This window comes from Parapedobacter deserti, assembly GCF_042646065.1.
Taxonomy (GTDB): domain Bacteria; phylum Bacteroidota; class Bacteroidia; order Sphingobacteriales; family Sphingobacteriaceae; genus Parapedobacter; species Parapedobacter deserti.
Map to the genome: position 1 here is coordinate 173,015 of NZ_JBHRTA010000038.1, position 57,671 is coordinate 230,685.

Consider the following 57,671-nt stretch of genomic DNA (forward strand, 5'->3'; position numbering starts at 1 on the left):
TTGTGCCGACTGGTCTAAGTAGCGTGCGATTTCTTCTGCGTGTATGGCCGCCTGCCGGAGTGTTTCTTCTCCATAAAGATGCTGGCTCCCGGTGAGGAACCACAATTCCAAGTTCTTAAGATTGATCATTTTTTGTTTTCGCTGGATGTTCCTGTTCTTTCTTGCTTATTCCTAGTTCCTGCTCCGTTGTCCACATTACGACTGGCCATAATACGAATCCGGCCCGTGTTTCCGTTCATAATGCTTTTTGATGAGCGAATCCTTAAGCCGTGGCGCTCTGGGATTGATTTGCTCAGTTAGTGCGGCCATTTTCGCCACATATTCCAGAACTGCGCTATTATAGACGGCTTTTTCCCCGGTTGCTCCCCAAGTAAACGGCGCATGGTTACCCACCAATATCATTTCTACCTCGCGGTAATCGAGCTGTTGCTGCTCAAAATGATTGATGATCTGAAATCCCGTTTCGTATTCATAATTCCCCGCAATCTGGCCGTCGGCCATAGGCGGAGCACAGGGGATGTCAGCTGTCAGGTGATCGGCATGCGTGGTGCCATAGATAGGGATGTCGCGCTGGCTTTGGGCCCAAGCCGTCGCATACGTTGAATGGGTATGGACGATTCCGCCGATTGCCGGCCAGTGTTTGTACAATACCGCGTGGGTCTTCGTATCGGACGATGGACGTAAATCGCCCGCCACGACACTCCCATCAAAGTCTACAACGACCATTTTCTCGGGTGTGAGATCGGCATAAGCTACGCCGCTTGGCTTGATGGCGAACACACCCTCTGCATGGTCGGCAACGCTGGCGTTGCCGAAGGTAAACAACACCAGGCCCAAATGGGGCAGTTGCATATTGCAGGCGTAGGCCGATTGTCTGATTGCACTATATTTTTCCATGGTTTAAATCATTGTCCAACCTGTGTTCAATAAATGCGCCCAATTGTTGGTAACGCTGATAGCGCTTGACATATAATGCGGTGTGCTCCGCATTTGGCAGGTATTCCTTATCAAAGCCCTGCCCCATTTGCGCCATAGCATCTTCCACGCGGCTGAAAAGGCCGGCTGCTGTGGCGGCAAACATGGCAGCACCGATGGCACATGTTTGTTCTGACCGGTGCACCTTAATGGGCATGCCGATGACATCGGCCATCATTTGCATCACGAACGGCGATTTGCGAGGTATTCCTCCTAAGGCGATGATTCCTTTCACCGGTATGCCTTCCTCGATAAATCGATCAACGATCCGCTTAGCGCCGAAGGCGGTGGCTTCCACCAACGCGCGGAATAGCCGAGGGGCATCCGTGGCCAGGTCGACTCCGGTGATCGCACCTTTGAGCAGTTGGTTGGCATCGGGCGTGCGCCGGCCGTTTAGCCAGTCGACGGCCAGTTCGCAATGCTCGGCCGGTGGAAGTTGGGCAGCCTGCCTGCTCAGCTCTGCCAGAAGCTGCGTTTCCAGTTGGCGGACGTGATCGCGCAGGGTGTCATCAGGTATGCCCGCAGCCAATGCGTTCAATGGCCACGATAGCAGATTTTTAAACCAGGCATACGCATCTCCAAAGGCGGATTGGCCCGCTTCGAGGCCGATCATACCGGGTATGACCGAACCATCCACCTGCCCGCATATTCCGTTGACCAGCTTACCCTCCATCTCATTTCTGGGTGCTACCAGAATATCGCATGTCGATGTTCCGATGATCTTGCTAAGGAAGTAGGGCTCGATTTGTCCGCCCACGGCACCCATGTGGCAGTCAAAGGCACCGATCCCGACCACGACGTCGGTTGTAAGCCCCAGTTTTTCAGCCCATGTCTCGCTTAAGGTACCCGCCGCTTGGTCGGCAGTGAACGTCCGATTTGGCAGTTTCGAAGTGAAATCATCCAATAGCGGATCCAGGGATGCAAAAAAGTCGTTTGAAGGAAAGCCGCCGAATTCCACGGCCCAGAGCGATTTATGCCCTGCAGAACAAACGCCTCGTTTGATGTCGGTAAACCGCTCTCCGCCGCAGAGCAAAAAGGGGATCCAGTCACAATGCTCTACCCATGAGTAGGTAGCGCGACGAACTTCCTCATCCTGGCGGAAGACATGGAGTAGCTTTGCCCAGAACCATTCTGATGAATAGATCCCACCCACGTATCGGAGGTAGTTGGGTTCGAATTTTTTAGCGAGCGCATTGATTTCTGCCGCCTCCGTTATGGATGTGTGGTCTTTCCAAAGCACAAACATGGCGTTGGGATTATCCGCGAACTCCGGCAGCAGGGACAATGGCACGCCCCGCTGGTCTACCGCTACGGGGGTAGATCCGGTCGTATCCGCAGAGATACCTACAATATGCCGTGCGATGGACGCTCCCCCTTGTTTCACGCACGCGCGTACGGTATGTTCCAGCCCCTCAATATAGTCAAGCGGATGCTGTCTGAACCGATTCTGTGCGGGATCGCAGTACAGCCCCCTTTTCCAACGCGGGTATTCGAATACGGATGATGCAACTTCTTCCCCATTTACCGTATTTACCAATACCGAACGTACCGAGTCCGTTCCGAAGTCTACCCCTATTACATAGCTCATATCTATTTCTTTTTACGCAAAACTGGCTAGTGGTGTCTAAATAACATTTAATTAACGAGAATTAAAAGAAAAACGGTAGAAAAATTTGTTTATTGCCCGTATGCCAATGGTTTTAATATTCTGGATTGGACACGAAATTCAGGAACTTTGTAAACTTCTCTTTGTACGTTGCCTTGTCAAGCTTATAATAAAAGGCCCCTTTCTTGGAGTTTTCTTTATCCTTGTCCATTTGTTTAATAAGCAGTCCGGTGGAGCGCAGCTTCCGCGTGAAATTGCGTTTGTCCAATTGTACGTCATACACTTGTTCGTAAAGCGTCAGTATTTGCGGTATGGTAAACTTTTCAGGCAGCAATTCGAACAGTATCGGGTGCAATGCAGCCTTATAGCGCAGTTTCCTTTTTGCGTTTTGTACCATCCGGTCGTGGTCAAAGATAAGCTTTGGTACGCGATTTAGCGGGAACCATTCTGCACGGTAGTCATCACTAAGCTGCTTTTCGTATTTTTTAATATCGACGAGCGCGAAATAGGTGATACTGATGGTCCTTTCGATGGGATCGCGGTTTGGTTCACCAAAAACCAATAGCTGCTCCATGTACACATCTTTCAGCCCGGTGAGCTGCTTGAGCACCCTTGAAGCAGCTTCTTCCGGTTTTTCGTCAGATTGAACAAACCCACCCATAAGACTCCATTTGTCTTTTTCAGGCTCAAATCCTCTTTTGATTAAGAGTAGTTTTAAATTGTAACCATCAAATCCGAAAATAATGCAGTCTACCGCTACCAGAATGCGGGTCTGTTTAACGTACTTTGTCATAACTTCAGGTTTTCTATTGCTGATGTGTTGATGCAATGATAGTTGGATTAAGATGGCATTATTTGACGGAAATTAGCTATTTAACAACAAAATTTATCCTAATTAATACCGATATATTATCCATAAATGACATTATTTTATCATGTCGCCTACCAAGGCGTTCAAAACTACAAATGAATTTTATATTTTAAGTAATTGCAAATGAGTTTTTTACTTTTTTTTTAAAACGGGCATGAAAAAATTATATAATCGTTTTCTTGACATTTAATTAGAAATACCCGAATTTAGTGGTATCGGTTCACGCTTGTTGGACAGACATATCCAGTTATAAACGAATTCGATCTGTAAATGCTCAATTTATGCTTGCTTTTCAGCTTCTTTTTTCATGTTTGCACAACGATGTCAAGCGAGACGTGCACCATTGAAAGCCGAGATAGGCGTTTGCACGTGACCGTTCGATCGGACAACGTGGGTATGCTTTCGTATTCCATAAGTCGTGATGGTGTCCCGGTGATTGAAGGTGGCGCCCTGGGTGTAACCGGGACGAATATTGCTCCGCTAACGGAGCTCCAAATCGTTGATGTGTCTCCTGTTGAACAGATTGACGGCGCTTATGAAATACAGACATCAAAACGTAGGCTGAATACATATGCTGCCAACAGACGGGTGTTGCGCATGCGCAATCGCGATGACCGCGGATATGATTTAATCGTCCAAGCCGCTGACGACGGTGTTGCTTTTCGTTATGCTTTTCCCAATAGCTCAGGAAAACTGCTCATTATTGAGGAAGAGTTAACATCGTTCCGTTTCCCCCAACACGCGAAAAGATGGCTGCAACCCATGGCCGTGGCAAAGTCGGGGTGGGAACAGACCAATCCTTCATATGAGGGGCATTACGTACAAGGCATCCCCGTGGGTACACCAGAGTCGACCGGCACGGGCTGGGTGTATCCAGCGCTGTTTCAGGTGGATAGCGTTTGGGTGCTGATTACCAAAGCCGGTTTGGACGGCGGCTATCCCGGCAGGGACGTGGTGATTGCCCGCCGGGCTGGCCAACGATGGTATATTGCCGGTATTAACGGTGAACCGTGGGAAAAGGAAATGGAGTTGGACTTGACCTTACTAGGCGGAGGCAGCAACACGGTATTGATCACAGACGGGGCCGCTCCTGGTGCGTTTCAAGTGGTAGGGGCAACTCTTACCAACGCTCACACGGTAACAATGAAACCTAATGGCGGTTTTGTTATGATAATAAACCAATAACTCATATAAACGATGATGCATTTGTTTCGAAGTCACTCACACAAACGAACAGGATGGATGGCAGCTGCGATCACGGTGGTCGGTTTTTCGGCGGCTGCCCAAGAAGCGAATTTAGTAAAGCTATCTCCTGCACGATCTGATGTTCAGATCAGCAGACACATCTATGGGCATTTTGCCGAACACCTTGGCCGATGCATTTACGATGGCTTTTATGTGGGCGAAGGGAATGCCGAGATACCCCATACCGACGGTGTTCGGAATGACGTGGTGGAGGCGCTGAAGCAGCTCAGCATTCCCAACTTACGTTGGCCTGGAGGCTGTTTTGCTGATACCTATCATTGGAAAGACGGTATCGGGCCAAAAGACCAGCGACCCACCATTGTGAACACCTGGTGGGGAGGGGTTACGGAAGACAACAGCTTCGGCACGCATGACTTTCTCAACATGTGCGAGTTGCTTGGCACGGAACCTTATTTAGCCGGCAATGTGGCCAGCGGTGAGGTTCAGGAACTGGCCGATTGGGTACAATACGTCAACCATGCCGGCAGGAGCCCGATGGCCGATCTGCGTCAGAAAAACGGTCGTGAAGAGCCATGGAAGGTGAAGTACTGGGGCGTGGGCAACGAGGCTTGGGGCTGCGGTGGCAATATGACACCGGAATATTATGCGGATGTATATCGCCGGTATGCCACTTTTATGAGCGACTGGAATAACTCTGGCGGGGTTTTCCGTATTGCATCAGGAGCAAACAGCTCCGACTATCACTGGACGGAAACACTGATGAAAAACATACCTCATCTCCTGCTTGAGGGCGTAGCTTTACACCACTATGCGGTAATCGATTGGAGCAATAAAGGCCCTTCCACGACCTATTCGGATAAACAGTATTTCCAAACGATGAAATCGGCCTGGAAAATGGAAGAGCTGGTCACCAGACACACGGCTATAATGGATAAATACGATCCGGAGAAAAACGTGGCGCTGGTTGTGGATGAATGGGGCGGTTGGTACGACGTCGAACCAGGCACAAATCCCGGATTCCTGTACCAACAGAATACCATGCGCGATGCCATGATCGCCGGCGTCACGCTGAATATTTTCAACAACCATGCGGAGCGGGTGCGCATGGCCAACCTGGCCCAAACCATCAACGTGTTGCAAGCCGTCATTCTTACCGACGGCGACAAGATGGTTCTGACGCCTACCTTTCACGTAATGGAAATGTACAAGGTGCATCAGGATGCGGCGTTGATCCCGGTTTCGGTTCAATCGGCTAACCTGACGATGGATGGAGAGGAACTGCCGGCAGTTTCGGCATCGGCATCGGCAGACAGCTTAGGTAATACTCATGTTTCACTAGTGAACATCCATCCAACGGACAAACAGGAGATACGCGTGGATCTCGGCAAGGCCTACCGATCGGTCGAAGGTCGGTTGCTGACCGCTGGAGACTTACGAGCGTATAATTCTTTTGACGCCCCGGAAACGGTTGTGCCTACAGGGTATCAAGGCGCACGACTGCGAGAAAATCAATTAACCGTCTCGCTGCCACCGTTTTCGGTGGTAGTGCTTAAACTAAGATGATCATGAATAGGCTATCGAGACTTACGGTGTTAACGGGGGTGTGTACGTGGCATGTGGTCACGGCTTTCGCCCAACCGGTCGCCCTGACAGTAGATGTAAACCATATCAAAGGAGAGGTTAACCCTGGCATCTGGGGGCTCTTTTTCGAAGACATCAACATGGGTGCCGACGGCGGAATATATGCCGAGTTAATAAAAAACCGGTCCTTTGAATTTTTCCGGCCTATGATGGGATGGCAAACATTGGGCAAGGCTCCGGAAGGAGGTTTACTGGTACTCAACAGGCAGGAGCAAAAAGAAGCAAATCCCCGCTTCCTGCGGGTCAATACGGAGGGGACGGGGGAGGAAGGTCTGGGGCTGAGCAATGAGGGGTTCCGCGGTATGGGGATTAAAGCGGGGCTCCGCTACGATTTTTCGGTCATGTACCGGCAGCGCAGGCCGGGAATCAGCTTGCGGTTGGAATTGGTGGACAGCGCTGGCCGTGTGATTGGAAAAGGAAAGCTGGAACCGGCAACCGATGCGGAGGGCTGGCAGAAGCAGTCGGCAGGCTTCCGTGCAACGGCTACACATCCCAAGGCTCGGCTCAACATTTGGTTTGAAGGCGAGGGCGAAATCGACTTGGACATGATTTCCTTATTCCCAGAAGATACCTGGAAAGGGCGGCCGGGTGGCTTGCGGAGGGATATGGTCCAGCTGCTGGCGGATATGCAACCTGGGTTCCTGCGGTTCCCGGGCGGCTGTATCGTGGAAGGCTATGACCTCTCGCAGCGCTTCCAATGGAAAAAGACGGTTGGCCCTATTGAAGAACGGCAGCAGGTGATCAATCGTTGGAATTTTGAGTTCCGCCACCGCCCCACGCCCGACTACTTCCAAACCTTCGGACTTGGATTTTTTGAATATTTTCAGCTGGCCGAAGACATTGGTGCCGACCCAATGCCCATCCTCAACTGCGGTATGGCCTGCCAGTTCAACACGGCGGAGTTGGTACCTATGGATCAGCTGGACGAGTACGTGCACGATGCCTTGGATCTCATCGAGTTCGCCAACGGCGATGTCACCACCCGGTGGGGCAAGCTCCGGGCCGACATGGGACATCCTGCGCCGTTCAACCTGAAGGTGCTCGGGGTGGGCAACGAAAACTGGGGACCGCAATATGTAGAGCGGCTGGCGGTGTTCAAGAAGGCACTCAACGAGATACATCCTGAAATTGCCATCATAGCCAGCTCAGGCACCGACCCGAACGGCGAACGTTTCGATTACCTGGATAGCGAACTGCGTAAAATGCAGGTAGATATCATTGATGAGCATTACTACCGCCATCCCGACTGGTTCTTTGAAAATGCATCGAGATACGACGAATACGATCGTCATGGCCCGAAAATATTTGCTGGGGAATATGCCGCCCAAAGTGTTCGTATCGCCAGTCCGGACAATAAAAATAATTGGCTTACGGCCCTTTCAGAAGCAGCCTTTCTTACGGGCGTGGAACGTAATGCCGACGTGGTCACGCTCGCTTCCTATGCGCCGCTGTTCGGCCATGTCGATGGATGGCAATGGACGCCCGACCTGATCTGGGTGGAGTCCGAAGCCAGAAATTGGGTTAGCCGCATCCGTTTCCGGGCGGGATTGCCGGCAATTACCGCTTCGGGCGCTGCGCTGCGCAATGCGTACCGCAATGAGCGGCGTATTGAGCTGGCGTATGAAGAGCACCGGTTCCACGATGCCCGTAGATGGATGATTGCGGCAGAAACCCTCGGCCGGAAGGTGGGTATTGTCCGTATATTCGGACGGCTGAAGCCCGGAAGCTCGGTATCCGTATATCGCTACGATCCAGAAAGCTACGATCACACCTATACGGTGGGCACGATAGATCCGGGTATCGAAAACCGGCAGTGGTTGGACAAAATGTATTTCATTGCCATTCACCGGGATGAAATGAACCGGAACAACAAACTGGTGCAGAACCCGGGTTACTGATACATCAATATGCGATAATTTTATTTAAGCTCCTGGCTACCCGCCGGGGGCTTTTTTTGTGCTCGGTTTTTTTTACATTTGTAATTCAGAATTATAAACTTAATATCCTCAACCGATGACGCTAAAACGATGGGTGATTATGGCTGTGGCTATTTTTGGCTGCTCAACAAGTGTGTGGTCGACAGGTAATCCTAAAGTAAAATACTTGGGTATTGAGCACGGGCTTTCCAATAATTACGTAACGACAATTTTCCAAGACACCTACGGATTTATGTGGTTTGGTACCGCCGACGGCGTCAATCGCTACGACGGGTACCAGTTTAAAGTATATAAAAACCAGCCTGATAACCCAGCTTCTCTGCTGGATAATAGGATTACCGATGTCATCGAAGACCATCATGGGTCGATTTGGGTAGCAACAAAGAAGGGGGTATCGATATTGGATGAAAAAGGCTCGGGCTTCATACACCTGCGTTATAAGGTTGCGCGGAGTGGAGACTCCGCGCTGACTGATTTTGCCGTCAGCAGCATGGCACTTGGGAGCGAAGGGGACCTGTTTGTGGCAAGTGAGCAAGCGGGTTTGCTTCGTGTCTCCAAGAACGATGCCTTTCTCGCCTCGCAAATACCTTACGTCCATGCAAGTGGCATGCAGTACAACTACCATGTGCAGGCCATGGACATCGACCCCAGTGGGGTGTTATGGCTGGTCATTCATGACATTGGCCTTTGCTACCGCGATGCCGCCGATGGCACCATAAGATTGAAATCACCCTATGTCAGATCCGTGACCTGCATGAAAGTGGATGGCGAAGGCCGAATTTGGCTGGGCACTGACCAAGGCTTGTATCGGTACCATATCAAGGAAGACCAGTATAACCGTTATACGAGACAGCATGGCCTGTCCGCAAATGTCATAGCCTCGTTGAGTCTCGGTCGCGACCAGCACCTATGGGTAGGCACCGACGGCGGTGGCATCACCGTTATTGATCGCGACGGGCATTTCGGCTATTTTACGGGTGCTGAGCACAACGGTGTGCTCACGAGCGGCGCCGTATTTGCTGTGTATGAAGATGCCGAGGCACGGCATTGGATTGGTACATTGCGGGGCGGGGTCAACATCATCGACCCAAAAACGAGCCGTTTCAAGCTGGTGCGGCACAGTGGGCAGCAATATACCGTCTGCGACAATGACTTTATCCTCTCATTCGCTGAAGACGATGATGGTACGCTCTGGATAGGCACGGATGGCAGCGGCTTGGTTCATTGGAATCGCGACAACAATACATTTGCATACTATAAGCATGCAGCGGACAGGCCTGGTTCGTTGAGCAACAATTTCGTCACAAGTGTGATTTGCGACAATCAAGGGGATATTTGGGCCACCACCTATGGCGGAGGTATCAACCGGTTCAATAGACACACAGGGGAATTCACTCGGTATGCATGTTTCAATTCACAGGCAAATTACGAAAACCGAAATGTGTGGAAAATTTATGAAGATAGCCAGGGGCGACTTTGGGCTACCACCCTGCTGGGTGGTGGCTTGTATTTGTTTAATAGAGACCGAAATATTTTCGAATTGTACGATGCGACCATACAAGATGTATTGTCGGTGACGGAAGATGAAGCGGGAGTATTTTGGTTGGGAACTTTTTCAGCACTCATCAAACTTGACACGAGGCTCCGTACGGTTTCACGGATTCCGATAGCCCACTCGGTACGTGCAATCCACTCGGGCCACAACGATAGCCTGTGGGTGGGAACGGAAGGTAGCGGGTTGCTTCTGGTCGATAAAAAGACAGGGCATTATCGGCAGCTCACGGAATCGGATGGATTGCCAAGTAACGCCATCCTGAATCTACTGCAGGATAGCAAGGGGAATTTTTGGTTATCCACATTCAGCGGGCTGTGCAAGTTCGACCCCATAAGCGATGAAATCTGCAACTTTTATGAGTCCGATGGCTTGCAGAGTAACCAGTTCAACTACAATGCTGCCCTGAAGCTGCGTAGCGGGGAATTTGTATTCGGCGGGATCAAAGGATTTAACCTGTTCTTTCCGGATAGCATCAGAAATTTTCATACCGTTCCCAAATTGGTACTTACAGATCTCCGGATAAACAACAAATCCTATGAGCGATATCCCAAAATGAATGGTGTAGGCAATGTTCTCAACGCCAGTGGTTTGGAAGTTCCATACAGTGATGCAGTGCTTTCCTTCAGCTTTTCGGCTTTAGAGTATTCCTCGCCAGACAAAATTAAATACGCTTATATGCTGGAAGGTTGGGACAAAGACTGGAACTATGTAGACGGGCAGCGTACGGCGCACTACTCACGGTTAAATGAAGGGAATTATACGCTGCGCATAAAATCGACCAACGCCGATGGCGTATGGTCGCCGCATGAACGTACATTGTCCGTCCACGTATTGCCGCCGTGGTGGCGAACCCGTTGGGCCTATGGGATTTACCTACTGCTAGGTATGGCGAGTGTATATGGCTATGTTTATTACGACCGTAGGCAAACAAAACTCAGCTATGAGGTTGAGTTGGCCCGCATGGAGGTGAAAAAAGAGAAGGAACTGAATGAGAAAAAGCTGGCTTTTTTTACCCATATCTCACACGAGTTCCGGACACCGCTAACCTTGATCGTTAACCCCATCAAGGAGTTGTTGTACAGTGAAAACAAGGTGGTAGACAGTGAGGAACTAGCTATGGTGTACCGAAATTCCAAGCGCCTCTTGGGACTGGTGGATCAATTGCTGCTTTTCCGAAAAGCTGACAGTGGGGAGGATCGGCTGCGCTTGGTACGCCTCAACATGGTGACCCTGTGCAGGGAAGTTTTTTTCAGCTTCAAGCAACATGCTGAGTCGCGCAGAATCGACTACCGGTTCGAATGTGCCGACGAAGCTATGGTACTTTTTGCCGACCGCGAAAAAATGGAAATTGTGCTGTTCAATCTGATCAGCAATGCCCTGAAATTTACGCCAGAAGGCGGCGAGGTGATCGTTGCACTGCAATGGGGAAACGGGGATATGTGTGTGACGGTGTCTGATACTGGCTGTGGTGTCCCAGCAGATTTGGCCGACCGCGTGTTCGACAGCTTTTACCGTGATTCCGCTAGCAACGGAAGTGGCGTGAGTGGATTCGGTATTGGCCTGTTTTTGGTCAAGAAATTTGTAGAGGCCCATGCAGGAACCATTGGCTATACGAGTACTGACGGAAGGGGGACACGCTTCACCGTTACCTTGCGGCAGGGCCGGCAGCATTTTGAAAACCAATACGTGTTTGAAGATGTGGGCGAACACTCCATGTTTTTGGATGAGTTGATGCCGGAAAGCGAAAACCTGTCAACGGCGACAGATAAAATGGCCAAAGACGAAATGAAGGAAATCTCAGAACTGGTGACCGACTCGCCCGTGATGTTGGTAATAGATGACAACACTCAAATCCGGCACTATATTCAGCGGATATTCAATGGGCGTTGCATGGTCTATCATGCTGCTACTGGAGAAGAAGGGCTTCGCTTGGCGAAGAAGTATCAACCCGATATCGTGCTATGTGACGTGGTGATGGGCGACCTATCCGGCATCGACCTTTGCACCCACATCAAACACGACCCTGTGATGAGTCATATCCCTGTTATCTTGCTCACAGCAAGTTCGTCGGAAGAAGTGAAACTCAAAGGCATTGAGTGTGGTGCCGACGATTACATTACCAAGCCTTTCGACAAGGAGCTGTTGGTGGCACGTGTGTCGGGTGTGCTCAAGAGCCGAAGCCAATTGCAGCAATATTTTTTTAATGAAGTGACGCTGCGTTCCCAAGACTTTAAGATATCTTCGGAATACACCGACTTCCTGAATACTTGCATCGCTACCGTGGAGAAACATTTGGATAACCCCGATTTCAATGTTAAGATACTTGCTGATGAGGTAGGGATGAGCCACTCCAACCTTTACAAAAAAATCAAATCCATTTCGGGTAAATCAGCCAATGAGTTTATCCGATTTATCCGGCTACGGAAAGTGGCACAACTGCTCATCAGCACTGATTGCAACGTCAGCGAAGCGGCGTATGCTGCGGGTTTCAATGACATCAAGTATTTCCGCGAACAGTTTTTTAAGCTGTTCGGCACAAAACCTTCAGATTACAAAAAAAGATTCAGAGACACGTTTAGACGGAGTTATAACGTGAAGCGTACTTGACGCCGCTTGTTGGCCAAGAAGTGGATATACCCCCCTTTTTAGATGAATTTCACCCCTTATCAGGAAGTGCTGGCAACCGATTTTTGTCTGGTCATGCTAAAGCTCTGGCAATCGCTGGAAGGTAATGGTAAACTGAATTATGAACCAAACTCAATTTATGAAGCAATCAAGACAAATCGGCATTTTATTATGTTTGTGGTTTTGCGCCTTGATCGCCATACCTGTGTACGGACAAATGCAGGTTTCAGGAAAGGTGACAAACCGTCATGGGGAACCGCTGCCTGGCGTAAGTGTGCTTGTACAAGGTACTGACGATGGCGTAACCACAGACACTGACGGGGTGTTTCGGCTGAATGACGTGCCGCCCCAGGGTACGTTGGTATTCCGCTATGTAGGGTACCGCAGTCAAGAGCAGTCAGTCGATGGTCGAACCACCGTCAATGTGCAATTGGAAGAAGATGCCGCTACGTTGGAGGAAGTGGTGGTTGTCGGCTACGGCACGCAGAAGAAGGCTACGTTGACCGGAGCCATTTCCACGATGGACGGTGAGCAGCTTGTACAGTCGCCCGTGGCCAACATCAGCAATTCGCTGATCGGCCGACTGCCGGGTCTGGTGGCTCTGCAACCTAGCGGTGAGCCCGGATACGATCAATCGAGGCTGAAAATCAGAGGTATTGGTACATTGAATGAAGGCGCCGAGTCAGACCCATTGGTGCTGGTGGATGGCGTTCCACGTAATTTCAACGAGATTGATCCCAACGAAATCGCAAACATCAGTATCCTAAAGGATGCTTCGGCCACTGCGGTGTTTGGCGTGCGTGGTGCCAACGGCGTGATCCTCATCACCACCAAATCTGGTAGGTCCGGCAAGTCCCAGATCAGTTATACAGCCAACGTGGGATTGCAAGCTCCAAACAGCCTTCCCGAAATGCTTAACAGTTATGAGTATGCAACGCTACACAACGAGGCCGAACGCAACATGGGGCGTCAGCAACTGTTCTTCTCCGAAGCTGATCTAGAGGCATACCGGACCGGATCGGATCCGATATTCAGGCCAAGCACAAACTGGTACGGCATGATCATCAGGGACGTATCGACCCAACAGCAACACAACTTCAACATCAACGGCGGTTCGCAGCATACCCGCTATTTTGTATCAGCTGGCTATTTCGCACAAAACGGTGCCTATAATGTGAATCAAGTTCAGCGCGAGTTTTCCGCCAATCCCAAGTACCAACGATACAATTTCCGGTCGAATTTCGACATGGATTTCAACGATAATTTTTCGGCGTCGCTCAAACTGGCCGGACAGGTGGCCGACATGAACTATCCCGGCCAAAGCGCGGGCGAAATTTTCTTCCGCATGTTGCGGGCGAATCCCCTGATGAATCCCGGCATCGTAGACGGACGCATCATCGACAATGTGGAAGGATTGCCAGCCAACATCAACAATCCGCTGAGCTTCATCACCTCCAGTGGCTTCCAACGGAATTTCAACAGCACGTTCAATGCCAACATCGGGCTGAGCCATAAGCTGGGTTTCATCACCGAGGGCCTTTCGGCCAGGGGGATGCTGGCGTATGACCACTATTACCAGCACTCGGTGCGACGCAACAAATGGACCGTCACCTACAACATCGTGCGGAACCCCGATAACCCCAATGAGCCGGTATTCATCCGCAACGGCGAAGACACGCCCTTCTCATTCAGCGAAGGCTATGGGCGGAACCGAAAGATATATACCGAACTGGCCCTAGATTATGCCCGTACTTTCGGCGACCATAGCGTCACGGGGCTGTTGCTGTATATGCAGGAAAAGGCGCACAATCCGACTTTTGCCTACGCTGTTCCCATGGGCTACGTCGGCACGGTGGCTCGGGCTACATACGGCTATGCCGGGCGTTACCTGGCCGAATTCAACATGGGCTACAACGGCTCCGAAAACTTCCCTGAGGACAAACGCTATGGCTTCTTCCCCTCGTTTTCCCTGGGTTGGGTGGTCACCGAAGAGCCGTTCATGCCCAAGGATGGTTTTATCAGCTTCCTGAAAATCAGGGGTTCCTACGGTGAGGTGGGTAATGACAAGATCGGCGGCGAGCGGTTCCTCTATTTGCCGGATGTGTTCAACTACGGCGGTGGCTATAATTTCGGCGACGTCAATTCCGGCAACCTGCAATGGTATGGGGGCTCTCAGGAAGGGAAAGTGGGCAACCCCAACGTGACCTGGGAACGGGCGCGGAAAAGCAACATCGGCCTGGAATTGAATATGTTCGACGACATGTTCAGCGTCGTCGGCGATGTCTTCCACGAGCGGCGCGACAACATCCTGTCTTACCTGGGCACCGTACCCGACCTCGTACAGGCCCCGTTGCCCCCGGCCAACATCAGTTCCGTCGAAAACCGCGGATTTGAGGTGGAAGTCAATTTCCGTCACCATATCAACAGCTTAAACTACTGGGTGAAAGCTAATTATACCTACGCCAAGAACGAGATTCTCTTCATGGATGAGCCACTGCGGCCTTTCGACTACCTGCAGCGCACCGGCCGGCCGGTCGGCCAGTTCTTCGGCCTCACCAGCGACGGCATCTACAACACCCAGGAGGAAATCGACAACAGCGGCATCACGTCATGGGCGTGGGGCACCCCCCAGCCGGGTGATATCCGTTACGTAGACCTCAATGGCGATGGTGCTATCGATGACTATGACCGTGGGCCTATCGGGTTTTCTACGTTCCCCCAGGGTGTGTACGGCGTCGCCCTCGGGTTTGACTACAAGGGATTTGATTTTTCCGTGCTGTTCCAAGGTACCGAAAAGGCGTCTTTTTACTTGAATGAGATGGCGGCGTGGCCGTTCGACACGGATTGGGGCAGTGCGCAGAAAACCCATTTGGAGCGCTGGACCCCCGAGCGCTATGCGAATGGGGAAACGATTACGTTCCCGCGGGTGGAACTTTCACCCACGCCGGGCAAGCACAACTATACCCAGTCGGATTTCTGGCTCAAGGAAGGGCGTTACCTGCGGGTGAAGAATGCCGAGCTCGCTTACCGGTTTACCGGGTCGTTCCTAGCCCGGATGGGCGTCGGCCATGTGCGGGTGTTTGCCAATGGCAACAACCTGCTGACCTGGAGCAGCGTACGGCATTTCGACCCCGAGTCGCCGACAGGCAGGGGACAGTTTTACCCGCAGATGCGGGTGTACAACTTTGGGGTGAATGTGCAATTCTAACCGCAATACTTAAACAAATGAAGAAAATAGCTACATTTTTGAAGCATATGGGGCCGGTGGCGTTGGGCTGCTGCATGGCGGTGCTCGCTTCGTGCAACACGGATTTCCTGGAAAAACCCGATAGCAGCGACGTGACCATCGATACCATCTTTTCAGAAAGGATAAAGGCCGAAACCTTTCTCTGGGAAACTTACGGAACATCGGTACCGGCCGGATTTCCCAAGGATTGGGGGCGCTGGGAAGGCGTCAGGGATGCGTCGATGGTGATGGCGGCCTGCGACGAGGGCGACGTGTACGACGATTGGCCCGGTTCGAATACGTTCAATACGGGCGTGTGGGGGCCGCAATCCAACCCCGAGGATGGTTTCGGCCACCACTACAAAGGCATCCGTAATGCCAACATCTTCATCGCCAATATCGACCGGGTACCTGACATCTCCGAACAGGAACGCGCGCAGTTGCGGGCAGAGGCCATATTTCTCCGGGCGCTGCAGCATGCCGAACTGTTGAAACGTTATGGGGGAATCCCCATCGTGGACCACGTGCTGCAGGCGGATGGCGAAGTGAAGTTGCCGCGCAACACCTATGCGGAGTGCGTCGACTTCATTGTGCAGAGCTGCGACGAGGCTGTGGCGGCATTGCCCGATGCATACCCTTCCGCGTTCCTCGGCCGGGCGACCAAAGGTGCCGCGCTGGCGCTCAAGGCCCGCGTATTGCTCTTTGCGGCAAGTCCGCTCGCCAATAGCCCGAACCCCTATAATGCCCAGGACCGGGAGTACACGGGTTATATCGACTACAACCCCGAAAGGTGGCGTGCTGCGGCGGATGCCGCCAAGGCCGTGCTGGACTGGGCCGCCGGGGCGGGCAACATCCGGCTCATTGTGGACGCGGCGAATCCGGGCAACGCCTATGAGACCGCAGTGACCCAAGCCGACAATGCGGAAATCATCCTGGCGAATAAATCGGACAGCTGGTGGGGTCCCTGGTGGCCCATGATGTTCCAGTTTGTGATGCCCCGGGGTATCTATGCGGGCTGGTACGGGCATGGCGTCACCTTGCAGCATGCACAGAAGTATTATACGGCAGATGGCGAAGACCAGACATGGCCCGACGAAGGCCCATACAGCGAGTTCTCGGCGAAAATGGGCGAGATGGAACCCCGTTTCCAGCGCTCGGTGTTTTATTCAGGGTCGCGGTGGAACGACGAATACGGGGTGCGGCATTTCTACCGGCGCAACAACGGTTCGTGGACCGAGCATGCGCCGGTGAACGGGGTGGGCTACATGAAAAAGTTCCTGGCCCGCTTCAACTGGGACGGCGGGCAACTCAACTGGATTGTCTTCCGCCTAGCGGAATTTTACCTGAACTATGCCGAAGCGCTTAACGAAATCAGCCCCATGGATGGCGCGAGCTACGCGGCCGTCAATGAAATCCGCCGCCGCGCGGGCATCCCCGAACTGTCAGCTGCCGATGCACGCTACGATACGCAGGAAAAACTCCGTGAAGCCATCCGAAGGGAAAGGGCCATCGAACTAGCATTCGAGGAACACCGGTACTGGGACGTCCGGCGGTGGCGCATCGCCGAAGAAGCGGGCGTGATGCAGGGAAGCATGTGGGGGCTCAATCTGTATGAGCAACCAAACGGCGACATCATCTACCGAAAGGAAGTGTTCGAGAATCGCGTATGGGACAACCGGATGTATCTATACCCCATACCGCAGGCAGAAATAGACAAAGGCTACATCCTCCAGACACCGGGATGGTAATGCTTCCTAACCAAAATCGTAAAATTATGAACAACTACTATATCAGTATTCTTTTGATGGTGGGAATTTGGTGCCCGCTGGCATCGATGGCGCAGGAACCGGCTTCCGGACGGGTGGACGACCAATATGGATATGGGCTTGCGTTTGTGACCATCCATGACCAAGCCGGTGTATCGCATGGGCAGACCGACGAAAATGGGGCATTCACCATCGCGCTTGCCGATACCGCTACGTTGGTATTCCGCTTGGCGGGCTATGAGGCTGTCCGGCAGTTCGTGCGCCCCGGCCAGCAAGGTATCACGCTGGTCATGGGGCCGGATAGCCGTACGGCAATCGTCGACCTTGCGTTCGGCCAGCAGGCGCACCATGCCGTTACCGCGGCCGTGGCTACGGTGAGCAGCACGGTGCTGCGGGAGACCCCCGTGCCTACATTGAGCAATACCTTGTTCGGCAGGTTACCCGGCCTGACGGTCATGCAGGGCAGCGGCGAACCCGGATACGATGCGCCGCAGATGCTCATCCGGGGCAAGGGTACCTACCAGGACAACAGCTTCCTGATATTCGTGGATGGGCTCGAAACCCCGTTCGACCAACTTTCCGTAGATGAGATTGAAACCATATCCGTCCTGAAAGACGCGGCGGCATTGTCGCAGTTCGGTATCCGCGGCGCGAATGGTGCACTGTGGGTGACCACCAAGCGCGGGCAGGCCGGAAAAACGCGCATCACGCTCAACGCACGCAACGGATGGCAGCAACCCATCGCCCTGCCGCGATTCGTGGACGCTTACGACTATGCGCGGCTGTACAACGAAGCCCTCCAGAACGACGGCTTGGCGCCCCGATACAGTTCAGACGAACTGGAGGCATACCGCACCGGCGAAGACCCCTATCTATACCCCAATGTCAACTGGTACGATGAGGTACTGCGCAGCTATGCCCCGCAGCGTGACGCGAGCCTCACTTTTTCCGGCGGCGGGCAGACCGCACGCTACTTTATCCTGCTGGGCTACAACCGCAACGAAGGGCTGTATGCCAACACCGACCGCGACCGCGTGGAAAACTCGAATGCCGACTTCCAGCGGTACAATTTCCGGGCAAATGTGGACATGCAACTGAGCAAATACGTCTCCGCCGCGATGGACCTGGGCGGCCGCATCGAAGACCGCTATTTCCCCAATTTCAACGGACCGCAACTGTGGGATAACATGGCCCGGTTTCCGGCCAATGCCTATCCGGTGCGCAATCCCAACGGCACATGGGGCGGCAATGCCCTGTTTTTCGATAACCCCGTGGCTTCCGTGCTGGACAGGGGGTTCAACTCGAGCACCGACCGCAACTTGATGGCTACCCTGCGGCTCACCGAGCACCTCGACTTCATCACCGAGGGCCTCAGCCTCCGCCAGACGGTCGCGTTCAACAACTGGCACCGGGGCAACTACAACAAAACACGTAATATTGCCGTGTACGAGCTGAGTACCCAAACCGGCGAAGATGGCCAGCAGGAACTGATATATCGGCAGCACGGTACCCGCACGGACCTGTCGATAGACCAGGGTGGCAATGACCAATGGAACCGGACCAACCTCCAGTTCTCACTGAATTACGACCGCAATTTCGGCGTCAACGGCATTTCGGCCCAGTTGATGTATTATCAGGATGTATACGCTGTAAGCGGCAACAATGTACCCTATGCCAACCAAAGCGTGATGGGCCGTTTCCATTACGGCTATGCCGACACCTATTTTGCCGAACTTGGGTTTTCCTATAGCGGGTCCGAGCGCTTCCCTGCCGGTAATCGATTCGGGTTTTTCCCCGCCCTGTCCGGAGCGTGGTTGGTGAGCAATGAGGAATTCCTCAAAGGCAGCACGGCAATTTCATACCTCAAGGCTCGGGCTTCCGTGGGGCTGTTGGGCAACGACCGGTTGGTAGGCCCGCGGTTCGCTTACCAGCAAGATTTCTACTATTCAGGGAATTACTATTTCGGCCCCGGGAATAACAGCTTTGGTACCATCGTGGAGGGCGTACCCGGCAATCCCGACATTTCATGGGAAAAATCGCTACAGTATAACCTTGGCGTGGAAGCCACCATGTACAACCGGTTGGACATAGGGCTCGATGCCTATTACGAAAACCGTTGGGATATCCTGGCCACCGATGACGGTACCGTTCCTTCTTACGTGGGATTGGGGTCGGCATACCGCAATATGGGCGAGGTGAACAACTGGGGGTTTGAGGCGACGGCCAGCTACCGGAAAGCACTCGGCGACCTGACTTACCACGTGGGCGGAAGCGTGTTTTACAGCCGCAACAAGGTTGTGGCGATGAATGAAGTGGTCCGCGCCGAACCCTACCTGTACCGCACTGGTCATCCGGTGGGCCAACCCTTCGGGCTGCAGGCAGACGGTTTTTGGGAGGCGGCCGACTTCGATGGCAGTGGCAGTCTGCTCCCGGGCCGGCCTGTTTCCACCTTTGCGCCCGTACAACCCGGCGACATCCGCTATGTCGACCAGAACAATGACGGGCTGATTGACGAAAACGACTACGTAGCCATCGGAAATGCATTCGAACCGGCGCTCAGCTACACGATGAATGTGGGGGGAGCGTTCAAAGGGTTGGATTTCCAGGTCTTTTTCCAGGGTACGGGCGAGCGGAGCCTGTTCCTCGGCGGCACTTATTTCTGGGCGCTCCAGAACGACAATAACATCCCCGTGATGGCCCTGAACCGCTGGACGCCGCAAACGGCTGGTCAGGCCAATTACCCCCGGCTGAGTACGTTGCCGAATGACAACAACTACCAGAACTCTTCGTTTTGGATGCGCTCAGGCGCCATGTTGCGGTTGCGTAACGTCGAGCTGGGTTACACGTTCCCCCGCGGATGGCAGCAGAAGCTGCGCCTCAACAACCTGCGCCTTTACGTGAGCGGAATCAACCTGGCGACGTGGAGCAGTGTGCAGGGGACCGATCCCGAAAGTATCGGGGGATATCCGCCGCTGAAATCCTATAATGTCGGACTTACCGCGCAGTTTTGAACCAGTTGTTTAACACGATGAACATGAAGAAAATAGTGATATTGCTTGTGGGAGCCTTCGTGCTGACCGCCTGCGAAAAGAATTTCCTCGATAGGAGGCTGGATACCAACTACACGGTAGACCAGGTCTTCAACTCCGCCGGTACGATGCGCGATTTTGGTTTGGGCATTTATGCCTATCTCCCGGCCGGTTTTGGCCGGATCGACGGGGCGCTGCTGGCTTCCGCATCGGACGAAGCGGTGCACGCCTGGCCGGGGTCGGGTGTGCATCGGTTGGTGAACGGGAGTTGGAGCGCATTCAACAACCCCGATGACCAATGGGCCGCCAACTACGCCGGAATCCGTAAGGCGACCTTGTTTCTGGAACGTTCGGCTGACTACCGCCAGATTGTCTACCGCGATACCATCACCGAAAGCGGCAAAAACGCGTATATCAACGACGTGAATGATATTGGCTGGCTGCGTGCCGAGGCGGTGGTACTGCGTGCGTTCTTTTATTTCGAGTTAATCAAGCGTTACGGAGGTGTGCCGATTGTCCAGGAAGTGCTCGATGCCGAGGAGGCACCCATGCTGCCCCGTAATTCGTACGAGCAATGCGTGGAGTTTATCGTCACGCAGATCGATGGCGCCATACCGGCGTTGCGGGATTCCTGGCGGGGATTCCAATCCGACCGCTTCCTGGGGCGGATTACCCAAGGAGCGGCGATGGCACTCAAAGCGAGGGTCTTGCTGTATGCCGCCAGCCCGTTGAACAATCCTACGGACGATGCCAGCAAATGGCTTGCAGCCGCCCAGGCCGCCCATGATGTGATTGCACTCGACCGGTATGCCCTTGCGGGCAACTACCGCGACCTGTTCAGGGCGGTGGACAATGGAGAGTTTATCCTTGTGCGCCGGTACGATGCTTCCAATGACTTGGAGCGGTCCAGCTACCCCGTCGGTTTCGAAGGCGCCAGAGGTGGTACGAATCCCTCCCAAAACTTGGTGGACGCCTATGAAACGACCAATGGCTTGTCCATCGATGAAGACCCTGCGTACGACCCGCAGCAGCCCTATGCCAACAGGGACCCGCGGCTACAGATGAGCATCATCGTCAACAACTCGTCGTACAAAGGGCGTACGGTGGAGCTATGGAGCGGCGGGCTGGACGGCCCCGGGAAACCTCGGGCCTCCGAAACCGGTTATTACCTCAAGAAGTTTGTGGATGAAGGGCTCGACCTGCTGCAGGACCGTACCAGCACGCACAACTGGATTTACTTCCGCTATGCGGAGATTTTGCTGAACTACGCCGAGGCCATGAATGAGGCCCACGGTCCGGATGCCCTGCCGGCAGGGTTTACACTGTCTGCCCGAGAAGCCTTGGACAGGGTGAGGCAACGGCCCGGCGTGGACATGCAGCCGGTGACCGATGCGGATCAAGCGGCATTCCGGGAACGCTTGCGCAATGAACGCCGCGTGGAGCTGGCTTTTGAAGAACACCGCTTCTGGGATGTGCGGCGTTGGCAGATTGCCGAACAGGCGTTGGGCCAGCCGATCCGGGGAGTGGCCATTGCCCGGGCGGGCGATGGTACCATCACCTATACCTATCCGGAGCAGGCTGTGCAAAGCCGGGTGTTCGGAAGCAAGATGTACCGCTATCCGATACCTCGGGTCGAGGTGGAGAAAACCAACGGTGCCCTCACCCAAAACGAAGGATGGTAACATGGATTTACGGACAACGATAACCAATCATTTGATGACAAACACGACAAAATACCTGGTGATTGCCTGCTGCCTGATGGTACAGGGATTGTATGCCGACACGTACTACGTGGACGCACTCATAGGGAATGACGGAGCCTCGGGGCGGGATTCCACCGCCGCATGGCGGAGCCTCGACCGTGTCAACCAAGCGACGTTCCAGCCCGGCGATACGCTGCTGTTCCGCTCGGGTCGCATCTACGAAGGGCAGTTCAAGCCCCAAGGGTCGGGCTCGGAAGCGCAACCCATCGTGGTGGCCAATTTCGGTGAGGGGTATAAACCCCGTTTGCAGGGGAATGGGCTCTTCCTGGCTACGGTGCACCTGTATAACGTGGCCGGTTGGGAAGTGACGGGCCTTGATATTTCCAACGACGGCCCTGAACGGGCAGCCGGACGTGCCGGTGTCATCGTCGAGATTCGCGATTTCGGTGTGGCCCGGTCCATCCGGCTCCGTAATCTGGACATCCACGATGTAAACGGCAGTTTGGTCAAGAAAGAAGGGGGCGGTGCAGGCATCATCGTCAAAAACGGCGGACGCGAAACACCGTCGTGGTACGAAGGGCTGACCATCGAACATTGCACCATACAACGCACCCACCGAAACGGCATCCTCATCAATGGATATTGGAGCCGCGAAGATTGGCATCCCAACCGGTCGGTCGTCATCCGGCACAATGTGCTGGAAGGAGTGCCAGGCGATGGCATCGTACCCATCGGGTGCGACTCCGCGTTGATTGAATGGAACGTGATGCGCGACTGCCCCCGCCTATTGCCGGACGGCGAGGCGGCCGCGGGGATATGGCCGTGGAGCTGCGACAACACCGTCATCCAGTTCAACGAGGTGAGTGACCACAAGGCGCCATGGGATGCGCAAGGGTTTGATTCCGACTGGAATTGCCGCAACACGCTCATCCAATACAACTACAGCCACGACAACGAGGGCGGTTTTTTATTGGTATGCAATGACGGCAGCGCCAGCAAGCGATCGAGCGTGGGCAACACGGGCACGGTGGTGCGGTACAACGTCAGCGTGAACGACGGCGGACGGATAACGGGGAAACACGCCGGTTTTTCGCCCGTCATCCACCTTCCCGGACCTACCTTCGACACCAAGCTATACAACAACGTGCTGATCGTGCCTGCTCACCGGCACCCGGATACCGATAGCACGTTGATTGCCTTTGACAATTGGCACGGCTATCCGGACAGCACACTGTTCGCCAACAACATTTTTTATGCACTGTCGCCCGTTGACTACGAAGCAGCGAAAGCTACCCGCATTTTTTACACGCATAATAGCTATCATGGTGAGCATATCGGCCGACCCGACGACCCTGCCCCTGTATTGGATGACCCGCTGTTCCTCACGTTGGAAAACATGGGTCATCCGGGCATGGACGCGCTCAAAGGGCTTTTGCTGAGGGGGGATTCGCCGGCCAAAGGGAAAGGCAGGCCGCTGGTGGATACGGCTGTCAATGATTTGTTTGGCAGGCCCGTTCTCCCCGGGCAACCCGCGGACATCGGGGTGTCCAACAACCTGAGCAGCAACGCATTCGCGCCTTGCCAGCTTTGGCCCGACGATAGTGGCGAGCACATCAATGCCCATGGTGGCGGCATGCTGTACCATGATGGCGTATACTACTGGTACGGCGAAAAGCGCGGTGGCAGGCAATCGCAGGGGGTGAACGTGTATTCCTCCACCGACCTGTACCATTGGCGGCATGAGGCGTTGGCCTTTTCGCCCGTCGATGACCCCCAGAGCGACATCACCTGGGGCTGCATCATGGAGCGGCCCAAAGTCATCTACAACGAAAAGACCAAGCAGTTCGTCATGTGGTTCCACCTTGAACTGCGTGGCCAGGGCTATGCTGCTGCCCGTGCGGGCGTTGCGGTGAGCGATTCCCCCACGGGGCCGTTCCGTTTCGTGGACAGCTTCCGGCCGAACGGCAACATGTCGCGCGATATGGGGCTGTTTGTCGATGATGACGGCAGCGCGTATCACATCTATGCTTCTGACGATAACTATGACCTGCGGATTGCGCGCCTCACCGACGACTACCTCAAGCCGACCCCGCAGGACAGCCTGCTTTTCCGCGAGCACCGCGAGGCACCCGCGCTGTTCAAATATCGGGGCAAATACTACCTCTTCACCAGCGCCTGTACCGGCTGGCGGCCCAATCAAGCCAGGCTGTACGTGGCAGACGATTTGTTTGGACCATGGACATCGTTAGGCGACCCCATGCGGGGCCCGCAATCGGAAATTACCTTCGATGCCCAATCGACATTTGTGTTGCCCGTCGTCGGGAAAACCGAAGCATTCATCTTTATGGCCGACCGCTGGAAACCGGAGAATCTCACAGATAGTCGGTATATTTGGTTACCCGTCCGTTTTGACGAAGGTACGCCTTACGTCCAATGGATGGATGCCTGGAGTTTGGAAGACTTATGATCAATTCCGAATGCTGATGAAAAGGACGTTATTAATAGGCGCATTGATCGCATTCAACCTGATGCTGGTTTTTTCGCAGCGGCGGGAGCCGGTGCTTCGAACAGACGTGCCGCTGGATTCCATCCGCCTGAGCGACCCTTTTATCCTGGCGGACCGCCAGACCGCCACCTACTACATGACCGGTACGGGCGGAATGCTGTGGAAAAGCAAGGACCTGGAGAAATGGACCGGGCCTTTCCGGGTGATCCAGCATGATCCCGAATCGTGGATGGGACCGCGTCCGATGGTGTGGGCGGCCGAACTGCATGCATACAACGGCAAATACTACAACTTCGCCACCTTCACCAACCGCGATGTCAAGATCGATACGGTGAAGGGGAATGTCATCGAACGTCGAGCCTCACATGTATTGGTCAGCGATAAGCCTGGCGGTCCATACATACCCATGGCGAATTCCATTTACCTACCGGCCCACATGCCGACGTTGGATGGTACGTTTTGGGTGGACGAAGACGGCAAACCCTACATGATCTATTGCCACGAGTGGCTACAGAACTGGAACGGGACGATGGAAAAGATTGAATTGAAGCCGGATCTGAGCGGCCCGGTGGGCGAGGGCAAGATACTTTTCCGGGCAAGTGACTCGCCATGGAGCAAGGAACGCGATGAGGAGGGTAACATTATTCCCAATAAAGTCACCGATGGCCCCTTCTTGTTCCGTACGCAGACCGGAAGGCTGGGCATGCTGTGGACAAGCTGGGTGTTTGACGTGTATACGCAGGGTGTGGCCTACTCCGAGAGCGGTACATTGGACGGGCCATGGATACATGAAAAGGAGCCTATTACGCCACCCAACTATGGGCATGGCATGCTGTTCCGGACGTTTGACGGCAAGCTGCTGATGGCCGTGCACAGCCATAGCGTGGATGAAAACGGGCGTTATATCCGTATTCCCAGGCTGTTTGAAGTGGATGATTCGGGTGATAAGATCATTGTCGGAAACTGATTTTTATAAATAATGGTTATCTTCAAAAGTTATTTAACATCCATGAATAAACCGATCGTTGTCTGTACCTGGAGCGTTGTGCTGTTGCTGGGGGTGCTTTTGATGCCGGCCCGTGCGCAGTCAACTGACCGGCAGCAGTGGTTGGCGCATCTTGATCGGCTTTCCCGACCCGTGATTCAGAACCTGGCCGAGGACCGGCTCAAGGAACGTATGCCGGTGGAGCTTGCACCCGGCATCGACAATCCCGCACACCGTACCGACGTTTCTTACCTGGAAGCGTTCGGCCGGACACTCTGCGGCATTGCGCCATGGCTCCAGCTGGAAGGAGGAAACGAACAGGAGGTCCAGCTGCGGGAGCGGTACCGGAAATGGGTGCTAAGAGCGGTAAGTAACGCCGTAAATCCTCAAGCAAAGGATTACCTGCAGTGGAAAGGGGGGCAGCCTTTGGTGGATGCTTCGTTTTTTGCCCTGAGCCTTATCCGCGCGCCTTGGATCTGGGAAAACCTTACGGAAAGCGATCGGCAGCGTGTGGTCTATGCGCTGTTGCAAACCCGCGATGTCGTGCCGGTATACAGCAACTGGATCTTGTTTTCGGCCATGATAGAGGCGTTTTTCTGCCGCTATGGTCTGCCTTACGACCCGGTGCGGATTGAGTATGCGCTCCGTACATTTGCCCAACATTGGTATACCGGGGATGGTATGTACGCAGATGGAATGGACTTTCGATTGGACTACTACAACAGCTATGTTATCCAGCCTTACATGCATGCTATATTGGCTGTAATGGAAGAGAGTGGGAAGAAATACGGCTACGCGTCGCGCGATTTCGCCCGTATCAGCAGGCGCTATGCGGAGTTGCAGGAGCGAATGATCAATGCCGATGGCACGTTTCCGGTGATTGGCCGTTCCATCGTATACCGGGGTGGGGCATTCCAGCATTTGGCCGATATGGCGCTTCGGGGGAAACTGCCCGACTCGCTCCACCCGGCGCAGGTGCGGGGGGCGCTCACAGCTGTATTGATCAAAACGCTGGAATCGCCCGAAACCTTTAACGCGGCCGGCTGGCTCACCATCGGGCTATACGGCAGGCAGCCGTCCATCAGCGATTTTTACATTACGACTGGTAGCCTATACTTGTGCTCCGCTATCCTATTGCCATTGGGGTTGCCCGAAAGTGATGCGTTTTGGGCCGGGGAAAGTAAACCATGGACAGCCGTAAAGGCATGGAGCGGTGAGGATGTGAAAGCCGATCATGCATTAGATATCCATTGATATGAATCATATTGTTACTTATATCGTCGGCCTTGGATCGGTCGTTGTTCCGACAGGGTCATTATCGGCACAGTCGCTGCTAAAAGAAGAGGTTGTCTTGGAAGTCATCTACCGGGTGAATGATTATTGGCAACACCATTATAAACCGGAAGAGCGCGCCTTCTGGGACGTCGCTGCATACCATACCGGAAATATGGCTGCGCATGCCGTGACCCAAAACGACCGCTACCGGAGGTATTCTGAAGCGTGGGCCGAACACAATGAATGGAAGGGTGCGAAGTCGGACGACCGGTCTAAGTGGAAGTACAACTATGGCGAGACCGATGAGCATGTGCTCTTTGGCGATTGGCAAATTTGCTTTCAAACGTATATCGATCTGTTCCACCTTGACCCTGACAGCACTAAAATCCGTCGCGCAATCGAGGTGATGGAATACCAGATGAGTACGCCAAATGTCGATTATTGGTGGTGGGCCGATGGCTTGTATATGGTAATGCCTGTAATGACTAAGCTGTACCACCTCACGGGCAGTCCCGATTACTTGCAGAAGCTTTATGAGTACTTCATGTATGCAAAAAACTTGATGTACGACAAGGAAGAGCATCTATTCTATAGGGACGCGAAGTACGTGTATCCCAAACACCAAAGCGTGAATGGCAAGAAGGATTTTTGGGCAAGGGGCGATGGCTGGGTGTTTGCCGGCCTTGCCAAGGTGTTAGCTGACCTGCCGGCCGATTATGCCCACCGGGCGGTGTTTGAGGACATTTACCGGGATATGGCGGGAGCTATAATAGCCTGCCAGCAACCGGAGGGGTACTGGACACGTAGCATGCTGGATCCCGCACATGCACCGGGGCCGGAAACGAGTGGTACCGCCTTTTTTACGTATGGGTTGTTGTGGGGGCTTAACAACGGCTACCTCGATACAACATATCTCGCACCGGCTATGAAAGGCTGGGATTACCTAACCGGCTTCGCCCTGCAGCCTGATGGCCGGGTGGGCTATGTGCAGCCCATCGGCGAGCGTGCGATTCCCGGACAGACAGTTGATGCGACATCGACTGCAAACTTCGGCGTCGGGGCATTTCTCCTTGCTGCAAGTGAATTGGTTCGCTATGTCCGCGGGCAACAGGACACGTCGTTTTAGTTTTTTCAAGACAAGGTAGACGGCATGATTAAAATTTTTTGCTACCTTCGAAAAGCGAATCACCAATGCGTAGGAGTGAAGCAATAATGAACACGACGAGAAGAAAATTTTTGAGCACAATGACAACGTTGGCAGCGACAGCTGGAGCGGCGTCAGCGTTTCCGAAAGCGTTTTCCATAGGGAACCGCCAGCAAAAGGTCATAGGCGTGGGCTTGATCGGGGTAAACGGGATGGGCTGGGCAAACCTCAACTCCATACTCAAAGTGTCCGGGGTGCAATGCACCGCGCTCTGTGATGTGGATGCCAATGTACTCGCTAAACGGGCTGACGAGCTTAAGTCACGCGGCATCACGCCGAAGTTATACGCAAAGCATGAGGACTTGCTGGCCGACCCGAACGTGGATGCCGTCATCATTGCCACGCCCGATCATTGGCATTGTCTCCAGCTGGTGGATGCATGTGCTGCTGGGAAAGACGTGTATGTGGAGAAGCCCTTGGGCAACTCCATTGCGGAGTGCAATGCCATGGTGGCCGCCGCTACGAAATATGGCCGCGTAGTGCAGGTCGGCCAATGGCAGCGTAGCCAGCAACATTTCAGGGACGCCATGGACTTTGTGCATTCGGGCAAGCTTGGAAAAATCCGGCTGGTGAAAGCCTGGGCTTACCAAGGCTGGATGAAAAGCATTCCAGTGAAACCTGACGGGCCGGCGCCCGATGGCGTGGATTATACCCGCTGGCTGGGACCCGCAAAGCAGCGCCCGTTCAATCCAAACCGTTTTCACTTTGAATTCCGCTGGTTTTGGGATTATGCCGGTGGACTGATGACGGATTGGGGGGTGCACATGCTCGACTTTGCGTTGATCGGTATGAACGCGACTACGCCCAGGTCAATAATGGCCACAGGAGGTAAATTTGCATTTCCCGATGATGCGGCAGAAACGCCCGACACCTTGACGACCGTCTATGAATTTGATGACTTCACCGTGCAGTGGGAACATGCCAACGGCATTGACGGCGGGCCTTACCGGCGCAACCATGGCGTGGCATTCATCGGCAACTACGGTACGTTGGTGGTTGACCGCGCTGGATGGGAGGTCATCCCTGAGGGACAACGTATGGAGGCAGTGCCACTCCGTAAAAGCCAGGACAACGGACTCGATATGCATACCGCTAATTTTATTGAGGTGGTGCGTTCGGGAAGACTGGAAGCCCTCAATGCGCCCATTACGGCAGGCGCACATATTGCCAATTTCTCACAGATGGGCAATATCGCGTACCGTACCGGAGAAAAGATCTATTGGGATGCTAAGAAGCAGCGCTTTACCAGCAACGCAGCGAATAAGCTGCTGGCGGCTGACTACCGCAACGGATACCGTATCCCTGCTGTCTGATGATTTATGTACTGCCAAAAATGATGAGTATTTATAAGTACGCGGTTACTGGCGTTTGCCTGTTAGTTGTGCATATCGCTGCGGCTCAGCCGGCCGACAGTGTCTTTGCATTTTCTTATTTCAAGGGCAATGGCGAGGATGGCCTTCACTTAGCATATAGCTACGACGGATTTGAATGGACACCGCTGAACGGAGACCGTTCGTTTTTAAAACCGGAACTTAGTAAGGACAGGCTGATGCGTGATCCATGCATCATCCGCGGCGGAGATGGCCGGTTCCATATGGTGTGGACAGTAAGCTGGACGGACCAGGGTATCGGGTATGCGTCTTCGGATGATTTAGTTCGGTGGTCACCGCAACAGTATATCCCCGTCATGGCGCATGAACCGGATGCCCGCAATTGCTGGGCTCCGGAGGTCACCTATGATCCGGTGCATGATTTTTACCTCATCTATTGGGCTACCACCATCCGGGGCCGCTTCCCGGAGACGCAGATCGATGCGGATGACGGCTATAACCACCGGATGTATTGTGTGACAACAAAAGATTTCAAGACGTTTAGCGACACGAGGTTGCTGTATGATCCTAAATTCAATGTGATTGACGCCACCATTGTGCGCCAAGGTGCTAAGTGGGTGATGTTCCTCAAGGATGAAACACGCGAACCCGCACAGAAAAATTTGAAGGTGGCATATGCCGAACGGCTGGAGGGGCCTTACAGCGTCGCCAGCGAGCCCATCACCGGAGACTACTGGGCCGAAGGCCCCACAGCCATGCATATCAATGGAGAGTGGGTGGTATACTTTGATAAGTATATCGAGCATCAGTATGGTGCGGTGGCTTCTAAAGACCTGGAGAACTGGCGCGACCTGTCCGGACGGCTGGAAATGCCCGAAGGCATCCGACATGGCACGATCTTTAAGATCTCACACGGCGAACTCGAAACGCTGATGAACAGTGGCCCGTAACCGGACAACGAGTGGCCATTTAGCGTACTCCATCTTCTACGTCTTTTGCGCTCTCTTCCACTTTCCTGGCCAATTCGGCTTTATATGCCAGCAGGTTTTGCGCGATCTGATCATTTGATACGGCAAGAATCTGGGCGGCAAGTATACCCGCGTTCTTGGCAGCGTTGAGCGCAACGGTGGCTACCGGTATGCCATTCGGCATCTGCAGGATGGAGAGTATGGAATCCCATCCGTCAATGGAATTGGATGATTTAACGGGCACGCCGATAACCGGCAGATGGGTAATGGAAGCCACCATGCCAGGCAGGTGTGCCGCACCGCCCGCACCCGCGATGATAACTTTTAGCCCCCTCGAGGCAGCGCTCTTGGCATAGTCGAACATCCGGTCAGGCGTGCGGTGCGCAGACACAACGGTCACTTCAACCTGCACGCCAAGTAGCTTCAGTATTTCCACGGCATCCTGCATTACGGCCAAGTCCGATTTGCTGCCCATGATTACGCCCACTTCGGGTATATTATTTAGTCCCATTGTCATTGTTTACTTTATGTCACTTAGCTAACCCTCCGATCATGTAATTACCCTGATCGTCTGCTGCACTTTCCGCGCTGTATCGATGGCTTGCTCCCGGTCTTCGTTGATAACACATACGTGGCCCATCTTGCGGAAAGGCTTGGTATATTTTTTCCCATAAAGGTGTAAGTATACGCCTTCCATTGCGAGTACGTCTTCAATGCCTTCATAGTGCGCTAGTCCATCGTGACCGGCTTCGCCGAGCAGGTTTACCATGACGGCGTTGGTACGTGTGTCGGTTTTCCCCGGAGGGAGATTGAAGATGGCCCGTAGGTGCTGTGCAAACTGCGAGGTGAAATTGCCCTCAATGCTTTGGTGTCCACTGTTATGTGGGCGGGGAGCCAGCTCGTTTACCAGCAGCTGCCCATCTTTGGTCAGGAAAAGCTCTACGGCCAACAACCCGATGATCTGCAGGTCTTCTGCGATTTTCTTGGCAAGTAGCTCTGCCCGTTGCTGGATTTCAAAGGGCAGTGTAGAGGGTGATATAAGAAATTCCACCAAATTGGCCTCGGGATTGAATTCCATTTCTACGCATGGGAAAGTCGCTACTTCGCCGTCGTCGTTGCGTGAAACAATAACGGCGAGTTCCTTTTCAAAGTCAATCCATTGTTCGATTAGGCTTGGTGCTTCGAAAGCCGTGGATAAGTCCTCCTCGCTGATGATTTTTTTCACACCCTTACCATCATACCCATCTCTGCGCAATTTTTGGATATAGGGCAATGGCAACGACGCGTTTACCAGACTATCCGTTGAAGAAATAAGCTGGAACGGAGCGGTGGGGATGTCATTTTGCTTGAAAAATTGCTTTTGCAGGCCCTTGTCCTGTATCAACCGGATGATCCGGGATTGCGGATAGACCAGCACACCTTCCTCTTCGAGTTTCTCGAGGGCATCTACGTTGACTTTCTCAATTTCGATGGTCAGCATATCAAGCCCCTTCCCGAAGGCATATACCGTGTCAAAGTCGTTCAATGGACCGTTGACAAAACGGGTGCACAAGTTGCGGCAGGGGGCGTTTTTGTCGGGATCGAGGATATGGATATTTACATTGAAATTGATGGCTTCCTGGATGAGCATGCGGCCCAACTGCCCGCCGCCGAGGATACCCAATTGTAGTTCGCCATAAAAATCTTTTGCCATATAAAGGGAAATATTGTTAATGGTTAAGCACCTGTTGATTGCTGTTTGTCTGCCAAAATATGTTCGCCCTCAATTTTTTTCTGCAGCTCTAAAAACGCTCCGATAAGCGCTTCAGGCCGGGGCGGGCAGCCTTGCACGTAAATATCCACTGGTATGATACGGTCTACGCCCTTGACGACGTGGTAGCCATGTTGCCAATAAGGCCCCCCGCAATTAGCACATGAACCCATAGAAATCACATATTTGGGATCGGGCATTTGTTCATACAGCCGCCGTATGCGGTCAGCCATTTTAAACGTCACTGTACCCGCGATAATCATTACATCCGATTGCCTGGGCGAAGGACGCGGGAATACACCGAAACGGTCCAAGTCATAGGTTGCGGCCATGGCGCCCATCATCTCAATAGCGCAGCAGGCGATGCCGAAGCTCATGGGCCACATGGATGACAGCCTCGCCCAGTTGAGCAGGTCGTCCAGCTTGGCGATGATTACACCGTTGTTTTCTGATTGATTGTTGATGCTCATGATGCCCCTCCCGGTTTTCTGAATCGTGGTTTGAACGCGGGCTTAGCCGTTTGGCTACCGCTGTCCGGTCTTTCGGCGGCTGCTTGCGGCACCGCGTCCGGTTGGAAATTCCGGACCCGATATCGTTCCGCGTTCAGCCGGTCATACGCTGATTTCGGAATGTTCACGTTTACCCGGGGTATTTTGGTCTGTGGTTTCACCCATTCCAAATCGCCTTTTTTCCACACGTATACCAGGCCAACGACCAATATGCCGACAAAGACAGCCATTTCCGCGAGCGTAAACCAGCCCCAGCGAGGATCTGCTGCGATAAGTTCAGGTTGGCCAAAGACCGTTGCCCATGGAAAGATAAAAATCAATTCGACATCAAAAAGCAAAAAGATTAGTGCGATAACGTAGAACCGGGAATTAAATGGCACCCATGAATTGCCCATAGCTTCTTCTCCGCATTCATACGTGGTCAGCTTTTCGGGCGATGGATTTTTTGGCGAGACGATTTTGCCCAACAGCAGGGTAAATAACACCAACAGGACACCCGTCACTCCAATAAGGAGAATTTTGCCAAATTCGGTTATCTGCCCGGGTTCGTCCATAGTTAATTCAAAGATAACGAAATTTATCTATCGTCCCATCGGCATCTTGGGCATGCCACGCATCATGCGTGCCATGGCGGCAGGATTAGACATTTGCTTCATCACCTTCCGCATGTCATTAAACTGTTTCATCAGCTTATTTACTTCCACGAGGTCGGTGCCGGAGCCCTTCGCGATGCGTGCGCGGCGCTTTTGGTCGATGGCATCGGGATTCTCCCGCTCATAAGGGGTCATGGAGTTGATGATAGCCTCAATGGGTTTAAAGGCGTCGTCATCGATATCCACATCCTTCATCGCCTTGCCCACGCCGGGAATCATTCCCATAAGGTCTTTCATGTTGCCCATTTTCTTGACCTGCTGGATCTGATTGCGGAAGTCATTGAAATCAAATTTGTTCTTGCGGATCTTGCGGTGCAGTTCGGCCGCCTCTTTTTCATCGAATTGCTGCTGGGCGCGCTCAACCAGGGATACCACGTCGCCCATCCCGAGGATGCGTGAAGCCATCCGGTCGGGGTGGAATACGTCAAGCGCATCCATTTTCTCGCCTGTACCAATGAATTTGATGGGCTTATTGACGACGGATTTGATGGAGAGCGCCGCACCACCCCGTGTATCGCCGTCCAGCTTGGTAAGCACGGCACCCGTGAAATCGAGCCGGTCATTAAAGGTTTTGGCCGTATTCACTGCGTCCTGCCCGGTCATCGCATCCACTACGAACAGGATTTCATGCGGCTGAGTGGCTTCTTTTACAGCGGATATTTCATTCATCAGCGCCTCATCGATGGCCAACCGACCGGCCGTATCGACAATGACCACATTGTAGCCCTTGTGTTTCGCTTCGGCTACGCCGGCCTGTGCGATGCCTATGGGATCTTTCGACTCCCTGTCGGTATATACCGGCACGTCCACCTGCTGGCCCAGTACCTCCAGCTGGTCAATGGCCGCAGGGCGGTACACGTCGCCCGCAACGAGCAACGGTTTCCTGCCTTTTTTCTCTTTCAGGTATTTGGCCAGTTTACCGGAAAACGTGGTCTTACCTGCCCCATTAAGGCCTGCAATAAGGATGACCGTTGGCGTTTTGGAAAGCTCCAGTTCGGAAGCCGATCCACCCATCAGCGCGGTCAGCTCATCGTTCATGATTTTGGTGAGCAACTGGCCAGGGGAAATGCTGGTCAGCACGTTCTGGCCAAGCGCTTTTTGTTTTACCTCATCGGTAAACGCTTTGGCGGTTTTGTAATTGACGTCGGCATCAAGCAACGCTTTGCGGATTTCCTTCATGGTTTCCGCCACGTTGATTTCGGTGATATTCCCTTGGCCCTTCAGTACTTTAAAGGCCCTGTCTAATTTATCTTGTAAATTCTGAAACATCGTCAGTATACTAAATGTGAACGAGATGCAAAGGTACGAAATCTGTGATTAAAAAGCCCGCCTGCTATTAACACAGACGGGCTCACCTAAACCTAAACTATGAAAAGAATCTTTAGTCCCTTCTGCCCAGTAGCATGCTGGCGTAGTACAGCAAGGTTACCAGTGAAGATAATGCTGCTACCACATAAGTCATCGCAGCCCACCAGAGGGCATCCTTTGCACCTTCATGCTCCACGGTACTATGCGTGATTCCTTTTGTATCCAGCCAAGCCAACGCGCGTTTCGATGCATCGAATTCCACGGGGAGGGTGACAAAGCTGAATAGCGTAGTGATGGCCAGCGCCGCCACTCCGATGGCCAGTACCCAGATATTTCCGGAGAAAGCGAGGAAGACACCGATCATCAGTACCCAAGTAACAAGCTTGGAAGCTACGCTGACCGCAGGCACCATGGCCGAGCGGAACTGCAGCCATGAATAGGCTTTCGCATGCTGCACGGCATGTCCGCATTCGTGGGCAGCTACCGCCGCAGCCGCAACGCTGCGTCCGCTGTATACTTCCGGACTCAGGTTCACCGTTCGATCAGCCGGGTTGTAATGATCGCTCAACTTCCCCTGCGCCGAGATAATCTGTACGTCATAGATACCGTTGTCATGCAGCATCTTTTCGGCGATGTCCCGCCCAGTCATCCCGCTGCTGAGCGGCATTTCCGAATATTTTTTAAATTTATTCCTGAAACGCCACTGCACAATCATGCTAACCAACATGATTCCGATAAAAATAATCCAATAACTTGCCATAATATCTTTCTATTTATTTTTGTTTCGCTTGTTCGCCTTCGTTGCTTTCGCTTGTCAAAGGTCAATTTACAAAAAACATACCGCGCGCCGTCTGCTGACGATATGACCGTATCGGCATGCCACGAATATAGCAAAAAGTGGTATGAACTGCAAATTCGTCGGTTGGTACGTTATTGATGGCAGTTTTCAACAACCAGCAAAACATACTTGCCGTCCCGGGTGTGATTCACTTCGCCTTCATGTTAATATTCAGCGTCCTTGACGGCAAGCGTATTTGGGGCCGACTATTCGAAGAATACAGCCATTGCTTTTACAACCTCGGGCAACACTTCGGGCTCGCAATCACGAGGCAGGCCATCGTTCGTTACACCGTCATGATGTCCTTTTCCTTCGCTTCGGCTAGTTTATCAACATCGGCAATATATCGGTCGGTCAGTTTCTGAACTTCAGCTTCGCCGGCTTTAATATCGTCTTCAGACACGCCGTCGTTCTTCAGCTTCTTAATACCGTCGTTTGCTTCCTTACGGATATTCCGGATAGCTACACGGCCTTTCTCTGCTTCTTCTTTGACCTTCCGTACGAGATCCCTGCGCCGCTCTTCGGTGAGCGGTGGAATGTTCAGCCGTATAATGGTACCATCGTTTTGCGGAGTCAGCCCGATGTTTGCATCGAGGATTGCCTTTTCAATATGGGATAGCATTGATTTTTCCCACGGCTGGATCACCAACGTGCGGGCATCGGGCGTGTTGACGTTGCTGACTTGGGAAAGCGGCGTGGAAGTGCCGTAGTAATCCACATGGATACCATCAAGCATGGAAGGCATTGCCTTACCTGCGCGGATTTTGGTGAGTTCAAACTCGGTATGTGCCACCGCTTTTTTCATCTGATCGGCACTATCGTCCAGTTGTAAGGATATCAGTTCGTCCATGGTTATGCGTTCTTCTTATGGTTTGGTCAAAGATAACTATTCTCGTACTAAAGTTCCAATGGGTTCGCCGTTTGCCAGTCGTGCCAGGTTGCCGGGTTTATTCATATCAAACACGATGATGGGCAATTTGTTTTCTTGGCACAGGGTGAAGGCAGTCATGTCCATCACACTAAGCCCGCGGTTGTACACGTCTTGGAACGTGATTTCGTCAAAACGGGAAGCCGTAGGATCTTTCAGTGGATCGGCCGTGTAGATGCCATCCACGCGAGTACCTTTGAGTACCACATCTGCGTTGATTTCGATGGCCCGGAGTGAGGCAGCCGTATCTGTCGTAAAATAAGGATTGCCCGTGCCTGCGCCAAAGATGACCACCCTTCCTTTTTCGAGGTGGCGTACGGCACGTCGACGGATGAAGGGCTCACAGATCTGCTCCATCTTGATGGCCGTGAGCAAACGGGTTTTGATCTCCAATTTTTCAAGTGCATCCTGCAGCGCCATGCTGTTGATGACCGTGGCCAGCATACCCATGTAGTCCGCCTGAACGCGGTCCATGCCCGCCTTTTCGGCGCTAAGGCCGCGGTAGATGTTGCCACCCCCGACGACGAGAGCTACCTCCATCCCCTTGCTGTGGATTTCCTTGATGTCTTTTGCGTATTGGGCTACACGGTTGATGTCAATGCCGTAGTTTTGCTCGCCCATGAGGGCTTCTCCGCTGAGTTTGAGTAGGATGCGTTTATATTTCATACAACTTGCTGTCTTGGAAGAGGCTTCCAAGCGGCAAAGATAAGAGAATTTTTTTAACTGCCCGCGATCACTTCTTGGTAATACTGTTCATATAACGGCATGATGTTGGCGAGCTGAAAATCCTTTGCCCGGTCTAATGCGGCATCTTTGAATTGCTCCAAGCGCACGCTGTCTTCAAGGATATGGATGGCATTGGCTGCCATAGCGTCTACATCACCCACTTCGCTGAGAAAGCCGGTCACGCCATCTACATTCAATTCAGGCAGTCCGCCCGTATTGGATGAAATGACAGGTACTTTACAGGCCATGGCTTCCAGCGCAGCGAGACCAAAGCTTTCCGAACCCGAGGGGATGATGAACAGGTCGGAAACCGATAAAATCTCCTCGATGGCGTCCTGTTTGCCGAGGAAGCGGATGTCGTTGGCTACGCCAAGCTCGCGGGAGAGCTGTTCCGCTGCCGTACGCTCAGGCCCGTCACCCACCATAAGCAGCTTACTTGGAAGCTTCTCCTGCACCTTTTTAAAGATGCGGATTACATCTGTTGTACGCTTCACCTTGCGGAAGTTTGATGTATGCACAAGGATACGCTCGTCGCCGGGCGCAATGGCCTGCTTGAAATGCTGGCGCGGCTTGAGGCTGAAACGGCTCAGGTCAATGAAGTTTGGGATGACACGGATGTCCCGTTTGATGTCGAAATAGCTCAGCGTTTCTTCTTTCAGGTTGTTGGACACTGCCGTCACGCCATCCGACTGGTTAATGGAAAATGTGACCACCGGACTGTAGCTGGCATCTTTTCCCACCAATGTGATGTCTGTCCCATGCAGGGTAGTGACCACCGGAATATGAATGTTGTAGGTTGCCAGAATCTGCTTGGCCATGAAGGCAGCCGAAGCATGGGGAATGGCATAATGCACATGCAGCAGATCCAGCTTTTCGAACCGGACAACATCCACCAGCTTGCTGGCCAAGGCCAATTCGTATGGCGGAAAATCGAACAACGGATATTTGGAGATCGTTACTTCATGATAAAAGAGGTTTTCTGAAAAAAAATCCAGCCTGGCCGGCTGGCTATAGGTGATAAAATGGATCTGGTGTCCATTGGCAGCCAGGGCCTTGCCCAGTTCGGTGGCTACCACTCCGCTTCCACCAAAAGTGGGATAGCATACGATGCCTATCTTCATTTGTTCCCTTCAATTTAGCTTGCCGCAAAGTACGGATAAATTTTTTGACGCCATGTTCATCCGAACGTCAAAAGATTGGCTATTCTGCGACAACCGGATAAAACTAATTTTTTAATTGCAAAACTAAATTATTAGTTGTATGTTTGCTTTACAAAGATATTCCGGATGACTGCGTGCTGACCGTTTGCACTTGTCACCCGCTAGCAAAACATTCATTATTAAACGATAACAAAAACGATCCATGAAAGAGTTGAAAGAGCTGACACGTGCCGAAGAACAAGTTATGCAGGAACTATGGAACCTCGGCAACGCATTTGTCAAAGACATTATCGATCGGTTGCCCGATCCGAAGCCTGCGTATAACACGGTTTCCACAATTGTGCGAATTTTGGAAACCAAAGGGTTCGTGGCGCATGAGGCTTTTGGTAAAAGCCACCGGTACTATCCGCTTGTTTCGAAGGAAGCTTACCGCACATTCGCAACGGGCAAGCTGCTGCACGGTTACTTTAATAATTCGGCGAGGAACATGCTGTCGTTCTTTCTCGAAGAGGAGAAGCTTGACCTCAAAGATGCTGATGAGTTGTTAAGGATGCTTGAAGAGGCAAAAAAGAAAGGGGGGAAACCATGATATACCTACTGCTTGCCAACCTCTACCTCGGCATTTTCTACGGGTTTTACCGGGCGATTCTGTGCAAACGCACATTTTTCCAGTGGAACCGGTTTTATCTGCTGGCAGGGTTACTGCTCGCATTTACATTACCGTTGCTGGAACATCCGTCTTGGAATACGACAGGAGGCTATCCGGACTACTTGGTCGGCATCCAGGTAGGAGAGTCCGTAGTGGTGGAAGCCGGTGCGGTTGAGGTGGATCGGCCTTCGCCGTTCACGCTGCGCAATGTATTGACCTACGGATACATCGGCGGATGCCTGTTGACTTTCTTTATGGTCTTGCGCCGCCTGACGATGACGCTGCGAATGCTGCGGAGGCATTCGAAAGGTGACGCTTTTTCATTTTTTGGCATCGTCCGGGTTGACCGGACGATGATGGAGCATGACCGGATCCGCTTACATGAACAGGTCCATGTTAGGGAATGGCATAGCGTGGATGTCGTACTCATGCAGCTTGTCAAAATATTCAATTGGTTCAATCCGGTAGTATATGCTTACGAGCGTGCACTCCGGCTACAACATGAATACATCGCCGACGGAAAATCGGCTGCCGGCGACACGATGGCGTACGCCGAGCTGCTTGTGGCTCGCGCCATGGGTGCTGATCACCAAGTACTTATGCATACATTCTCGAGCAAACGGTTGCTAAAAAGCCGGGTAGCGATGCTATTGCGAGATAAATCACCCAGGTTGGGCCTGTTGTCGTACATGTTGCTGTTGCCCCTCATCGGTGGCATGGTGGTGCTTTCCTTTGCGTGCAACCAACGCCAAGGACACGAGCAAAGGGGCGACGGCGTGGTCTATCAAGAAGCCGATCTTGGGGTCTCCGGCGCTGAGGAGGATGCAAAGCAATTTAAAATGTACCTTGCCAAAAACATCGACTACGCGGCAGAAGCGATACATGAGGGCAAGCAGGGCATGGTTGCCTTTACATACGAAAAGGCCGAAAATGGGACTATCGAACGGGTAAAGTTCCTCAATGAGTTGTGGGAGGGTCAACAGGTTGACATCCTGAATGTACTGCAACGTGATCAAGCAGGACGCGTGGCGCCTGTGGGGAAGTACCTAGTTTCTGTAGATTTCCGGCTCAGCGGGCGGGGCGAAAGCCAGGTAGCACCACCGCCGCCTCCGGTGCCGGACGGCTATGTTCCATTAGGATCCATCGCAATCATCGGCTACTCGCCCGACTCCCCGCCCCCACCGCCGGTGGAGCGAAAGTCCGCCGAGCAGGAAGACAATGCTGCAAGGCAGTTGGCTACGCCTAAGACCGAAACGCCAGTTGATGAGGTAGATTCGCAGCAGGACATAGCAGGTGCGCGGAAAACTGAGGTTATTGAAAAGTCTACTGATGTGATATTTCAATCGGTCGAGATCGAACCTACGCCGGCTGGCGGTTTGAGAGCGTATATGGAATACATCGGCCAAAATTACGATTATCCTCAAGCGGCTATCGATGCGGGTGTGAATGGAAAATTATTAGTATCTTTTATCGTTGAAAAGGACGGTAGCCTTACAGATATCAAGGTGCTAGAAGATTTGGGATACGGTACCGGTGAAGCAGCCGTCCGCGTGCTGCAAAATGGCGGCAAATGGTCTCCGGGTATACAGAACGGCAGGCCCGTGCGCGTGGCATACACCTTACCTATCCGCCTGAACTTACAATCGTAATCTGCATAACAAGTGTATGAAAGCCCGGATGAGCCGGGCTTTTTTTTTACCTTTGGCGCGTACGAAGAAATTTGCTTACTTACCAATAGCCTGTTATGGATAACACGTCAAGCGTATTGCCATTGATCACGAATGATGCTACCGTATTTGGCCTGATTATGGTTGTTCTCGCCATCATCTTTTATACATCCAACAGTAAACTGTCGGGCTTCCGGAAATTTTACGCCGTTTTACCGCCGCTCCTGCTCTGCTATTTTGTTCCAGGGCTGTTCAACTCATTCGGGGTAATTGATGGAACAGATTCTGACCTTTATCAAATGAGTTCGAATTATTTGCTCCCGGCTTGTTTAGTGCTGTTTACCATCAACATGAATTTTCGCGAAGTATGGAAACTGCGAAAGAAGGCGGGGCTGCTGTTCATTACGGGGCTGCTGGGTATTGTGCTGGGAGGTCCGTTTTCCGTGTGGCTTTTCTCACTGTTTGCCCCTGACGTCGTCGCGGGGGAAACATGGAGGGGGTTGGCAACATTGGCGGGCTCCTGGATCGGCGGGGGCGCAAACCAAGCCGCGCTGTACCGCATTTTTGAACCACCACCTGAAATATTTTCGGCAACGGTGGCTGTAGACGTCTTTGTGGCTTATGGGTGGATGGCTGTTATCCTTTATGGCGCGGGAAAACAAGCTCAACTGGACCGCTATTTCAGCGCGGAGGGCGATGAGGTATCAAGGCTCACACAACGGATGGAGACGCAACGTGGACAGGAAACAAAGGCTGCCGAAGCGAAGGACTACTTCGTAATGCTCGGGGTGGCCTTCGGCGTCACAGGCGTCGCTCATTTTTTGTCTGGGATCATCGCGGGCTATTTTCGTGAGAATGCACCGCACTTGGACAAATTCAGCCTTACATCCGATTTCTTTTGGGTCGTTCTCTTAGCGACAACCCTGGGGGTAGCGCTTTCATTTACTAAAGTGAGGCAATTGGAACAGGCTGGTGCCTCACGCGTGGCGACCGTCTTTCTGTACGTCCTCATCGCTACCATCGGAATGCAGATGGATATTTTCGCTATCATGGATAACCCCGGGTTGTTTCTGGTCGGTCTTACCTGGTTGTTATTCCATGCTACGCTGCTTTTTGCAGTAGCGAAACTGATCAAAGCCCAGTTCTTTTTTCTCGCCATGGGCAGCATGAGCAACATTGGGGGGGTAGCTTCGGCATCGGTCACCGCAGGAGCATTTCATCCGGCCTTGGTGCCGGTGGGTGTTTTCATGGCTGTTTTCAGTTATGCCATCGGTACCTATGCCGGATATTTATGCGGCATCTTAATGCAATGGGTAGCACCTTAAGGGAGCTATACTGTATCCAGCGCGTACTAAAAAACTCTCGGATTCCTGCTTGTTTTCGGACTCTTATGCTTTCTTACATCCCCAACGGTAAAGCGTTCAGGCTTAAACGCTGGTTGCTCGGTTTTCTGCTTTTTTCCTTTGCTGTCCGTTTGTTTCGCTTTTTTTTCTGTTTCTTCACTTCTCTTGTTCATCGCGCTAACTTTTAAGGTTTTCTCGTTTTAAATATAACAGCGGGAACGCAGAAAGGTTTACTGGATCGAATCGTAAGTAAAGAACAAGGGCTTATCGGATGATAAGCCCTCGATGTGCTTGGCACCTTGCCTGTTTGGTAATTTATTTCTTATTTGAGTCGACCACCAGGCGTTTATCACGGTTAGCAACTTCCCATGCGGTGTGGAATGCCAAGCGGGCACGTTTAGCCAGCATTTCAAAGTTGATCTTGTCTACGGTATCTTCCGGTGTGTGATAATGCGGATGCAGCCCGCTGAAATAGAAAATAACCGGAATGCCGTGTTTTGCGAAATTATACTGGTCAGAGCGGTAATAGATACGCAAGGGATCATTGGGGTCATCGTACATATAATCCAGTTCCATATGTGTATATTCCGCATTGGCATTTTCGTTGATAGCCTTCAGCTCAGCGCTGAGCATGCTCGAACCGATTGCATGCACATAATTGTGGTTGCCGCGCAGGTGTTTATCATCTATGCGGCCGATCATATCCATATTTATGCCGACTACGGTGCTTTTCAAAGGAAACACCGGATGTTGCGAATAATAGTTTGAGCCCAGCAGGCCTTTTTCTTCGGCGGTCACAGCTATAAAGAGAATGCTCCTCCGCGGGCCATGGCCCGCCGCTTTCGCTTTGGCAAAGGCTCGAGCTAGAACCAGCACACCCGTCGTTCCTGAGCCATTGTCATCCGCTCCGAAGAATATGGTGCCGTTTTGTTTGCCGTCGTGGTCGTAATGCGCCATAATAACCAGCAGCTCGTCCTTCAAATCAGTTCCCTCCAGGTACCCTAACACGTTGTCCGAGGTAAATGGTTCGGTTACCGTGCCAAAGGCAGCATTGAGCCTCGTCTTATATGCCCTACTCTGGCTTTTTTGCGTTTTGTCTATTTTTTCCCTCAGTTCGTCAATGGAGGTCTTCGCGTTTGCCAGTAGGAGATTAGCCATTTCGGTATTGATATTGGCAACTGGGATACTGTTTGGTGCCGGTGGAGTGCCGCTCTCTTCCAGCGCAATGCGCGGCTGTACCAACCGGTTGCCAAAACGTTCGAGCGATTCATTAATCGCGCTTGACACCGCTACGATTAACTTGGGCTCCTTTGCGATAATGTTCTGTAGGCGCTTGGTGCGGGAGGTTACCCATTCTGATGGGGTGTCCGTACCAGTAATCAGGGAATTGCCTTTAGCATCTTTGGGCTCACCCTCATTGAGCAGCATCACGACCTTGCCCCTGATGTCGATGCCAGTAAGGTCGTCGTACTTGTCTTCGCTGATGCCATACCCAATAAACACGATTTCCTTGGCGTTGACCTTGGTTTCAGGCCCGCCGCCAACGAAGTAAAAATCTTTCCCATTAATAAACGGTCTGCCGGCTATTTCAAATGTTTTAACATCGAAACGAGTGCGCACCAACTTTACAGGCTGGAAATACGAACCATTTACAGGCGCGGCCAACCCCAAATTCTTAAATTCTTCGGCGATGTAGGCCGCTGCTTTTTCACCACCTGGTTCACCGGTACCGCGCCCTTCAAATTCTGCGGACGCAAGGATAGATAAGTGTTCTCTTGCTGCTTCAGGACTGATTTCTGAGGCATACTTCAGCTGTACCGGATCCTGCGCCAGAACACATCCGTAGAAAGCTGGGATGAGGAATAATAAAGATAATAACTGCTTCATTGTGCTTTTGTTAAATATGAGACATGAGACATAAGGCATCAGGCTATTCAATGACAAGCGATTTTTTCTACCCGGTTGGCGTGGCGGCCGCCCTCGAAGTCGGTAGTCAAGAACTTGCCTACGACCGCCTTGGCCAATTCCACGTCGATGAAACGGGCCGGGATGCACACGATGTTTGCATCATTGTGTTGCCTTGATAGCACCGCCAGCGCTTCCTGCCAGCAGATGGCTGCGCGGATGCCCTGATGTTTGTTGGCGGTGATGGCTACCCCATTGGCGCTGCCGCAGACCAGTACACCGCGCTCAAACTCGCCGCGCTCCACTGCCTCCGCTACCGGGTGGGCAAAATCCGGATAATCTGCCGAGTCGTTAGTGTAGGTGCCGAAATCCTTGACTGCGTATCCTTCGTCTTCGAGGAATCGTACCAATGCGGCTTTGTACTCAAATCCCGCATGGTCCCCGCCGATGGCAATCGCTTTTTTAGCTGTCATGGTTTATACGTGTTACTTATTTTCTCCCCTGTAAAAATCAACTTCGGCCTTCATCCGCCTTTTGTGTACCCTTGAAGCCACAATGATGCTCAGCTCGTACAGCAGAAACATCGGGAAGCTCACGGTAAGCATTGTGATGATATCAGGGGTAGGTGTGATAATCGCCGCAACGATCAGGATAATGACTATCGCATACTGCCGTGTTTTGCGCATAAACTGAGGCGTCATGATACCAAGTTTGGAAAGGATGTAGATGACGATGGGCAGTTCGAATACGATGCCGCATCCCAGCGTGAGGGTAGCGACAAAGGATAGATAGTTGTTGATGGTAATGGTGTTGTTGATTTCGTCGCTGATGGAATAGTTGGCCAAGAAATTCATTGCAAGGGGAACGACTACGTAGTAGCCGAACAGGATACCCAGGGCGAACAGCATGCTGGCGTACACCACGAAGCCACTGGCCGATTTCCGTTCGATGTCTGTCAGCGCCGGCTTCACAAACAACCATATTTCGTACAGCAGATAGGGGAAACCCAGTACGACCGCCATAATCAGCGAGGAGTTGATCTGCATGATAAATTGGCCGGCCATCTGTGTATTGATAATGGTGCCCGGCACCTCCGTCACGCAAAAATCCGGTGTGTTGAGCCATTCGCCGATCGTGCACATCACCCGATACGTCCAGAAATCAGGGCTTTTGGGGCCCATAATAATCTTATCAAAAATAAAGTCATAGAACGAAAAAGCCAATAGCATGAAGACCACCACGGCGATTGCCGACCGGATGAGGTGCCAGCGCAATACTTCAAGATGATCGAAAAACGACATTTCGGCCTCGATGCTCTTACCTTTATTTTTGAGGGTATCGATTAATTTCTTTCCGGATAATTTACTCATGACGACGGATAAAAAGCAAAAATACCATTCTGATTGGTAAGAATGGTATTTTGCCGTAGGGTATATTACATTATTCGCTTAAATCAAAAGTTTCCATAAACTTGGTGGTGAAATTGCCTGCCCTGAAGTTGGGATCGCGCATCAACCGCAGATGAAGCGGTATGGTGGTTTTAACCCCCTCGATGACAAATTCACTTAGCGCACGCTCCATGGTGCATAAAGCCTCTTCGCGGGTCTGCGCCACGCAAATAAGCTTGGCAATCATCGAGTCGTAGTTAGACGGGATCACATAGCCTGAGTAGGCGTGGGTGTCTACCCGCACACCATGTCCGCCCGGTGAGTGGAAATTGGTGATCTTGCCCGGCGATGGCCTGAAATTATTGAATGGGTCTTCCGCATTGATGCGACATTCGATGGCATGCATGGTGGGCTCGTAATTGTTGCCCGAGATGGGGATGCCTGCTGCTACCTTGATTTGTTCCTTGATCAAATCAAAATTTATAACTTCCTCGGTGACAGGGTGTTCTACCTGGATACGGGTGTTCATTTCCATGAAATAGAAATTGCGGTGTTTGTCCACCAGGAATTCGATGGTGCCCGCACCCTCATAGTTTACAGCCTTGGCGCCTTTGATTGCTGCCTCGCCCATGGCTTTCCGTAATTCAGGCGTAATAAAAGGAGAGGGAGCCTCCTCGATGAGCTTCTGATGCCGCCGCTGGATGGAGCAGTCGCGCTCAGAAAGATGGCATACGGTGCCATATTGATCGCCCACCACCTGTATTTCAATGTGCCGGGGATCTTCTACATACTTCTCGAGGTAAATGCCATCGTTGCCAAAGGCCGCGCCTGCCTCCTGCCGTGCCGAATCCCATGCAGGCTCGAAGTCGTTATCTTTCCATACGATGCGCATACCGCGGCCGCCACCGCCTGCCGTTGCTTTAAGAATAATGGGGTATCCGATTTCGTTGGCGATCTTGATGCCTTCTTTGACATCCTTGATCAGTCCCTCTGAACCGGGAATCGTTGGCACTCCGGCATTCTTCATGGTTTCCTTTGCCGAAGATTTATCGCCCATCTGCTCTATTTGCTCGGCGGTCGCGCCGATAAACTTGATGCCGTATTGCTTGCAAATAGATGAAAACCGTGCGTTTTCGGAAAGAAACCCATATCCGGGGTGGATGGCATCCGCATTGGTCAGTTCCGCTGCGGATATGATATTTGGTATATTCAGGTATGATTCTTTGCTGGGTGGGGGGCCTATGCATACTGCTTCATCGGCAAAGCGCACATGCAGGCTATCACGGTCGGCCGTAGAGTAAACAGCCACGCTCTTGATGCCCATCTCACGGCAGGTACGGATGATGCGCAACGCTATTTCTCCGCGGTTGGCTATTAATATCTTTTTAAACATGAACGTCAGTTATCTGCTATCGATAGTTGTGTTTTTGCGTAAACGCTGTGTTAATAGGTGTCAACCCGAGGTGCTATTTGGGTTCAACCAGGAAAAGCGGTTGATCGTATTCAACAGGCTGCGCGTCGTCTACCAATACTTTGACGATTTTGCCGGAAACTTCAGATTCGATTTCGTTGAACAGCTTCATGGCTTCCACAATGCATACTACCTTTCCCGAGGTTATTTCATCACCTACATTGACAAATGCCGGCTTGTCCGGAGATGGCGACCGATAAAATGTACCGATCATCGGCGATTTGATGGTAATATAGTTGGATGCCTCTTCTGCTTTCCCCGCCGTCGGCTGCTGTACGCTGTCCGTTGCTACGGGCGCCGCAGCGGCCTGGGGCAGCGGTGCTGCCACCGGAGCGGGTAACGTCGCAGTCACGTATGTAGGCTCGTGGCTGGTTTTTATCGTGATCTTGAAATCACTCTCCTCGATAGATACTTCATTCACCCCCGATTTAGCGACAAACTTAATCAGGTCTTGAATTTGTTTGATATCCATGCTCATTGTACAGTAGGTTTGATAATAAGACTCAAAAATAGTTAGCTAATCTGTTATATAACAAATAAATCCGACATTTATTGCCCATAGGCCCATTTGAGGTAAACTGATCCCCAGGTGAAACCGCCGCCGAAGGCCGCGAGAATGAGGTTGTCGCCTTTCTTTAATTGGTTTTCCCATTCCCACAAACAAAGGGGGATGGTTCCGGCGGTGGTATTGCCGTAACGTTCGATGTTGACCATCACTTTTTCGTCGCTGAGCCCCATTCGGTCGGCCGTAGCGTCGATGATACGCTTATTTGCCTGGTGGGGAACAAGCCACGCCACATCATCCGCTGTGAGGTGATTGCGCTCCATGATTTCGGCGGCAACGTCGGCCATGTTAGTCACCGCAAACTTAAAGACGGCACGTCCTTCTTGGTAAGCATAGTGCATGTCGGCATCGACGGTGGCATGAGACGCTGGGTGCAGCGAGCCACCAGCTTTGATATTCAGATAAGGGCATCCCGAGCCGTCGCTCTTCAGGATGGAATCCATTACGCCAAGCCCCTCTTCGTTCGGTTCGAGCAATACCGCCCCACATCCATCACCGAATATGATACAGGTAGTGCGGTCGTTATAGTTGATTATGGACGACATTTTGTCGCCGCCTACCACCAAGACTTTTTTGTGCGTGCCTGATTCAATAAACTTGGCACCTGTGGTCAGCCCATAGATAAATCCCGAGCAAGCTGCCTGCAGATCGAAACCCCACGCGTTTACGGCGCCAATTTTATCGGCGAGCAAATTGGCCGTTGCCGGAAAGGGCATGTCAGGTGTTACGGTGCAGAAGATGATCAATTCGATTTCTTCGGCTCCGATTCCCCGTTTTTCCAGCAAGCCTTTCACAGCAGGTACAGCCATGTCCGAAGTGGCCTTGCCATCACCCTTGAGTATCCGGCGTTCCTTGATTCCGGTACGTGTAGTTATCCATTCATCATTGGTGTCAACCATCGTTTCGAGTTCTTGATTGGTCAGGATATAATCCGGTACGTACCCGTTTACGGCCGTGATGGCAGCATGTATTTTAGACATATAGTGTTAGTTGAAAGCAGATTTGATTTTTTCGACGATGTTGGATTCGACCATGTTTCTGGATAGCAGCACCATGTTTTTGATGGCTTCAGGGCTGGAGATGCCATGGCCGATGATCACCGGGGCATTTACCCCCAATATAGGACTTCCGCCGTACTGCTCATAATTGAAGCGCTCAAAGAACGGGTCGTCGAGCCCCTTCTGCCGCGTGAGCATATAGAATGATTCGGCCATCTTGAGTACCACGTTGCCAGCAAATCCGTCACATACGATGACATCGGCTTTGTCGTCAAACAACTCACGGCCTTCTATATTCCCTATGAAAGTAATGCGGTCATTTTCTTTTAGGAGCGGATGGGCAGCGAGGGTAAGCATGTTGCCCTTTTCTGCTTCTTCGCCGATATTCAGCAGGCCAACCGTTGGTTTTTGAATGCCATAGACATGTTCAGCTAACAGGCTGCCAAGCAGTCCGAACTGCGGCAGCATTTCAGGCTTACAGTCGGCATTTGCGCCGACGTCAAGGAGGATGCCGAAGCCGCTTTTGACCTTGGGTACGTTGGTGGCGATGGCCGGACGGATTACGCCCGGGATGGTTTTAACGCTGAACACCGCTCCCACGAGCATCGCCCCGGTATTGCCTGCAGAAGCGAATGAATCGATCGCTCCCTCTTTCAGTAGTTGAAAACCCCGGCTAATGCTTGAATCAGGCTTTTGCGCGATTGCCTTTGTCGGGTGCTCGCTCATGCCAATGGTGTCAGGGGCGTGTATGTATTCAAAAAAAGCAGGGTTTTCCCCTGCTTGTTCGATGTGTTGCTTAGCAATGTCTTGGTCACCAATGAGTACGATCTGCTGGTTTTCTGCAAGTAGCTTTGAAGCCAATATGGCTCCTGCTATCGTTGCTTTCGGCGCAAAATCTCCACCCGATATGTCTAACCCAATCTTCATCCGTTATTATTTCTAATCCAATAATACGCAAAAACACCCCAAAGTAACGTATAAAAAATCAGTTACACGTTATGGGATGTTCAATTTCTTGAAAGATCAATTTAGACGGAAGCAGTGTTTTCGATGATTAGTTTACCGTTGTAATATAGGTTGCCATCTACTAAGTATGCGCGGTGGGGCAGGTGCACCGCTCCTGTTTCCTTGCAGGTTGCCAAGGTTGGTCGCTCGGCTTTATAGTGTGTCCTTCTTTTGTCCCTCCGCGATTTGGAGGTTTTACGTTTTGGATGTGCCATCTCGTATTGTTGTTATTAATTTTTGTTGTACTTTATGTTCTTTAATGCATCCCAACGGGGATCTGTCTGTTCTTCTTTTTTTTCTTCTTCTTTTTCTCCATCTCCTTGCTCAGGTGCCAGCTCATTTAGTTTGGCTACGACCGCTGAATCGCAGGAAATGTTTTCGCCCTGCTTGTTGCACCTCGCATAATACGGCACAGAGACATTGATGTATTCATACAGTAGGTTGGCGAGGTCCAATTCATGCTCGTGTTTGGCCAGCACCAAAATTTCCTCGGTGCTTTCGACCATGTCCTCGTCCATAAATTTGACAATCAACCTTTCTTCGATGTCCGTCTTCGACGGAAAGGCGGATAAGCACACGTCACAGGTCAGCGCAATGGTGCCGGTGATGTGGAACTTAAGTACCATCATGTTTTCCTGCTTCTGCAGGCTGACAGCTGCCTTCAGCGTGCCATCTTTCACGATGGAGTATTCATAGCAATCAAAGAACGCTTTGTCAATGGTAAACTCGAAGTCATGTTTACCTATACTCAACCCCGTAAAGGGAACCCGATATTGCTTCAAATAATTCACCATCCCACAATTGAGCCTGCAAAAGTAAATATAAAATATCAGATATGAAAGTTTTTTGTAGCAGGTTGTTTGTCACCTTTGTCTCCGTCGCGCCACTGCAATCTTCGTATTTGGCAATCCCGCGGATTTGCACTAATTTAGCGTAAACACTCAGACATTGGATTATGGACCAGAAAATCATTAACCTTTATGACCAGTATACGCACAGTCAGCTTACCCGCAAGGAGTTTATGAAGCGGCTTGCTATGCTGGCGGGCAGCACGGCAGCGGCTACCGCATTGCTTCCGCTGCTGCAGAACAATTATGCCGCGGCGGCACCATTCCAAAGCGGCGACATCACCTCGGAAGACATCACCTATCCAGGCGTGGACGGCGATGTGAAGGCGGTATTGGCTAAGCCGAAGGGCAAGAGCGGGATCGGTGGCGTGGTGGTCATCCACGAAAATCGGGGACTGAACTCGCACATCATCGATGTGACCAAGCGGGTGGCCGCTGAAGGCTTCGTGGCGCTCGGAGTGGATGCGCTCTCACCCTTCGGTGGTACTCCTGCCGATGAAGACAAAGGGCGTGAGCTGATTGGCAAACTCGACATGGAGAAGACGGTAGGAAACTATATGAACGGGCTCGATTTCCTGCGTGATCTAGGCAGCACTAACGGTAACGTAGGGTGTGTGGGCTTTTGCTGGGGAGGGGCAATGGCCGGGCGCCTTGCTGTGAACGACCCTGAATTGCAGGCATCAGTGGCGTATTACGGCGGCCAGCCTGACGCGGTCGATGTGCCGAAGATCAAAGCCAGCTTGATGCTGCATTACGCTGCGCTCGATGAGCGCATCAACGCGGGCGTCCCTGCGTATGAGAAAGCGCTAAAAGCGAATGGTATCGATTATCAGCTGTTCATGTATGAGGGAGTGAACCACGCGTTCAATAACGACACCTCACCGACCAGGTACGATGAAGCCGCCGCAAAGCTGGCATGGGAGCGGACGATCGGTTTCCTTAAGAACAAGCTGGGGTAGCGCCTTCGTCTCCATAGTAGTTCTTTCCGATTTCGATCCGCTCGCGGCCATTCTGAAGCCGCCAATGGTTCGTATCGCGAAGGGAATATGCACAACCGCAGTATTCCTGCATATAAAACTGCTCGCGCTTGCTGATTTCAAGCATCCGCGATGACCCGCCTTTCTTGCGCCAATTGTACGTCCAGTAGGTAATGCCCGGGTAGTGGCCGGCAGCGCGCTCACCGCAATCGTTGATCTGCTCAAAATTTTTCCAGCGGGAGATACCCAAGGAGCTGGTGATGATGGGAAAGCCGTTTTCATAGGCATACAGCGCCGTGCGTTCAAAGCGCATATCAAAGCACATAGTACAGCGGATGCCGCGCTCGGGCTCATGTTCCATCCCTTTAGCGCGGGCAAACCAGTTGTCCACATCGTAGTCGGCATCCACGAACGGAATGCCATGTTTCTCAGCAAACCGGATATTCTCCTCCTTGCGCAGGTCGTACTCCTTGCGCGGATGGATATTGGGGTTGTAAAAATAGATGGTAAAATCGATATCCGAAGCAATAAGGGCTTCCATTACCTCGCCTGAACACGGTGCGCAGCAGGAGTGCAGCAACAGTTTTTTTTCGCCGTTCGGCAGTTCCAGTTTTTCCCTTTTTAACCCCGTATTTTCCATCTTACAATCAGCTTTATGGACGCAAAATTAACGATAATGGTGGAGTATTGCAAGTGATCTGTCGGTACTGCCTCGCACTTCATCCCTTAACTTGCGGGTTTTACCCGGCGCTATAACAGCGATTTGGTCTTTTCATATCCCCGGCATGCTCATGATTTTTTCATACCTTTGCGCAAAACCCCTTTGGATGAAGAAGTCGTTCGGTTTTTCAATGGCAGTGTTTGCCGTGCTGTTGCTCTTCAGTGCATGCATGCGTAATGACGATGAACCCGAATTTCCCCGGAGGCCGATAGCGCGGTTGTATGTATCGATTGAGGATTACCAGCGCGATGCATCACAGGACCCGATAAATAACGTCGTGCTGATCGATCCGGCGGATACCCTTGATTTGCCGATAGCGTTGAACTACAACGCAGGGGCTCTTGCCGGTGCAGGCATACACTTCAATCCTTTTCTCGGCCGGCTGCTTCAAGCAGGATATTCTCACCCGGGTATGGTAGACACAACCATCCGCTTGATGACAGTAGGGGAGCTGGGTACATTGGCAGCTTCGGGCAGGGTCGGGTATCGGGAGCTGACCGCGATGCGTGGGATCGCCTATCATCACCCTTCCGAGATGATGTACGTGGCAAACAACGCCACGCCGACTGCTATTTACGGCTTTTACAGACCGAGGAATCAGAATGGTTTTACCAGGCCACGAAAGTTGCTTCAGTTAGGGGCTGACATGCGTCCATGGGGAATGGTGCTGTGGAAAGACAGTCTGCTCGTGTCCAATGCGACGCCAAACAACGGCGGCGTATCGTTATATGGGAACTTCGCAGCAACTGACTCCGTTGAAACGAATTTCCCCGCGCTGTCTACCATAAAGATCCAAGGCGCTACGGCGATCCGGGGCATTGCCTTTGTCGACTCACTGGACTTATTGGTGCTTGCTGATTTCGGTACGAATGATAATGAGGGTAACCCGGTTGCGGATGGCCGAATATATATCGTTGAGGGAATCAAGGCTCATCTCGCCACTCCTTCGGCAACAGTAGTGCCGACACGTACCATCAGTGGGGCATTGACCGGATTGGTCGGTCCTGTTGACGTGGCCATCGATCCAAGGGGTAGCGCAGATCGGCGGACGATTTTCGTGGCAGACCGTGACGAGGGGAAGATTTCACGGTTCAAGCTCTCTGCCAACGGGAACGTAGCGCCCGAAGCTACCGTCGTATTGGATGAAACGGGCAACAGACGCAGGCCATTCGGTATTTTTTTGGATGTGCGGGGAGTCGCCCAGCAGTAGCCTGATCATTCAAGCACCTGCAGCAGCCTGTTGATTTCCTCAGTTTTTGCCGTATTCCCGGCCTGTGAGTAAGAGGTCACCAGATTACGGAGCACCCGGGTGATGATATCGAGATTACTGCAGGGCAGCACAAACTGGTCACTCGGGGCGAGGTTGAGCTGCTTGAGGAATGCGATGACGTCGTGCCGTCCGAAAATCTGACCCCGGTTGAATGCGTTGATGTAGAACAGGATGCCATGCTTATTTTGCACCGGCGTATGGTCTTCGGTGTATGCAAGAATGAAATGCTTGGGCAGGTTTACGCCATAAATCGGTATATCCAGCTTTTGGGCTACAATGCTATAAACGCAAGCCAGTAAGATGGGGTTGCCCCGCCGGCTTTCCAGTACCTGGCCAATATACGAGTTCTGCGGATCGTGGTAATTGCTGGTATTGCCGGAGAATCCATGAACGTTGTAGATGATGTTGTTAAGCAAACGGACCTTTTCCACTGCGCTCATGCTGTAAATCATCTCCAGCCAGGCGTCGCGTTTAATGGATTCGATCTGATTGATAATTTTTTGCTCATCCACATCTGGGTATTGGTATTTGTTGACGATAATCAAGCCCTGAAGAAGGTCAAATGAGCCGCTCACCTTCCAAAGCTCCAGCTCCTGCAGCACATCTTCAAATTGGATTTTATGGATAAGGTTCTCTATACGGGTTTGCAGCATCACATCGAAAGACTGCTCCCATACCGATTCCAGCCGGCTGATGACTTCGGGCCCGATGGTTATCAGCTTCTGCTCGACATGCCGGAACACCTCGGCATCTGGATCGTCGAGTAACTTGATTAATGAAACCAGCTCTTTCTCATTCATTAATACAAAGCTACGAAATTTCTAATCATTTCCGAACAATGCCCAGGCGAAGTATGAGGATAACCGGTCGAAAAGGGCGGATGCCGGACGTCCAATTATACCAGCCCGTCCGTTCGCCGGTCGGCATAATGTCGCTATCTTTGCCCGCATGTGCCGTTTGCGTTTTTACTGGGACTGTTGTATTCATTTCGTCTTAGCCAAGTCGCGGCATGGTACGCACTCGCCCTTCGTTTATCGATTGGTGGATGAGGTGATTTACGCCAGGCAACGGATGGGCGAGCCGAAAAATAAGGTAAAGCGGTTGATTGCACGGCTTGCCTACAGATTCAGTGCCCAGCACGTATATGAATTCGGTGCCGGACTGCCATGTGGCCCATTGGATTTCGTTGTCGCTGAGGCGAAAAATCCAGAGCTCTTAAGTCACCAGCTTTGGCAATATTGGCACGCACTGCATCACGGGAGTGTACTGATCGTTCTGGACATTTATCGTGATGAAAGAATGAAACGATTGTGGCAGGCTATCAAGCGCAAGCCCGAGGTAACGGTCACCGTAGATCTTTTTCATGCCGGCCTCGTGTTTTTTCATCCGGGACAAGCCAAGGAAGATTTTAAGATCAGGTATTATTGATGAAGCATTACATAGCATCGCTACGCCTTTTACAGCGCATATCCACTACCTACCCGCACCCCAAGTATTCAATATCCGTTTCGCGCTATGTATGCTTCTATGCCTTATTCATGGCTCTCTCTGTGGCTCAACCCGTACACTAATTTTCTATGGTTGACATATTCGATATCCGTCAAAGTGGTCATATCGCCGGCGCTGGAGATTGAGCTGCCTGTCCTTGGTACCGGTAATTTCAAATGGCCGGAGCGGGGTGCCGAAGCGTTTCTTCTTGTCCGATGTCTTAGCATGGATGCCGAGGCCTTGTCGCTTGACGTGTATGCCCTGGAATCATTGGCCTTACATAACGGCGGTAAAAGTCAGCCAACGAGAAAGGCAACCGTGCAGGTCGGTGATATGGAAGGCCGGGTGGTCGTGGTGGCTATCGGGGTGTCGTTCCTCCGTACAGATAGCGAGGGATTGGATCCACTGATCAGCCACAACCGCCAATATTATGCAGCCCAATTGTTGTAGGCCGCGGCGATTAAGGACGGGAAGGTGGTTGATCTTCGGAAAAAAGAAGAGGAGAACAATACCCCTAAACACTTGATGCAAGACGAAGCCCAACTGATCAAGTGGGAGTAGAGGCCGGGCATGCCAGTATCGTGCCGCTAAGACAAAATTATAATTGTAACGTAAAAGTTGCATATACTGACGGTATAAATTGCGATGTTAGTATGCAACTAACTCAGGTCTTTGGCGTCTTATGAAAAAGGGCGTGCCTTGGGCTCCAAAGGCCACCACATGAATGTATTATTTTATCCAAGCCTTATGAACTATTTACTGACATTAACTGTCGTGGGAAGCCTGTTGTTGGCCGGGCCCACGGCTGGCTATGCAACGATGGGTTGCCTTCAGGACACGTTGCCCAAGAAACAAGCCGACACCACTAAAGTGGCGCCGCCTGACAGCACAAAGAAAGCTGATGCAGATTCCGTAAAGAAAAAGCCGGAAAAGCCTTCGATTGATGAGAAAGTAAAAGCCAGCAAGAAAGTCGAGGGTCTTTTCACCCTGTACCGGGATACGGCTACGGCAAGCTTACAGCTTTACGTGACCAAAGATCAGCTGGACAAGGACTTTATTTATCAGAGCTTTTCCATGGGCGGTCCTACGGCACTATTTCTCAACCAAAACATGATCAGGGATACCTGGCTGTTCAGCATCAGGAAGAAGCACGACAGGATAGAGTTTTTGCGCAAGAACACTGCGTTTTACTATGATCCAGCAAATCCAGTGAGCAAAGCGGGCAATGCGGATGTCGCCGAGGCCATTTTTCATTCGGAAAAGATTGCGGCCCATGACAGTGCTGGATATCTTATTCCCGTTGATGGCTTGTTCATCAGCAATAAGCTAGATGCCGTAAAGCCGATCACGCCGCCGGGTGTTCCGCCTACAGCGGTATTCAATCTGGGGAACCTAAACACCGGAAAGTCGGGATACGACACCGTGCGGTCATTCCCGGGAAATACCGACGTAGTGGTCAGCTTGGCATACGAGAATCCCACTCCCATGAATAGTGGTGGCAAGGATATCACAGATGCACGTTATGTGACCATCAAAATGCAGCACTCGTTTCTGGAGGTACCCCGGAACAGTTACCGTCCGCGCAGGGATGATCCGCGGGTAGGTTACTTCGGTGCGCAGGTTGATGACCTTACATCTGTATCGCCAACACCGTACCGCGACTTTATTAGCCGGTGGCATCTGGAAAAGAAAAACCCGAATGCCAAGGTGAGCGAACCGGTCGAGCCCATCGTATTCTGGATTGAAAACACGACCCCTTATGAATATCGGGAAATCATCAAGGAGGCTGGAGAGAAGTGGAATGAAGCGTTCGAGGCCGCCGGTTTCAAGAATGCTATCGTGATGAAACAGATGCCGGATGATGCCGACTGGGATCCTGCGGATATCGCCTATAATGTGATCCGTTGGAAGTCATCCAGCAGCCCGAGTTATGGTGCCATCGGGCCCAGCTTCTTCAATCCGCTGACCGGCCAGATACTTGGTGCGGACATCACAGTGGAGTGGAAGTCGGGTGCCGGAACACCGGTGATGGATGATCTGTTCAATGGGGGCACCGGAGCGCTGGCATCCCTGCCCTGGGAAAACCCCGAGCAAGCCGTTGCTCCTCTGGAAGCATACATACACCATTCGCAGGTAAACCGGATGGCCCTGTGTAATCTGTCTAATGAACTGAACATGCAGTTCCAAACCGGCCTTGCCGTAGTGGAAACCATGGACGCTGAATTGGGTGAAACGAAAAAAGCGGAGACGGTGAGGGAAATGCATAAGCAATTCCTGTACTACCTCATTATGCATGAAATGGGGCATACCCTGGGGTTGAACCACAACATGCGGGCCAGCCAGATGCTGAGCCCCGAGCAATTGCACGACACGAAATTGACACGTAGAATCGGATTGCAGGGGTCCGTAATGGACTATCCGGCAATCAATGTAAGCCGCGATCGCAAAAAGCAGGGCGATTACTACACCACCAAAGCAGGTCCTTATGACATCTGGGCCATTGAATATGGGTATACGCCGTTTTCGTCTGCGGAGGAAGAAAAGGGATTGAATAAAATTCTGAGCCGGAGTACCGACCCGCAGCTGGCTTTCGGCAACGATGCAGATGATATGCGCAGCCCGGGCAAAGCCATCGATCCACGGGTAAATGTAAACGATAACTCAAGCGATATGATGGCTTACGGCGAAGAACGGTTTCTATTGGTAAATGACATGATGCCGAAGTTGAAGGAGCGGTACAGCAGGCCGAATCAAAGCTATCAGGAACTGCTGCAACGCTATGGGCAACTCAACCGCCAGCGGGCAGACATGGCCAATGCGATCAGCCGCTATATCGGCGGCGTGTATGTAGACCGCAGCTTCGTAGGGCAGGATAGCGATGTGAAGCCCTATACGCCTGTACCACTAGAACTGCAAAAGAAGGCTATGGAGCTGCTCGGCAAATACGTCTATGCACCGGACGCTTTCGCGGAAGATTATTCCCTGTTCCCCTACCTGCAGCCGCAGCGCCGGGGCTTCAATTTCTTCAGCGGAACGGAGGATTACAAACCGCAAAACACGTTTCGCTCCTTGCAGGTGAGCACGCTTTCGCACAT

The 57,671-nt window shown here is 52.1% G+C and carries 46 protein-coding genes (2 of these 46 running past the window's edge); 22 read left to right on the forward strand and 24 right to left on the reverse strand.

Features of this window, described 5'->3' with window-relative positions; all coding sequences use genetic code 11:
- From araA to ACFOET_RS13450, 4 genes are all read right to left on the reverse strand, one after another.
- Positions 1-129 carry the start of an L-arabinose isomerase gene (gene araA / locus ACFOET_RS13435; protein WP_379023484.1) on the reverse strand. Its footprint begins 1,368 nt before the window's first position, so only the first 129 of its 1,497 coding nucleotides appear in the window; its start codon is at positions 127-129; its stop codon lies beyond the left edge, outside the window.
- Between the two features lie 66 nt (positions 130-195).
- A complete protein-coding gene (araD, locus tag ACFOET_RS13440) occupies positions 196-897 on the reverse strand; it encodes an L-ribulose-5-phosphate 4-epimerase AraD (RefSeq protein WP_379023486.1) in 702 nt (233 codons plus the stop codon).
- Positions 884-2,563, reverse strand: coding sequence for a ribulokinase (locus tag ACFOET_RS13445; RefSeq protein WP_379023488.1), 1,680 nt, complete (start codon positions 2,561-2,563; stop codon positions 884-886). Before ACFOET_RS13445 ends, araD begins: the two co-directional genes overlap by 14 nt.
- A 112-nt stretch (positions 2,564-2,675) precedes the next feature.
- Positions 2,676-3,374: an NUDIX hydrolase gene (locus ACFOET_RS13450; RefSeq protein ID WP_379023490.1), complete on the reverse strand. Its 699-nt coding sequence runs from the start codon at positions 3,372-3,374 to the stop codon at positions 2,676-2,678.
- A 399-nt stretch (positions 3,375-3,773) separates the two neighbouring features.
- Between ACFOET_RS13450 and ACFOET_RS13455 the strand changes: the two genes are divergently transcribed.
- From ACFOET_RS13455 to ACFOET_RS13520, 14 genes are all read left to right on the forward strand, one after another.
- Entirely contained in the window at positions 3,774-4,637 is an 864-nt protein-coding gene (locus ACFOET_RS13455; protein ID WP_379023492.1) for a glycoside hydrolase family 97 N-terminal domain-containing protein, read from the forward strand.
- A 57-nt stretch (positions 4,638-4,694) separates the two neighbouring features.
- Positions 4,695-6,221, forward strand: a complete 1,527-nt coding sequence (locus tag ACFOET_RS13460; RefSeq protein WP_379023494.1) for an alpha-N-arabinofuranosidase — start codon at positions 4,695-4,697, stop codon at positions 6,219-6,221.
- 2 nt (positions 6,222-6,223) lie between these two features.
- A complete protein-coding gene (locus ACFOET_RS13465) occupies positions 6,224-8,197 on the forward strand; it encodes a RagB/SusD family nutrient uptake outer membrane protein (protein ID WP_379023496.1) in 1,974 nt (657 codons plus the stop codon).
- Positions 8,198-8,312: 115 nt separating this feature from the next.
- Complete coding sequence (locus ACFOET_RS13470) at positions 8,313-12,398, forward strand: two-component regulator propeller domain-containing protein (RefSeq protein WP_379023498.1); 4,086 nt, start codon at positions 8,313-8,315, stop codon at positions 12,396-12,398.
- A 157-nt stretch (positions 12,399-12,555) separates the two neighbouring features.
- A complete protein-coding gene (locus ACFOET_RS13475) occupies positions 12,556-15,624 on the forward strand; it encodes a SusC/RagA family TonB-linked outer membrane protein (RefSeq protein WP_379023500.1) in 3,069 nt (1,022 codons plus the stop codon).
- A 17-nt stretch (positions 15,625-15,641) separates the two neighbouring features.
- On the forward strand, positions 15,642-17,390 hold the full coding sequence (locus tag ACFOET_RS13480) for a RagB/SusD family nutrient uptake outer membrane protein (protein ID WP_379023502.1): 1,749 nt from the start codon (positions 15,642-15,644) through the stop codon (positions 17,388-17,390).
- Between the two features lie 26 nt (positions 17,391-17,416).
- The gene (locus ACFOET_RS13485) at positions 17,417-20,419 is read left to right on the forward strand and encodes a SusC/RagA family TonB-linked outer membrane protein (protein WP_379023504.1); all 3,003 of its coding nucleotides are present in this window, start codon (positions 17,417-17,419) and stop codon (positions 20,417-20,419) included.
- Positions 20,420-20,442: 23 nt separating this feature from the next.
- On the forward strand, positions 20,443-22,119 hold the full coding sequence (locus ACFOET_RS13490) for a RagB/SusD family nutrient uptake outer membrane protein (RefSeq protein ID WP_379023506.1): 1,677 nt from the start codon (positions 20,443-20,445) through the stop codon (positions 22,117-22,119).
- A gap of 34 nt (positions 22,120-22,153) precedes the next feature.
- The gene (locus ACFOET_RS13495) at positions 22,154-24,607 is read left to right on the forward strand and encodes a family 43 glycosylhydrolase (RefSeq protein ID WP_379023508.1); all 2,454 of its coding nucleotides are present in this window, start codon (positions 22,154-22,156) and stop codon (positions 24,605-24,607) included.
- A gap of 16 nt (positions 24,608-24,623) precedes the next feature.
- Entirely contained in the window at positions 24,624-25,613 is a 990-nt protein-coding gene (locus ACFOET_RS13500) for a glycoside hydrolase family 43 protein (protein WP_379023510.1), read from the forward strand.
- A 42-nt stretch (positions 25,614-25,655) separates the two neighbouring features.
- The gene (locus ACFOET_RS13505) at positions 25,656-26,885 is read left to right on the forward strand and encodes a DUF2264 domain-containing protein (protein ID WP_379023512.1); all 1,230 of its coding nucleotides are present in this window, start codon (positions 25,656-25,658) and stop codon (positions 26,883-26,885) included.
- 1 nt (position 26,886) lies between these two features.
- On the forward strand, positions 26,887-28,032 hold the full coding sequence (locus ACFOET_RS13510; RefSeq protein WP_379023514.1) for a glycoside hydrolase family 88/105 protein: 1,146 nt from the start codon (positions 26,887-26,889) through the stop codon (positions 28,030-28,032).
- Positions 28,033-28,151: 119 nt separating this feature from the next.
- Positions 28,152-29,423 carry a Gfo/Idh/MocA family protein gene (locus ACFOET_RS13515; protein WP_379023516.1) on the forward strand — a complete coding sequence of 424 codons (1,272 nt, stop codon included), beginning with the start codon at positions 28,152-28,154 and terminating at the stop codon, positions 29,421-29,423.
- 20 nt (positions 29,424-29,443) lie between these two features.
- A complete protein-coding gene (locus ACFOET_RS13520) occupies positions 29,444-30,391 on the forward strand; it encodes a glycoside hydrolase family 43 protein (protein WP_379023518.1) in 948 nt (315 codons plus the stop codon).
- 19 nt (positions 30,392-30,410) lie between these two features.
- Here ACFOET_RS13520 and purE read toward each other — a convergent pair whose 3' ends face one another.
- The 9 genes from purE to bshA form a co-directional block, all read right to left on the reverse strand.
- Positions 30,411-30,920 (reverse strand): 5-(carboxyamino)imidazole ribonucleotide mutase, encoded by a 510-nt coding sequence (purE, locus tag ACFOET_RS13525; protein ID WP_379023520.1) that lies wholly within the window; start codon positions 30,918-30,920, stop codon positions 30,411-30,413.
- 39 nt (positions 30,921-30,959) lie between these two features.
- On the reverse strand, positions 30,960-32,102 hold the full coding sequence (locus tag ACFOET_RS13530) for a 5-(carboxyamino)imidazole ribonucleotide synthase (RefSeq protein WP_379023522.1): 1,143 nt from the start codon (positions 32,100-32,102) through the stop codon (positions 30,960-30,962).
- A gap of 23 nt (positions 32,103-32,125) precedes the next feature.
- Complete coding sequence (locus tag ACFOET_RS13535) at positions 32,126-32,629, reverse strand: NADH-quinone oxidoreductase subunit B (protein ID WP_379023524.1); 504 nt, start codon at positions 32,627-32,629, stop codon at positions 32,126-32,128.
- Positions 32,626-33,222, reverse strand: a complete 597-nt coding sequence (locus ACFOET_RS13540) for an NADH-quinone oxidoreductase subunit A (protein WP_379023526.1) — start codon at positions 33,220-33,222, stop codon at positions 32,626-32,628. Before ACFOET_RS13540 ends, ACFOET_RS13535 begins: the two co-directional genes overlap by 4 nt.
- 27 nt (positions 33,223-33,249) lie before the next feature.
- Positions 33,250-34,590: a signal recognition particle protein gene (ffh, locus tag ACFOET_RS13545; protein ID WP_379023528.1), complete on the reverse strand. Its 1,341-nt coding sequence runs from the start codon at positions 34,588-34,590 to the stop codon at positions 33,250-33,252.
- A 112-nt stretch (positions 34,591-34,702) separates the two neighbouring features.
- Complete coding sequence (locus tag ACFOET_RS13550) at positions 34,703-35,389, reverse strand: zinc metallopeptidase (protein WP_379023530.1); 687 nt, start codon at positions 35,387-35,389, stop codon at positions 34,703-34,705.
- Between the two features lie 364 nt (positions 35,390-35,753).
- On the reverse strand, positions 35,754-36,317 hold the full coding sequence (frr, locus tag ACFOET_RS13555) for a ribosome recycling factor (protein ID WP_379023532.1): 564 nt from the start codon (positions 36,315-36,317) through the stop codon (positions 35,754-35,756).
- 36 nt (positions 36,318-36,353) lie between these two features.
- Positions 36,354-37,061: a UMP kinase gene (gene pyrH / locus ACFOET_RS13560; protein ID WP_379023534.1), complete on the reverse strand. Its 708-nt coding sequence runs from the start codon at positions 37,059-37,061 to the stop codon at positions 36,354-36,356.
- Positions 37,062-37,114: 53 nt separating this feature from the next.
- Positions 37,115-38,242, reverse strand: coding sequence for an N-acetyl-alpha-D-glucosaminyl L-malate synthase BshA (bshA, locus tag ACFOET_RS13565; RefSeq protein ID WP_379023536.1), 1,128 nt, complete (start codon positions 38,240-38,242; stop codon positions 37,115-37,117).
- 241 nt (positions 38,243-38,483) lie between these two features.
- Here bshA and ACFOET_RS13570 point away from each other — a divergent pair, with 241 nt between their 5' ends.
- The 3 genes from ACFOET_RS13570 (at position 38,484) to ACFOET_RS13580 (ending at position 41,922) form a co-directional block, all read left to right on the forward strand.
- A complete protein-coding gene (locus ACFOET_RS13570) occupies positions 38,484-38,870 on the forward strand; it encodes a BlaI/MecI/CopY family transcriptional regulator (RefSeq protein WP_379023538.1) in 387 nt (128 codons plus the stop codon).
- Positions 38,867-40,579, forward strand: a complete 1,713-nt coding sequence (locus ACFOET_RS13575; protein ID WP_379023540.1) for an energy transducer TonB — start codon at positions 38,867-38,869, stop codon at positions 40,577-40,579. Before ACFOET_RS13570 ends, ACFOET_RS13575 begins: the two co-directional genes overlap by 4 nt.
- A gap of 95 nt (positions 40,580-40,674) precedes the next feature.
- Complete coding sequence (locus ACFOET_RS13580) at positions 40,675-41,922, forward strand: DUF819 family protein (protein WP_379023542.1); 1,248 nt, start codon at positions 40,675-40,677, stop codon at positions 41,920-41,922.
- 333 nt (positions 41,923-42,255) lie between these two features.
- Here ACFOET_RS13580 and ACFOET_RS13585 read toward each other — a convergent pair whose 3' ends face one another.
- The 9 genes from ACFOET_RS13585 to ACFOET_RS13625 all read right to left on the reverse strand — a co-directional run bounded on the left by ACFOET_RS13585 (position 42,256) and on the right by ACFOET_RS13625 (position 50,066).
- Positions 42,256-43,827: a M28 family peptidase gene (locus tag ACFOET_RS13585; RefSeq protein WP_379023544.1), complete on the reverse strand. Its 1,572-nt coding sequence runs from the start codon at positions 43,825-43,827 to the stop codon at positions 42,256-42,258.
- 47 nt (positions 43,828-43,874) lie between these two features.
- A complete protein-coding gene (gene rpiB / locus ACFOET_RS13590) occupies positions 43,875-44,318 on the reverse strand; it encodes a ribose 5-phosphate isomerase B (RefSeq protein ID WP_379023546.1) in 444 nt (147 codons plus the stop codon).
- A 12-nt stretch (positions 44,319-44,330) separates the two neighbouring features.
- Entirely contained in the window at positions 44,331-45,215 is an 885-nt protein-coding gene (gene tatC, locus ACFOET_RS13595) for a twin-arginine translocase subunit TatC (protein ID WP_379023548.1), read from the reverse strand.
- Between the two features lie 70 nt (positions 45,216-45,285).
- Positions 45,286-46,626 (reverse strand): acetyl-CoA carboxylase biotin carboxylase subunit, encoded by a 1,341-nt coding sequence (gene accC / locus ACFOET_RS13600; protein WP_379023550.1) that lies wholly within the window; start codon positions 46,624-46,626, stop codon positions 45,286-45,288.
- Positions 46,627-46,699: 73 nt separating this feature from the next.
- Positions 46,700-47,182: an acetyl-CoA carboxylase biotin carboxyl carrier protein gene (gene accB, locus ACFOET_RS13605; RefSeq protein ID WP_379023552.1), complete on the reverse strand. Its 483-nt coding sequence runs from the start codon at positions 47,180-47,182 to the stop codon at positions 46,700-46,702.
- Between the two features lie 71 nt (positions 47,183-47,253).
- A complete protein-coding gene (locus ACFOET_RS13610) occupies positions 47,254-48,249 on the reverse strand; it encodes a beta-ketoacyl-ACP synthase III (RefSeq protein WP_379023554.1) in 996 nt (331 codons plus the stop codon).
- A 6-nt stretch (positions 48,250-48,255) separates the two neighbouring features.
- Complete coding sequence (gene plsX, locus ACFOET_RS13615; RefSeq protein ID WP_379023556.1) at positions 48,256-49,194, reverse strand: phosphate acyltransferase PlsX; 939 nt, start codon at positions 49,192-49,194, stop codon at positions 48,256-48,258.
- A gap of 101 nt (positions 49,195-49,295) precedes the next feature.
- Positions 49,296-49,487 carry a 50S ribosomal protein L32 gene (gene rpmF, locus ACFOET_RS13620; RefSeq protein ID WP_379023558.1) on the reverse strand — a complete coding sequence of 64 codons (192 nt, stop codon included), beginning with the start codon at positions 49,485-49,487 and terminating at the stop codon, positions 49,296-49,298.
- Positions 49,488-49,502: 15 nt separating this feature from the next.
- Positions 49,503-50,066: a YceD family protein gene (locus ACFOET_RS13625; RefSeq protein ID WP_379023560.1), complete on the reverse strand. Its 564-nt coding sequence runs from the start codon at positions 50,064-50,066 to the stop codon at positions 49,503-49,505.
- 161 nt (positions 50,067-50,227) lie between these two features.
- Here ACFOET_RS13625 and ACFOET_RS13630 point away from each other — a divergent pair, with 161 nt between their 5' ends.
- Entirely contained in the window at positions 50,228-51,079 is an 852-nt protein-coding gene (locus tag ACFOET_RS13630) for a dienelactone hydrolase family protein (protein WP_379023562.1), read from the forward strand.
- On the opposite strand, the gene ACFOET_RS13635 is transcribed toward ACFOET_RS13630, so the two are convergent.
- On the reverse strand, positions 51,060-51,737 hold the full coding sequence (locus ACFOET_RS13635) for an epoxyqueuosine reductase QueH (RefSeq protein ID WP_379023564.1): 678 nt from the start codon (positions 51,735-51,737) through the stop codon (positions 51,060-51,062). The genes ACFOET_RS13630 and ACFOET_RS13635 overlap by 20 nt on opposite strands.
- Positions 51,738-51,924: 187 nt before the next feature.
- Here ACFOET_RS13635 and ACFOET_RS13640 point away from each other — a divergent pair, with 187 nt between their 5' ends.
- A complete protein-coding gene (locus ACFOET_RS13640) occupies positions 51,925-53,028 on the forward strand; it encodes an NHL repeat-containing protein (protein ID WP_379023566.1) in 1,104 nt (367 codons plus the stop codon).
- Positions 53,029-53,033: 5 nt separating this feature from the next.
- Here ACFOET_RS13640 and ACFOET_RS13645 read toward each other — a convergent pair whose 3' ends face one another.
- The gene (locus ACFOET_RS13645) at positions 53,034-53,888 is read right to left on the reverse strand and encodes a transglutaminase-like domain-containing protein (protein ID WP_379023568.1); all 855 of its coding nucleotides are present in this window, start codon (positions 53,886-53,888) and stop codon (positions 53,034-53,036) included.
- A gap of 148 nt (positions 53,889-54,036) precedes the next feature.
- Between ACFOET_RS13645 and ACFOET_RS13650 the strand changes: the two genes are divergently transcribed.
- The 3 genes from ACFOET_RS13650 to ACFOET_RS13660 form a co-directional block, all read left to right on the forward strand.
- Positions 54,037-54,516: a hypothetical protein gene (locus tag ACFOET_RS13650; RefSeq protein ID WP_379023570.1), complete on the forward strand. Its 480-nt coding sequence runs from the start codon at positions 54,037-54,039 to the stop codon at positions 54,514-54,516.
- Between the two features lie 99 nt (positions 54,517-54,615).
- A complete protein-coding gene (locus ACFOET_RS13655) occupies positions 54,616-55,026 on the forward strand; it encodes a hypothetical protein (RefSeq protein ID WP_379023572.1) in 411 nt (136 codons plus the stop codon).
- Between the two features lie 297 nt (positions 55,027-55,323).
- Positions 55,324-57,671: the 5' portion of a zinc-dependent metalloprotease gene (locus ACFOET_RS13660; RefSeq protein WP_379023574.1), read on the forward strand. The gene runs 352 nt beyond the window's last position; 2,348 of the gene's 2,700 nt are visible here — the first part of the coding sequence; it begins with the start codon at positions 55,324-55,326; its stop codon lies off the right edge, out of view.

What these genes read in the sequence shown, in the direction of transcription:
- ACFOET_RS13495 (WP_379023508.1), top strand. Translation starts at nt 22,154, where the DNA reads ATGACAAACACGACAAAATACCTGGTGATTGCCTGCTGCCTGATGGTA.
- rpiB (WP_379023546.1), bottom strand. Translation starts at nt 44,318, where the DNA reads ATGACAGCTAAAAAAGCGATTGCCATCGGCGGGGACCATGCGGGATTT.
- accC (WP_379023550.1), bottom strand. Translation starts at nt 46,626, where the DNA reads ATGTTTAAAAAGATATTAATAGCCAACCGCGGAGAAATAGCGTTGCGC.
- ffh (WP_379023528.1), bottom strand. Translation starts at nt 34,590, where the DNA reads ATGTTTCAGAATTTACAAGATAAATTAGACAGGGCCTTTAAAGTACTG.
- ACFOET_RS13585 (WP_379023544.1), bottom strand. Translation starts at nt 43,827, where the DNA reads ATGAAGCAGTTATTATCTTTATTATTCCTCATCCCAGCTTTCTACGGA.
- rpmF (WP_379023558.1), bottom strand. Translation starts at nt 49,487, where the DNA reads ATGGCACATCCAAAACGTAAAACCTCCAAATCGCGGAGGGACAAAAGA.
- araD (WP_379023486.1), bottom strand. Translation starts at nt 897, where the DNA reads ATGGAAAAATATAGTGCAATCAGACAATCGGCCTACGCCTGCAATATG.
- ACFOET_RS13500 (WP_379023510.1), top strand. Translation starts at nt 24,624, where the DNA reads ATGAAAAGGACGTTATTAATAGGCGCATTGATCGCATTCAACCTGATG.
- ACFOET_RS13535 (WP_379023524.1), bottom strand. Translation starts at nt 32,629, where the DNA reads ATGAGCATCAACAATCAATCAGAAAACAACGGTGTAATCATCGCCAAG.
- ACFOET_RS13625 (WP_379023560.1), bottom strand. Translation starts at nt 50,066, where the DNA reads ATGGTGAATTATTTGAAGCAATATCGGGTTCCCTTTACGGGGTTGAGT.
- ACFOET_RS13645 (WP_379023568.1), bottom strand. Translation starts at nt 53,888, where the DNA reads ATGAATGAGAAAGAGCTGGTTTCATTAATCAAGTTACTCGACGATCCA.
- ACFOET_RS13630 (WP_379023562.1), top strand. Translation starts at nt 50,228, where the DNA reads ATGGACCAGAAAATCATTAACCTTTATGACCAGTATACGCACAGTCAG.
- purE (WP_379023520.1), bottom strand. Translation starts at nt 30,920, where the DNA reads ATGGGACTAAATAATATACCCGAAGTGGGCGTAATCATGGGCAGCAAA.
- frr (WP_379023532.1), bottom strand. Translation starts at nt 36,317, where the DNA reads ATGGACGAACTGATATCCTTACAACTGGACGATAGTGCCGATCAGATG.
- ACFOET_RS13445 (WP_379023488.1), bottom strand. Translation starts at nt 2,563, where the DNA reads ATGAGCTATGTAATAGGGGTAGACTTCGGAACGGACTCGGTACGTTCG.
- ACFOET_RS13650 (WP_379023570.1), top strand. Translation starts at nt 54,037, where the DNA reads ATGTGCCGTTTGCGTTTTTACTGGGACTGTTGTATTCATTTCGTCTTA.
- ACFOET_RS13505 (WP_379023512.1), top strand. Translation starts at nt 25,656, where the DNA reads ATGAATAAACCGATCGTTGTCTGTACCTGGAGCGTTGTGCTGTTGCTG.
- ACFOET_RS13520 (WP_379023518.1), top strand. Translation starts at nt 29,444, where the DNA reads ATGATGAGTATTTATAAGTACGCGGTTACTGGCGTTTGCCTGTTAGTT.
- ACFOET_RS13610 (WP_379023554.1), bottom strand. Translation starts at nt 48,249, where the DNA reads ATGTCTAAAATACATGCTGCCATCACGGCCGTAAACGGGTACGTACCG.
- ACFOET_RS13465 (WP_379023496.1), top strand. Translation starts at nt 6,224, where the DNA reads ATGAATAGGCTATCGAGACTTACGGTGTTAACGGGGGTGTGTACGTGG.
- ACFOET_RS13570 (WP_379023538.1), top strand. Translation starts at nt 38,484, where the DNA reads ATGAAAGAGTTGAAAGAGCTGACACGTGCCGAAGAACAAGTTATGCAG.
- tatC (WP_379023548.1), bottom strand. Translation starts at nt 45,215, where the DNA reads ATGAGTAAATTATCCGGAAAGAAATTAATCGATACCCTCAAAAATAAA.
- ACFOET_RS13550 (WP_379023530.1), bottom strand. Translation starts at nt 35,389, where the DNA reads ATGGCAAGTTATTGGATTATTTTTATCGGAATCATGTTGGTTAGCATG.
- ACFOET_RS13635 (WP_379023564.1), bottom strand. Translation starts at nt 51,737, where the DNA reads ATGGAAAATACGGGGTTAAAAAGGGAAAAACTGGAACTGCCGAACGGC.
- ACFOET_RS13510 (WP_379023514.1), top strand. Translation starts at nt 26,887, where the DNA reads ATGAATCATATTGTTACTTATATCGTCGGCCTTGGATCGGTCGTTGTT.
- ACFOET_RS13540 (WP_379023526.1), bottom strand. Translation starts at nt 33,222, where the DNA reads ATGGACGAACCCGGGCAGATAACCGAATTTGGCAAAATTCTCCTTATT.
- ACFOET_RS13480 (WP_379023502.1), top strand. Translation starts at nt 15,642, where the DNA reads ATGAAGAAAATAGCTACATTTTTGAAGCATATGGGGCCGGTGGCGTTG.
- ACFOET_RS13460 (WP_379023494.1), top strand. Translation starts at nt 4,695, where the DNA reads ATGGCAGCTGCGATCACGGTGGTCGGTTTTTCGGCGGCTGCCCAAGAA.
- ACFOET_RS13490 (WP_379023506.1), top strand. Translation starts at nt 20,443, where the DNA reads ATGAAGAAAATAGTGATATTGCTTGTGGGAGCCTTCGTGCTGACCGCC.
- ACFOET_RS13455 (WP_379023492.1), top strand. Translation starts at nt 3,774, where the DNA reads ATGTCAAGCGAGACGTGCACCATTGAAAGCCGAGATAGGCGTTTGCAC.
- bshA (WP_379023536.1), bottom strand. Translation starts at nt 38,242, where the DNA reads ATGAAGATAGGCATCGTATGCTATCCCACTTTTGGTGGAAGCGGAGTG.
- ACFOET_RS13485 (WP_379023504.1), top strand. Translation starts at nt 17,417, where the DNA reads ATGAACAACTACTATATCAGTATTCTTTTGATGGTGGGAATTTGGTGC.
- ACFOET_RS13475 (WP_379023500.1), top strand. Translation starts at nt 12,556, where the DNA reads ATGAAGCAATCAAGACAAATCGGCATTTTATTATGTTTGTGGTTTTGC.
- pyrH (WP_379023534.1), bottom strand. Translation starts at nt 37,061, where the DNA reads ATGAAATATAAACGCATCCTACTCAAACTCAGCGGAGAAGCCCTCATG.
- ACFOET_RS13515 (WP_379023516.1), top strand. Translation starts at nt 28,152, where the DNA reads ATGACAACGTTGGCAGCGACAGCTGGAGCGGCGTCAGCGTTTCCGAAA.
- ACFOET_RS13655 (WP_379023572.1), top strand. Translation starts at nt 54,616, where the DNA reads ATGCCTTATTCATGGCTCTCTCTGTGGCTCAACCCGTACACTAATTTT.
- ACFOET_RS13470 (WP_379023498.1), top strand. Translation starts at nt 8,313, where the DNA reads ATGACGCTAAAACGATGGGTGATTATGGCTGTGGCTATTTTTGGCTGC.
- ACFOET_RS13530 (WP_379023522.1), bottom strand. Translation starts at nt 32,102, where the DNA reads ATGGCAAAAGATTTTTATGGCGAACTACAATTGGGTATCCTCGGCGGC.
- plsX (WP_379023556.1), bottom strand. Translation starts at nt 49,194, where the DNA reads ATGAAGATTGGGTTAGACATATCGGGTGGAGATTTTGCGCCGAAAGCA.
- ACFOET_RS13580 (WP_379023542.1), top strand. Translation starts at nt 40,675, where the DNA reads ATGGATAACACGTCAAGCGTATTGCCATTGATCACGAATGATGCTACC.
- ACFOET_RS13575 (WP_379023540.1), top strand. Translation starts at nt 38,867, where the DNA reads ATGATATACCTACTGCTTGCCAACCTCTACCTCGGCATTTTCTACGGG.
- accB (WP_379023552.1), bottom strand. Translation starts at nt 47,182, where the DNA reads ATGAGCATGGATATCAAACAAATTCAAGACCTGATTAAGTTTGTCGCT.
- ACFOET_RS13450 (WP_379023490.1), bottom strand. Translation starts at nt 3,374, where the DNA reads ATGACAAAGTACGTTAAACAGACCCGCATTCTGGTAGCGGTAGACTGC.
- ACFOET_RS13640 (WP_379023566.1), top strand. Translation starts at nt 51,925, where the DNA reads ATGAAGAAGTCGTTCGGTTTTTCAATGGCAGTGTTTGCCGTGCTGTTG.